Origin of the sequence: Amycolatopsis sp. lyj-90 (assembly GCF_046549035.1) — a bacterium.
Lineage (GTDB): Bacteria > Actinomycetota > Actinomycetes > Mycobacteriales > Pseudonocardiaceae > Amycolatopsis.
In genome coordinates, this window is the sequence record NZ_JAJPWP010000001.1 from 1,244,420 (window position 1) to 1,299,038 (window position 54,619).

General features: G+C 69.1%; 55 protein-coding genes and 1 pseudogene. 31 read left to right on the forward strand and 25 right to left on the reverse strand.

From position 1 onward, the window contains the following. Nucleotides 1–65 precede the first annotated feature (65 nt). Nucleotides 66–1,016: an NADP-dependent oxidoreductase gene (locus tag ACLJPX_RS05440; protein ID WP_410599002.1), complete on the forward strand. Its 951-nt coding sequence runs from the start codon at nt 66–68 to the stop codon at nt 1,014–1,016. 482 nt (nt 1,017–1,498) lie between these two features. Here ACLJPX_RS05440 and ACLJPX_RS05445 read toward each other — a convergent pair whose 3' ends face one another. Next, on the reverse strand, nt 1,499–2,044 hold the full coding sequence (locus tag ACLJPX_RS05445; protein ID WP_410599003.1) for a TetR/AcrR family transcriptional regulator: 546 nt from the start codon (nt 2,042–2,044) through the stop codon (nt 1,499–1,501). 132 nt (nt 2,045–2,176) lie between these two features. Here ACLJPX_RS05445 and ACLJPX_RS05450 point away from each other — a divergent pair, with 132 nt between their 5' ends. Together ACLJPX_RS05450 and ACLJPX_RS05455 are read left to right on the forward strand one after the other, a co-directional pair. Next, nucleotides 2,177–3,886, forward strand: coding sequence for a phytoene desaturase family protein (locus tag ACLJPX_RS05450; RefSeq protein ID WP_410599004.1), 1,710 nt, complete (start codon nt 2,177–2,179; stop codon nt 3,884–3,886). A 5-nt stretch (nt 3,887–3,891) separates the two neighbouring features. Beyond that, entirely contained in the window at nt 3,892–4,353 is a 462-nt protein-coding gene (locus tag ACLJPX_RS05455) for a tautomerase family protein (protein WP_410599005.1), read from the forward strand. Here ACLJPX_RS05455 and ACLJPX_RS05460 read toward each other — a convergent pair. Then, entirely contained in the window at nt 4,350–5,129 is a 780-nt protein-coding gene (locus ACLJPX_RS05460) for an SDR family NAD(P)-dependent oxidoreductase (RefSeq protein WP_410599006.1), read from the reverse strand. The two genes, ACLJPX_RS05455 and ACLJPX_RS05460, sit on opposite strands and share 4 nt — an antisense overlap. An 85-nt stretch (nt 5,130–5,214) precedes the next feature. Here ACLJPX_RS05460 and ACLJPX_RS05465 point away from each other — a divergent pair, with 85 nt between their 5' ends. Further along, nucleotides 5,215–6,060 carry a helix-turn-helix transcriptional regulator gene (locus ACLJPX_RS05465; protein WP_410599007.1) on the forward strand — a complete coding sequence of 282 codons (846 nt, stop codon included), beginning with the start codon at nt 5,215–5,217 and terminating at the stop codon, nt 6,058–6,060. Here the strand turns inward: ACLJPX_RS05465 and ACLJPX_RS05470 are convergent. Further along, the gene (locus ACLJPX_RS05470) at nt 6,019–7,242 is read right to left on the reverse strand and encodes a helix-turn-helix domain-containing protein (protein WP_410599008.1); all 1,224 of its coding nucleotides are present in this window, start codon (nt 7,240–7,242) and stop codon (nt 6,019–6,021) included. The genes ACLJPX_RS05465 and ACLJPX_RS05470 overlap by 42 nt on opposite strands. A 153-nt stretch (nt 7,243–7,395) precedes the next feature. On the opposite strand from ACLJPX_RS05470, the gene ACLJPX_RS05475 reads away from it, so the two are divergent. Further along, nucleotides 7,396–8,226, forward strand: a complete 831-nt coding sequence (locus ACLJPX_RS05475) for an SGNH/GDSL hydrolase family protein (RefSeq protein ID WP_410599095.1) — start codon at nt 7,396–7,398, stop codon at nt 8,224–8,226. A gap of 76 nt (nt 8,227–8,302) precedes the next feature. On the opposite strand, the gene ACLJPX_RS05480 is transcribed toward ACLJPX_RS05475, so the two are convergent. Then, nucleotides 8,303–9,484, reverse strand: a complete 1,182-nt coding sequence (locus ACLJPX_RS05480; protein ID WP_410599009.1) for a S8 family peptidase — start codon at nt 9,482–9,484, stop codon at nt 8,303–8,305. Between the two features lie 270 nt (nt 9,485–9,754). Here ACLJPX_RS05480 and ACLJPX_RS05485 point away from each other — a divergent pair, with 270 nt between their 5' ends. Then, nucleotides 9,755–10,558, forward strand: a complete 804-nt coding sequence (locus ACLJPX_RS05485; RefSeq protein ID WP_410599010.1) for a pentapeptide repeat-containing protein — start codon at nt 9,755–9,757, stop codon at nt 10,556–10,558. Here the strand turns inward: ACLJPX_RS05485 and ACLJPX_RS05490 are convergent. After that, nucleotides 10,538–11,194: an SDR family NAD(P)-dependent oxidoreductase gene (locus ACLJPX_RS05490; RefSeq protein WP_410599011.1), complete on the reverse strand. Its 657-nt coding sequence runs from the start codon at nt 11,192–11,194 to the stop codon at nt 10,538–10,540. The genes ACLJPX_RS05485 and ACLJPX_RS05490 overlap by 21 nt on opposite strands. 131 nt (nt 11,195–11,325) lie before the next feature. Between ACLJPX_RS05490 and ACLJPX_RS05495 the strand changes: the two genes are divergently transcribed. After that, nucleotides 11,326–12,279: a helix-turn-helix transcriptional regulator gene (locus ACLJPX_RS05495; RefSeq protein ID WP_410599012.1), complete on the forward strand. Its 954-nt coding sequence runs from the start codon at nt 11,326–11,328 to the stop codon at nt 12,277–12,279. On the opposite strand, the gene ACLJPX_RS05500 is transcribed toward ACLJPX_RS05495, so the two are convergent. After that, nucleotides 12,258–13,196 carry an AraC family transcriptional regulator gene (locus ACLJPX_RS05500; protein ID WP_410599013.1) on the reverse strand — a complete coding sequence of 313 codons (939 nt, stop codon included), beginning with the start codon at nt 13,194–13,196 and terminating at the stop codon, nt 12,258–12,260. The two genes, ACLJPX_RS05495 and ACLJPX_RS05500, sit on opposite strands and share 22 nt — an antisense overlap. A gap of 81 nt (nt 13,197–13,277) precedes the next feature. On the opposite strand from ACLJPX_RS05500, the gene ACLJPX_RS05505 reads away from it, so the two are divergent. Together ACLJPX_RS05505 and ACLJPX_RS05510 are read left to right on the forward strand one after the other, a co-directional pair. Continuing rightward, nucleotides 13,278–14,105, forward strand: a complete 828-nt coding sequence (locus ACLJPX_RS05505; protein WP_410599014.1) for an NmrA family transcriptional regulator — start codon at nt 13,278–13,280, stop codon at nt 14,103–14,105. Between the two features lie 32 nt (nt 14,106–14,137). Beyond that, nucleotides 14,138–14,629 (forward strand): DUF1772 domain-containing protein, encoded by a 492-nt coding sequence (locus ACLJPX_RS05510; protein WP_410599015.1) that lies wholly within the window; start codon nt 14,138–14,140, stop codon nt 14,627–14,629. Nucleotides 14,630–14,735: 106 nt separating this feature from the next. Here the strand turns inward: ACLJPX_RS05510 and ACLJPX_RS05515 are convergent, their stop codons facing one another. Continuing rightward, the gene (locus tag ACLJPX_RS05515) at nt 14,736–15,860 is read right to left on the reverse strand and encodes an RNA polymerase sigma factor (RefSeq protein ID WP_410599016.1); all 1,125 of its coding nucleotides are present in this window, start codon (nt 15,858–15,860) and stop codon (nt 14,736–14,738) included. Beyond that, nucleotides 15,857–16,990, reverse strand: coding sequence for a glycosyltransferase (locus ACLJPX_RS05520; RefSeq protein WP_410599017.1), 1,134 nt, complete (start codon nt 16,988–16,990; stop codon nt 15,857–15,859). Before ACLJPX_RS05520 ends, ACLJPX_RS05515 begins: the two co-directional genes overlap by 4 nt. Before the next feature lie 83 nt (nt 16,991–17,073). On the opposite strand from ACLJPX_RS05520, the gene ACLJPX_RS05525 reads away from it, so the two are divergent. Genes ACLJPX_RS05525 through ACLJPX_RS05545 form a run of 5 tightly spaced genes read left to right on the forward strand, consistent with a single transcriptional unit; the run spans nt 17,074 to nt 20,606 of the window. After that, entirely contained in the window at nt 17,074–18,111 is a 1,038-nt protein-coding gene (locus ACLJPX_RS05525; protein ID WP_410599018.1) for a hypothetical protein, read from the forward strand. Nucleotides 18,112–18,149: 38 nt separating this feature from the next. Then, nucleotides 18,150–18,437 (forward strand): hypothetical protein, encoded by a 288-nt coding sequence (locus ACLJPX_RS05530; RefSeq protein ID WP_410599019.1) that lies wholly within the window; start codon nt 18,150–18,152, stop codon nt 18,435–18,437. Further along, nucleotides 18,434–19,834: a hypothetical protein gene (locus ACLJPX_RS05535; RefSeq protein WP_410599020.1), complete on the forward strand. Its 1,401-nt coding sequence runs from the start codon at nt 18,434–18,436 to the stop codon at nt 19,832–19,834. Before ACLJPX_RS05530 ends, ACLJPX_RS05535 begins: the two co-directional genes overlap by 4 nt. After that, a complete protein-coding gene (locus ACLJPX_RS05540) occupies nt 19,818–20,369 on the forward strand; it encodes a hypothetical protein (protein WP_410599021.1) in 552 nt (183 codons plus the stop codon). Before ACLJPX_RS05535 ends, ACLJPX_RS05540 begins: the two co-directional genes overlap by 17 nt. A gap of 6 nt (nt 20,370–20,375) precedes the next feature. After that, a complete protein-coding gene (locus ACLJPX_RS05545; RefSeq protein WP_410599022.1) occupies nt 20,376–20,606 on the forward strand; it encodes a hypothetical protein in 231 nt (76 codons plus the stop codon). A gap of 179 nt (nt 20,607–20,785) precedes the next feature. On the opposite strand, the gene ACLJPX_RS05550 is transcribed toward ACLJPX_RS05545, so the two are convergent. Then, nucleotides 20,786–21,580, reverse strand: a complete 795-nt coding sequence (locus tag ACLJPX_RS05550) for a TetR/AcrR family transcriptional regulator (RefSeq protein ID WP_410599023.1) — start codon at nt 21,578–21,580, stop codon at nt 20,786–20,788. Between the two features lie 69 nt (nt 21,581–21,649). On the opposite strand from ACLJPX_RS05550, the gene ACLJPX_RS05555 reads away from it, so the two are divergent. Then, nucleotides 21,650–24,367, forward strand: a complete 2,718-nt coding sequence (locus ACLJPX_RS05555; RefSeq protein ID WP_410599024.1) for a DEAD/DEAH box helicase — start codon at nt 21,650–21,652, stop codon at nt 24,365–24,367. Further along, nucleotides 24,364–25,524, forward strand: a complete 1,161-nt coding sequence (locus ACLJPX_RS05560) for an SWIM zinc finger family protein (RefSeq protein ID WP_410599025.1) — start codon at nt 24,364–24,366, stop codon at nt 25,522–25,524. The genes ACLJPX_RS05555 and ACLJPX_RS05560 overlap by 4 nt, the downstream gene beginning before the upstream one ends. On the opposite strand, the gene ACLJPX_RS05565 is transcribed toward ACLJPX_RS05560, so the two are convergent. Then, nucleotides 25,461–26,108: a DUF4865 family protein gene (locus ACLJPX_RS05565; protein ID WP_410599026.1), complete on the reverse strand. Its 648-nt coding sequence runs from the start codon at nt 26,106–26,108 to the stop codon at nt 25,461–25,463. The genes ACLJPX_RS05560 and ACLJPX_RS05565 overlap by 64 nt on opposite strands. Before the next feature lie 24 nt (nt 26,109–26,132). Beyond that, on the reverse strand, nt 26,133–26,891 hold the full coding sequence (locus ACLJPX_RS05570; protein ID WP_410599027.1) for an AraC family transcriptional regulator: 759 nt from the start codon (nt 26,889–26,891) through the stop codon (nt 26,133–26,135). A gap of 53 nt (nt 26,892–26,944) precedes the next feature. Between ACLJPX_RS05570 and ACLJPX_RS05575 the strand changes: the two genes are divergently transcribed. Then, nucleotides 26,945–28,105 (forward strand): 4-hydroxybenzoate 3-monooxygenase, encoded by a 1,161-nt coding sequence (locus ACLJPX_RS05575; protein ID WP_410599028.1) that lies wholly within the window; start codon nt 26,945–26,947, stop codon nt 28,103–28,105. Between the two features lie 4 nt (nt 28,106–28,109). Here the strand turns inward: ACLJPX_RS05575 and ACLJPX_RS05580 are convergent, their stop codons facing one another. The 5 genes from ACLJPX_RS05580 to ACLJPX_RS05600 all read right to left on the reverse strand — a co-directional run bounded on the left by ACLJPX_RS05580 (nt 28,110) and on the right by ACLJPX_RS05600 (nt 31,935). Continuing rightward, nucleotides 28,110–28,541: a hypothetical protein gene (locus ACLJPX_RS05580; protein ID WP_410599029.1), complete on the reverse strand. Its 432-nt coding sequence runs from the start codon at nt 28,539–28,541 to the stop codon at nt 28,110–28,112. A 134-nt stretch (nt 28,542–28,675) separates the two neighbouring features. Next, nucleotides 28,676–30,295, reverse strand: a complete 1,620-nt coding sequence (locus ACLJPX_RS05585; protein ID WP_410599030.1) for an acyl-CoA dehydrogenase family protein — start codon at nt 30,293–30,295, stop codon at nt 28,676–28,678. Continuing rightward, nucleotides 30,279–30,884 carry a TetR/AcrR family transcriptional regulator gene (locus ACLJPX_RS05590; protein WP_101607847.1) on the reverse strand — a complete coding sequence of 202 codons (606 nt, stop codon included), beginning with the start codon at nt 30,882–30,884 and terminating at the stop codon, nt 30,279–30,281. The genes ACLJPX_RS05585 and ACLJPX_RS05590 overlap by 17 nt, the downstream gene beginning before the upstream one ends. Before the next feature lie 32 nt (nt 30,885–30,916). After that, nucleotides 30,917–31,366, reverse strand: a complete 450-nt coding sequence (locus tag ACLJPX_RS05595) for a peroxiredoxin family protein (RefSeq protein WP_410599031.1) — start codon at nt 31,364–31,366, stop codon at nt 30,917–30,919. Between the two features lie 41 nt (nt 31,367–31,407). Further along, nucleotides 31,408–31,935 carry an RNA polymerase sigma factor gene (locus ACLJPX_RS05600; protein WP_410599032.1) on the reverse strand — a complete coding sequence of 176 codons (528 nt, stop codon included), beginning with the start codon at nt 31,933–31,935 and terminating at the stop codon, nt 31,408–31,410. A gap of 140 nt (nt 31,936–32,075) precedes the next feature. Between ACLJPX_RS05600 and ACLJPX_RS05605 the strand changes: the two genes are divergently transcribed. Genes ACLJPX_RS05605 through ACLJPX_RS05620 form a run of 4 tightly spaced genes read left to right on the forward strand, consistent with a single transcriptional unit; the run spans nt 32,076 to nt 34,790 of the window. Continuing rightward, entirely contained in the window at nt 32,076–32,603 is a 528-nt protein-coding gene (locus ACLJPX_RS05605; protein ID WP_410599033.1) for a DinB family protein, read from the forward strand. 12 nt (nt 32,604–32,615) lie between these two features. Then, nucleotides 32,616–33,383: an NAD(P)-binding domain-containing protein gene (locus ACLJPX_RS05610; RefSeq protein WP_410599034.1), complete on the forward strand. Its 768-nt coding sequence runs from the start codon at nt 32,616–32,618 to the stop codon at nt 33,381–33,383. After that, nucleotides 33,380–34,138, forward strand: coding sequence for a putative protein N(5)-glutamine methyltransferase (locus ACLJPX_RS05615; RefSeq protein WP_410599035.1), 759 nt, complete (start codon nt 33,380–33,382; stop codon nt 34,136–34,138). Before ACLJPX_RS05610 ends, ACLJPX_RS05615 begins: the two co-directional genes overlap by 4 nt. 10 nt (nt 34,139–34,148) lie before the next feature. Then, entirely contained in the window at nt 34,149–34,790 is a 642-nt protein-coding gene (locus tag ACLJPX_RS05620) for a class I SAM-dependent DNA methyltransferase (protein WP_410599036.1), read from the forward strand. Between the two features lies 1 nt (nt 34,791). On the opposite strand, the gene ACLJPX_RS05625 is transcribed toward ACLJPX_RS05620, so the two are convergent. After that, nucleotides 34,792–35,631, reverse strand: a complete 840-nt coding sequence (locus tag ACLJPX_RS05625; protein ID WP_410599037.1) for a class I SAM-dependent methyltransferase — start codon at nt 35,629–35,631, stop codon at nt 34,792–34,794. 614 nt (nt 35,632–36,245) lie between these two features. On the opposite strand from ACLJPX_RS05625, the gene ACLJPX_RS05630 reads away from it, so the two are divergent. Then, nucleotides 36,246–37,226 carry a tyrosine-type recombinase/integrase gene (locus ACLJPX_RS05630; protein ID WP_101607838.1) on the forward strand — a complete coding sequence of 327 codons (981 nt, stop codon included), beginning with the start codon at nt 36,246–36,248 and terminating at the stop codon, nt 37,224–37,226. Nucleotide 37,227: 1 nt separating this feature from the next. Here the strand turns inward: ACLJPX_RS05630 and ACLJPX_RS05635 are convergent, their stop codons facing one another. Then, on the reverse strand, nt 37,228–37,611 hold the full coding sequence (locus tag ACLJPX_RS05635; RefSeq protein WP_410599038.1) for a hypothetical protein: 384 nt from the start codon (nt 37,609–37,611) through the stop codon (nt 37,228–37,230). 66 nt (nt 37,612–37,677) lie between these two features. Here ACLJPX_RS05635 and ACLJPX_RS05640 point away from each other — a divergent pair, with 66 nt between their 5' ends. Further along, on the forward strand, nt 37,678–38,457 hold the full coding sequence (locus ACLJPX_RS05640; protein ID WP_410599039.1) for a glycerophosphodiester phosphodiesterase family protein: 780 nt from the start codon (nt 37,678–37,680) through the stop codon (nt 38,455–38,457). A gap of 92 nt (nt 38,458–38,549) precedes the next feature. On the opposite strand, the gene ACLJPX_RS05645 is transcribed toward ACLJPX_RS05640, so the two are convergent. Continuing rightward, nucleotides 38,550–39,260 carry a transglycosylase family protein gene (locus tag ACLJPX_RS05645; protein ID WP_410599040.1) on the reverse strand — a complete coding sequence of 237 codons (711 nt, stop codon included), beginning with the start codon at nt 39,258–39,260 and terminating at the stop codon, nt 38,550–38,552. A gap of 234 nt (nt 39,261–39,494) precedes the next feature. Here ACLJPX_RS05645 and ACLJPX_RS05650 point away from each other — a divergent pair, with 234 nt between their 5' ends. From ACLJPX_RS05650 to ACLJPX_RS05660, 3 genes are all read left to right on the forward strand, one after another. Continuing rightward, nucleotides 39,495–40,895 (forward strand): MFS transporter, encoded by a 1,401-nt coding sequence (locus ACLJPX_RS05650; RefSeq protein ID WP_410599041.1) that lies wholly within the window; start codon nt 39,495–39,497, stop codon nt 40,893–40,895. Nucleotides 40,896–40,925: 30 nt separating this feature from the next. Beyond that, the gene (locus tag ACLJPX_RS05655; protein WP_410599042.1) at nt 40,926–41,684 is read left to right on the forward strand and encodes a thymidine kinase; all 759 of its coding nucleotides are present in this window, start codon (nt 40,926–40,928) and stop codon (nt 41,682–41,684) included. A gap of 226 nt (nt 41,685–41,910) precedes the next feature. Then, complete coding sequence (locus tag ACLJPX_RS05660) at nt 41,911–42,258, forward strand: RNA polymerase-binding protein RbpA (RefSeq protein WP_005151365.1); 348 nt, start codon at nt 41,911–41,913, stop codon at nt 42,256–42,258. 92 nt (nt 42,259–42,350) lie between these two features. On the opposite strand, the gene dapA is transcribed toward ACLJPX_RS05660, so the two are convergent. Then, on the reverse strand, nt 42,351–43,250 hold the full coding sequence (gene dapA / locus ACLJPX_RS05665) for a 4-hydroxy-tetrahydrodipicolinate synthase (RefSeq protein ID WP_410599043.1): 900 nt from the start codon (nt 43,248–43,250) through the stop codon (nt 42,351–42,353). A gap of 73 nt (nt 43,251–43,323) precedes the next feature. On the opposite strand from dapA, the gene ACLJPX_RS05670 reads away from it, so the two are divergent. Then, on the forward strand, nt 43,324–44,208 hold the full coding sequence (locus tag ACLJPX_RS05670; RefSeq protein ID WP_410599044.1) for a LysR family transcriptional regulator: 885 nt from the start codon (nt 43,324–43,326) through the stop codon (nt 44,206–44,208). On the opposite strand, the gene ACLJPX_RS05675 is transcribed toward ACLJPX_RS05670, so the two are convergent. Next, on the reverse strand, nt 44,205–44,579 hold the full coding sequence (locus ACLJPX_RS05675; protein ID WP_410599045.1) for a DUF4406 domain-containing protein: 375 nt from the start codon (nt 44,577–44,579) through the stop codon (nt 44,205–44,207). The two genes, ACLJPX_RS05670 and ACLJPX_RS05675, sit on opposite strands and share 4 nt — an antisense overlap. A gap of 51 nt (nt 44,580–44,630) precedes the next feature. Here ACLJPX_RS05675 and ACLJPX_RS05680 point away from each other — a divergent pair, with 51 nt between their 5' ends. Further along, nucleotides 44,631–45,395, forward strand: a complete 765-nt coding sequence (locus ACLJPX_RS05680) for a DeoR/GlpR family DNA-binding transcription regulator (RefSeq protein ID WP_410599046.1) — start codon at nt 44,631–44,633, stop codon at nt 45,393–45,395. On the opposite strand, the gene ACLJPX_RS05685 is transcribed toward ACLJPX_RS05680, so the two are convergent. Genes ACLJPX_RS05685 through ACLJPX_RS05695 form a run of 3 tightly spaced genes read right to left on the reverse strand, consistent with a single transcriptional unit; the run spans nt 45,382 to nt 49,388 of the window. Beyond that, nucleotides 45,382–46,149 carry a polyprenol monophosphomannose synthase gene (locus ACLJPX_RS05685; RefSeq protein ID WP_101607829.1) on the reverse strand — a complete coding sequence of 256 codons (768 nt, stop codon included), beginning with the start codon at nt 46,147–46,149 and terminating at the stop codon, nt 45,382–45,384. The two genes, ACLJPX_RS05680 and ACLJPX_RS05685, sit on opposite strands and share 14 nt — an antisense overlap. A 26-nt stretch (nt 46,150–46,175) precedes the next feature. Further along, entirely contained in the window at nt 46,176–47,768 is a 1,593-nt protein-coding gene (gene lnt, locus ACLJPX_RS05690) for an apolipoprotein N-acyltransferase (RefSeq protein ID WP_410599047.1), read from the reverse strand. 9 nt (nt 47,769–47,777) lie between these two features. Beyond that, a complete protein-coding gene (locus ACLJPX_RS05695; RefSeq protein WP_410599048.1) occupies nt 47,778–49,388 on the reverse strand; it encodes an amidohydrolase in 1,611 nt (536 codons plus the stop codon). Between the two features lie 73 nt (nt 49,389–49,461). Here ACLJPX_RS05695 and ACLJPX_RS05700 point away from each other — a divergent pair, with 73 nt between their 5' ends. The 3 genes and pseudogenes from ACLJPX_RS05700 to ACLJPX_RS05710 form a co-directional block, all read left to right on the forward strand. Next, nucleotides 49,462–50,835: a hypothetical protein gene (locus ACLJPX_RS05700; protein WP_410599049.1), complete on the forward strand. Its 1,374-nt coding sequence runs from the start codon at nt 49,462–49,464 to the stop codon at nt 50,833–50,835. A gap of 84 nt (nt 50,836–50,919) precedes the next feature. Continuing rightward, nucleotides 50,920–52,314 (forward strand): KamA family radical SAM protein, encoded by a 1,395-nt coding sequence (locus ACLJPX_RS05705; protein ID WP_410599050.1) that lies wholly within the window; start codon nt 50,920–50,922, stop codon nt 52,312–52,314. Nucleotides 52,315–52,790: 476 nt separating this feature from the next. Beyond that, nucleotides 52,791–52,979: pseudogene (locus ACLJPX_RS05710) on the forward strand (hypothetical protein); the annotation flags it as partial. A gap of 46 nt (nt 52,980–53,025) precedes the next feature. Here ACLJPX_RS05710 and ACLJPX_RS05715 read toward each other — a convergent pair. Then, a complete protein-coding gene (locus ACLJPX_RS05715) occupies nt 53,026–54,147 on the reverse strand; it encodes a ricin-type beta-trefoil lectin domain protein (protein ID WP_410599051.1) in 1,122 nt (373 codons plus the stop codon). Nucleotides 54,148–54,619 lie beyond the last annotated feature (472 nt).

A 54,619-nucleotide genomic window follows, 5' to 3' on the forward strand; every position in this document is an offset into this window, starting at 1 on the left:
CAGCATCTGTCGTCATGCTGGTACGGTCGATGACAACAGATGCTGTCATCACATAGGAGATCGTCATGAAGGCCCTTCAGTTCGACCGGTTCGGTTCCCCGGACGTGATCGTGCTCCGCGATGTCCCACAGCCGGAGCCTGGACCCGGTCAGATCCGGATCGCCGTGCGGGCGTGCGGCCTGACGCCGGCCGACTGGCACGTCGTCGACGGTCTGCTCGCCGACCATCTGCCGCCGCTGCCACGCGGACTCGGCTTCGAGATCGCGGGCACCGTCGACGCGCTCGGCGAGGGCGTCGACGGCGTCCGGATCGGCGACCGTGTCTTCGGCCCGGCCACCTTCGACGGCCCGACGGCCGGCGCCGCCGAGTACGCACTGATGCCGGCCTGGGCACCCATCCCCGACGGCGTCACCGCCGAGCAGGCCGCCGCGTTGCCGATGGCGGCCGAGACGGCGTGGCGCGCGCTCGACGATCTCGGCGTCCAGCCCGGTGAGCTCCTGCTCGTCCACGGCGCGGGTACCACCGTGGGTGAGGCGGCGGTGCGCTTCGCGCTGCACCGGGGTATTCGGGTGATCGCCACCGCCGGACCCACTCGGACCGCCGCGCTGGAAGAGATCGGCGCCCAGGTGACCACCTACGGCGAGGGCATGGCCGAACGCGTCAGCGCACTGGCCGGGGGTCGTGTCGACCGCGCCCTGGACGCGACACCGACCGGCGGACGGATCGACCGCGCCGACCAGCCCAGCCCGGCCGGCGGCTCGCTGCCGATTCTGATCGAGCTGACCGGCGACCCCGACCGCGTCCTCAGCGTCTCGGACTTCGCCGCGGCGGCCGACCTGGGCGTCCGGATCACCACCGAGATCCGCTACGACCAGATGGACGAGTTCGCCCGGCTCGCCGACGAAGGCATCCTGGTCGTACCGGTCGCCCGCACCTACACGCTCGACCAGATCCAAGAAGCGGCCGAGCTCAGTCAGTCCCGCCGCCCCGGCGGCAAGCTCATGCTCGTCCTGTGATCGCCCGGCCGGCCTGACTCACCGGCGGCAAATAGCAAGCCCCTGACCAGGCAAAACGCTCTCAGATCGCCGCTGAGCGCCTAAATCCGTCGTCCGGGTGTGATCCCACCCCGGCGATTTCCGATTCTCACGAGCGCCTTCGCGATCGACGTGCCCACTTTTCGCGCCCACTTTTGAGCGCGCGCACCGGTCGATCGAGCTCCAGCAAGCCATCCTTTCGGATACTCAGTCATAAGGGGCATTATCACGGTGCATACCCTTGGCTTCAGTATCGCGTCTATAAGACGCGTAACCGCTTTCGCGACGCGCGTAAGCGATAGAGGAGGCGTCGTTTTGCGGCTTCGGTGTGGACGGGGACAACCCGGCCGCGGCGTGGGTACGTTCGGCACGCCCAGACCATCCGTGCGCCGAGTCGGGTAAAGGCGTCGCGGGGCGAGACGTGGACGGGTTCGCAGTCAACGTCCGTGGCAGGCGGGTCAGAACTAGCGAGCTGTCTCGGGGAACAAGGGCATGATCGCGGCGACGGCGTCGTCGAGAGGGGCCGCGCTGCGGTGCGCGCGGCAGAGGATCACCGCGCCTTCGATCGTGGCGACGGCCAGTGTCGACAGGCGCCGGGCGTCATCTTCGGCGGTGCCGTTGGCGATCAGCAGTTCGCGGATCTTCTCCTGCCAGCCCGTGAAGATCTCGCGCACCGTGTTCTCGGCACCGGGGACCTCGTCGCCGCTGTCGACGGCCAGAGCCACGATCGGGCACCCCGCCTGATAGTCGCTTTCGATCAAGGAGATCCGCCAGATCTCCGCGAATCGCCGAAGCGCGACGCGGGCGTCGCCGCTCTCGGCCGCCTCGTCGATGAGTGCGGTGATGTAGTCGCCCGCCAGCCGCACCGCGTCGATGATCATTTCGTTCCGCCCGCCGGGGAAGTGGTGGTACACCGACCCTCTCGGGGCTTCGCTGCGGGCGAGTACGGCGTCGATGCTGATCCCGGCGGCGCCCCGCTCGCGCAGCAGCGCGACCGCGCTGAGAAGCATGCGTTCCCGGGTTTGCCCTGCTCTGCGGCCCATCGCCCTTGTCTCCGCCTCTTCGTGCCGTCCTTGACTCAATACTATGTCAGAGTCCATAGTTACTGGAAAGTAGGTAAGAGACGAGCGATGGGAGTGGCGATGAAACGCTGGGATGCGGTCGTCGTCGGCAGCGGGATGGGCGGGCTGACCTCGGCCGCGTATCTGGCCGCCGGCGGAAAGCGAACACTCGTGCTCGAGGCCGGTGACGTGCTGGGCGGCTGCACTCACGTGTTCCGCCGGAAGCAGTTCGAGTTCGAGGTCGGGGTGCACTACCTGGGGGATTGCGGTCCCGAGGGGACGATCCCGGCGATCCTGCGTGGCGTCGGTCTCGACGAGCGAGTCCGGTTCCTCCCCATGGACCCCGACGGATTCGACACGATCGTCTTCCCGGACGTGACCGTGAAGGTGCCGCGCGGCTGGGACCGCTACCTCGCCAACCTGATCGAGGCGCTGCCCGGTGACGCCGATGGACTGCGCAAGTTCGTGGGCGTCCTGCGGCGTCTCGGCGAGTCGACCGATCGGCTGACCACGCCGGGGTCGCATCTCGAGATGGGCAAATTCGCGCTCCGTGCCGGGACGGCGGCGGTGTGGGCGATGCAGCCGCTCGACCGCCTGCTCGACGCCTGCAAGCTGAGCGTCGCCGCCCGCGCAGTGTTGTCCAGCCAGGCGTCCTATCTGTCTCCGCCGCATCGCGCGGCGACGATGGTGCACGCGGTCTTCCTGCACAACTACATCCGTGACGGTGGCTACTTCCCGGAGGGCGGCGGCCAGGTGCTGGCCGCGCATCTGGCCGATGTGGTGACCGCGCACGGCGGTGAGGTGCGGACCAGGGCGCGGGTTCGCCGCATCCTCGTCGAGCACAGCCGGGTCACCGGGGTGGAGCTCACTTCGGGAGAACTGATCCCGGCCGACGTGGTGGTCTCCAACGCCGACATCAAGCGCACGCTGCTCGAACTGGTCGGCCCGGACAAACTGCCGTCGCGGCTGGTCCGCCGCACCGACGGCTACCGGATGTCGATCCCGCTGTTCAACGTCTACGTCGCGCTCGACGTCGACCTGCGCGGGCGGATGCCCAACACCAACTACTTCAGCTGCCCGGTCACCGAGCCGTCCAAGGAACTCTTCGAACTGGCCGGACGGGCGGGGGAGCTGTCCGAGCCGCAGATCGCCGACCTGCTCGCGCGGACACCGGGGTTCGTGTCCGTCCAGTCGATCAAGGACCCGGACAACGAGCGGATCGCCCCGCCCGGCTACACCAACCTGGAGATCATGTCGGCCGCACCGGCGGACTACGGGTTCTGGGGCGTCGACGAGGGGCCCTATTCCGGCGGCAAGTACCGGCGGCGTCCCGGCTACACCGAACGCAAGGAGCAGTTCACCGAAGCGATGCTCGACCGGGCCGCTGCGGTCATCCCCGAGTTCCGTGAGCACATCGTGCACGTCGAGGCCGGGTCACCGATCACCCAGGAGCGGTACACCCTCTCCAGCGACGGCGTCGCATACGGCATCGACCTGTCGTGGCAGCAGTTCGGCCCGCTGCGCCCCGGCGTCCGGACGCCGGTGAAGGGCCTGTTCCTGGCGGGTGCCAGCAACTCCTGGGGACCGGGCGTCGAGGGAGCCATGGCTTCGGGTGTCGGCGCGGCCGGTGCCGTGCTCGGCCGCGACCTCGCCAAGCAGCTCAGGGCGGGCGCCGTGCTCGCCGACAAGGCTTCACTGCCCGCGCTCCCCGGCGACTGGGATCCGCTCATCGCGGCAGGCGGGCCGGAGCACCAGCGCAAGAGCACCATCCCGACCGGTACCAGGAGGTAGTCAGCATGCCCATGATCGAAGTGACCGCGGTGACGGGGTCGATTCCCGAGGCGAAGACGCCTGCCCTGCTCGACGAACTCGCGACGATCCTGCTGCGCTGGGAAGGCGCGCCGGACACGGAATTCTTCCGCGAGATCACCTGGGTGTACCTGAACGAGATCGACCCCGCACGGCTCGCCGTCGGCGGGCGCGGCGGCGGGGAACCCCGCTTCCGCGTCGACATCACCGTTCCCGAAGGTGCGTTGTCGCAACGTCGCAAAGCCGGTCTCATCGCCGACGTGCACACCGCTGTCGTCACGGCCGCGGGCCTGGACCCGAACAGTGCGCAGGCCTTGCACGTCTGGACCCTGATCCGTGACGTGCCCGAAGGAAACTGGGGCGCCGCCGGCCAGGCGATCGCCTTCGCCGACTTGAAGAACGCCGCCGCGGCCGCCCGCGAGAGCAGCAACGGCGGCGGGCCGGGCTAGCTCACCATGCCGCCGTCCACTCGCAGGACCGTGCCGGTCACGTAGGACGCGCGGTCGCTCAGCAGCCACGCGGCGGCCTGGGCGATCTCCTCCGGCTCGGCCACGCGGCCCAGTGGGGTCTGGGCGTTGAGCCGGTCCAGGATGCCCGGCGAGGCCTCGACCCATTCGCCGAACATCTCGGTCATCGTCGTGCCGGGAGCGACGGCGTTGACGCGGATCCCCTCCGGCCCGTAGGTGACGGCGGCCGACGCGGTGAGGCTGTTGACGCCTCGTTTCATCGCGCCGTACGCGGGGAGTTCCGGATTGGCCATCAGGCTGCCGACACTGGTGTTGTTGACGATGGCCCCGGTCCCCGCGGTGGCGCGGATCGCCTCGATCTCGGCGACCATCGACAGCCACGGGCCCTTGAGGTTCACCGCGTAGATGTGGTCGAAATCGGCCTCGGTCACCTGATCCATCGGCCCGGGAGGCACGTTCGTCGCGCCGTTGTTGAAGGCGATGTCGAGCCTGCCGTGCAACTCGACGGCACGGCCGACGGCCGTGCGGATGCTCGCCGCGTCGCCGAGGTCGCACACCACGTGGTCCGCGATGCCACCCGCCGCGCGGATCTCCTCGGCGATGGTCTTCAGCTGGGTCTCGGTGCGGGCGGCGAGCACGACGCGGGCGCCTTCCCTGGCGAACAGCCGCGCGGCGGCGGCACCGATGCCGCGGCCGGCGCCGGTGATGAAGGCGACCTTGCCGTCCAGCAGGCCCGAAACAGTCGTTGTGGTGGTCATGGCACCGAGACTTCACCCGCGTCCGGTGCCTATCCAGGCATCGGCGGTACCTGGCTGGCGCGACGCCATCGTCCACACTGGAGGGGTGGACAGACGACAACTGGCGGACTTCCTGCGCAGTAGGCGCGAGCGGATCACCCCCGCCGACGTGGGGCTGCCCGCCGGGCCGAGGCGCCGGACCCCTGGGCTGCGCCGCGAGGAGGTGGCGCAGCTGGCGTTCATCTCGACCGAGTACTACACGCGGCTGGAGCAGGCCCGCGGTCCCCGGCCTTCGCGTGAGGTGCTGGCGGGGCTGAGCAGGGCGCTGCGGCTGTCGGACGCGGAACGCGATCACCTGCACCATCTCGCCGGTGCCCCGCCGGGACCGCCACCCGGCCCCTCCCGGGAAGTCCGGCCGAGCATTCTCGCGTTGCTGCAACGGCTTCCGCAGGCCGCGGCGATCGTGCTGTCCGCGACCTACGAGGTGCTCGCCTGGAACGACCTCGCCGCGGCCTTGATGGAGGACTTCTCCGCCCTGCCGCGTCGCGACCGCAACCTTGTCCGGCGCGCGTTCCTCGGAGCGCCGGAACGCCGGATGTACGGGGTGTCCGATGTGGAGGAGTTCTCCGCGAGCGCCGTCCGGAACCTGCGAGCCACCGCCGCCCGCTACCCCGACGACCCCGAGATCACCGGCCTGATCAGCGAACTCCTCGAAGGCAGTGAGGAATTCGCCCGGCTGTGGGCCGCGCACGACGTCTCCGCCGCGCCCACCCTGTGCAAGACGTTCCAGCATCCGGCGGTCGGCCCGGTCAGCGTGAACTGCGACGTGCTCGACATCAGCGACCGGGACCAGCAGGTCGTGATCTACACCGCCGACCCCGGAAGTCCGTCGGAGAACGCGTTGCGGCTGCTATCGGTCGTCGGGACGCAGCGGATGGACGTCCCGCTCTGAGTGCTTTGTAGGTTCCCTCGATACCAGCGGATCGATCCTCAGCGCGATGGCCAAGGCGAACCGCCCGGCCGGATCGTCGATCGTGCCACCGAAGAGCGTCCGTAACTGCCGGATCCGGTATCGGACGGTCTGCACGTGGACGTGCAGTTCGACGCCGATCGCCTGAGGCTGGTCCGGCCGCGCGAGCCACGCCGCGAGAGTGGCGGTCAGCCGTTGCCTCGCCGGTTCCGGCAATCCCGCCAGCGGCGCGAGGACGTCCTTCGAGAACTCGGCGGCGAGCTCGGGATCGGTGGTCAGGAGCAGGTCGATGCGGTGGTCCGTGGTGTGGACGAGGGCGCTGTCGCCGAGGGCACCGGTGCGGGTCAGCCGCCACAGCGCACTCGCCCGGCGGGCACTGAGCGCGGCCGAGTGAAGCGGCACCACCGGGCCGACCCCGGCCTGGTCCTGGCCGAGCAGGTCCCGTAGCCGGCCGAGGTACCACTCGATCCGGTCGGCGGGCATGACCACGGCCGTGAGGTCGTGGTGGCGGCCGATCAGCACCCGCCCCGGCATCCGGTCCAGCAGCTGCGGTGCGGCATCGGCGCTGGTGACGGCGATGACGAGACGGCCCGGCAGTACCCATGCGGCCTGGCTCGCCGCGTCGTCGAGCACCTCGCGGGCGGCCGCCGGTTCGGTGAGCAGGAGGCCGAGGAGCCGGTCCCTCCGCGCTTGCCCGGCCCGCGCCGCCTGTGACCGCGCTTCGGCGTACCCGTCGGCGGCCGCGGCGGAAAGTTCGGCGATGAAGGCGAAAAGCGCCTCGCCGAGTTCGACGATCGCCTGGGTCGGCAGCTCGACTGCGGGCGCCGCCGAGGTGAGCTGCCGCCAGACCCCCAGTGCGGCCGACTGATAGAAGCCGAGCATCTCCTCCAGGCTGCGCCCGGCGGTGTGCTGAGCCCGGCCCTGCGCGCGGTAGACCTCGCGATCGGTGGTGACGTCGGGATGGCCGATCTCGCTGAAGAAGGCGTCCAGGGCGACGTCGAGGGTGAGGTGGAGGTTCGCGGCCGTCCGGTCGTCCAGCGGGGTCCGCAGGCCTGCTCGGACCTGGTCCATCGCGGCGGACGCGATCGCGGCGGTGTCGGGCTCCAGCCGGGTCAGCACCGAGGCGTCCAGCCGTCGCCAGGGCTGTCCCGACGGCATGGTCATAGAGGCAACCTACAAAACTCCGATCAAGTACGCGCGCCTCCGTTCTAGTGGTGCACCCGCTGTCCGGCGGACGCTGTCCGCAGCATTCGACGACGCATGCAGGAGGCGGCAGTGACACGTTCTCGCTGGGGAAGACTCGCTCGGATCGCCGCGGTGGCGGGCACCGCACTCACCCTCGTCGGAATCGGGACACCGGCCCTCGCCGCGGCGGAGCGCCAGGTGTACGTCGCGATGGGCGACTCGTTCTCGGCGGGCTCCGTGGTCCTGCCGCAGTCCGACCTGCTCACCTGTGCCCGTTCCTCGATCAACTACGCGGGGCTGCTGGCCAAGCAGCTCAAGGTCGACGAACTGCGTGACGTCACCTGCGGTGGCGCGACCACGGCGCATTTCACCAACCCGCAGAAGGGCATCATCTCCGGCACCAACCCGCCGCAGTTCGACGCGCTCTCGGCCGACACGACCCTGGTGACGGTCGGTATGGGCGGCAACGACATCGGGCTGGTCGGGCTCGCCACGTCGTGCGTGAACCTGCTGCCGGTGGGCGCGTCGTGCAAGGCGGCCAACACCGCGGGCGGGGTGGACAAGTACGCCGTCAAGATCGACGCGTTCGCCGCGACCTACGGCACGGCCATCGAGCAGATCCGCCAGCGCGCCCCGCGGGCCACGATCGTCATGGTCGGCTACCCGACCGGGCTCAAACCCGGCGGCTGCTGGCCGCTCGTCCCGGTACTGCCGCAGGACGCCGACTACATCCAGGGCAACATCGACCGGCTCAACGCGCGGATGGCCGAGCAGTCCGCCGCGCACGGCGCGAAGTACGTCGACATCCGGACGCCGAGCATCGGTCACGACGCCTGTCAGCCGATCGGCGTCAAATGGATCGAAGGGCTCATCCCGTCGGTGGTGAACAACAGCTTCGCGCCACTGCACCCGAACGCCGCCGGACTCGCGGCCGTGGTGCCGAGCATCCGCAAGGTGCTCTGACCCGGACGCAATGAACGGGACTTTCATTGCGAAATTTGCAATGAAAGTCCCGTTCATTTCAGGTGCGGGACCGCGATCAGGCGGTCGGCGCCCAGTACAGGAGCCGGTTCGGGGAACCGGAGCCCGGGTTGGTCACCTTGTTCGGGGTGGCCGCGTTGATCAGCGCGGTGGCCACCTGCGCCGGTGTGGCGGTCTTGTTGTTCTGCAGGAAGCGGGCCGCGACGCCGACCACGTGCGGGGTCGCCATCGAGGTGCCGCTGATGGTGTTCGTCGCGGTGTCACTGGTGTTCCACGACGACGTGATGCTCGTACCCGGCGCGAAGATGTCCACCAGGCTGCCGTAGTTGGAGAAGCTGGACCGCGCGTCGGTGTTGGTGGTCGAGCCGACGGTGATCGCCTGGGTCACGCGGGCGGGGGAGAAGCCGGACGCGTTCTGGTTGGAATTCCCGGCGGCCACGCCGTAGGTGACGCCCGCGGCGATCGACCGGCGGACGGCGTCGTCGAGGGTGGTCGAGGCACCGCCACCGAGGCTCATGTTCGCCGCGGCGGGCTTGACGTGGTTCTTGGTGACCCAGTCGATGCCGCCGATGACGCCGGCGGTGGTGCCGCTGCCGGAGTTGTTCAGGACGCGGACGCCGTAGATCGTGGCGCCCTTGGCGATGCCGTACTGCGAACCGGCGATGGTGCCCGCGACGTGGGTGCCGTGGCCGTTGCCGTCCTGGGCGACGGCGTCGTTGTCGACGAAGTCGTAGCCGTTGCGGGCGCGGCCGCCGAAGGTCTGGTGGCTGGTCCGCACACCGGTGTCGATGACGTAGACGTTCACGCCGGCGCCGGTGGAGGTGTAGCTGTAGCTCTTGTCGAGCGGGAGGTTGCGCTGGTCGACGCGGTCGAGACCCCAGGACGGCGGGTTGACCTGCGTCGCGTCCGCGTGGACGACCTGGTTCTGCTCGACGGACGCCACCGTCGGGTCGGCGGCGAGCCGCTTGGCCTGCTTCTCCGACAGCGTCGCGGAGAAGCCCTTGAGCGAGCTGCTGTAGACGCGCTCCACCTTCGCGCCGAAGCGGCTGGCCAGCGTGTCCACGACGCCGCTGTCCTTCAGCGTGACGATGTAGCTGTTCGGGATCGCTTCGGGGGATCCCGCGGCGAGGATCTGTCCCTCGGCGGCTTGCGCGGGAGCGGCGGTGACGCTGATCGCCACCGCGACCGCGCTCGCCATTCCGGCACGGGACAGCCAACGCGCTTGTCTCATCTCTCGCATGTGTTCGTCCTGTCGTTCGCAGGGGACCGGCCGGTCAAGACCACAGCGGCGGAAAGGCGGTCCAGCTCGACCGCATGGGACGGCACCTGCCGAATCCCACGAAGATCGAGGTTATTGAGCGTTTGACATGTCCGATATCGACTGAATGGGGCAGGACCCGACCTTCGTCTGGCGGCCATTGGCGGCGGGTGCCCTGCACGGAATGTGCACGTCGGCCCCTCCGTACCCTGTGGGTGGAACACCTCTCGAGCATCTGGAGTCCGAACCACCGTGCCAGTCCCTTCGAGCCTGCGAGCCGACTGCGAAAACTGCTTCGGCCTGTGCTGTGTCGTCCCGGCCTTCGCGGCGTCGGCCGATTTCGCGATCACCAAACCGGCGGGCCAAGCGTGCCCGAATCTGGGAGGGGACTCCCGGTGCGGCATCCACGACAAGCTCCGCACGAAGGGTTTCACCGGCTGCACGGTCTATGACTGCTTCGGCGCGGGCCAGAAGGTCTCCCAGATCACCTTCGGCGGCGAGGACTGGCGGAAAGCGCCGAAGACGGCGAGGTCGATGTTCGCGGTCTTCCCGGTCATGCGGGATCTGCAGGAACTGCTCTACTACCTCACCGAGGCGGCCGCGCTCCCGTCGTCGGCGCCGGTCCGCCCCGGTCTGGCCGAGATGATCGACCAGACCGAGCGGATGACCCTGGAGAAACCCGGCGTGCTGCGGGAACTCGACGTCCACGCGCACCGGGGCGCGGTGAACGGGCTGCTGCTGCGCGCGAGCGAACTCGCCCGCGCCGAAGTGCCCGGCAAGAAGAAGGACCGGCGCGGTGCCGACCTCATCGGCGCGAAGCTCAAGGGGGCGAACCTGCGCGGCGCGCTTCTGCGCGGGGCTTACCTGATCGGCGCGGATCTGCGGGGCGCCGATCTGCGGCAGGCCGACGTCATCGGTGCGGACCTGCGCGACGCCGATGTCCGTGGAGCGGACTTCCGGGACGCCCTCTTCCTCATCCAGTCGCAGCTGGACGCCGCGAAGGGTGACGCGACGACGAAGCTGCCGGAGTCGCTCTCACACCCCGCTCACTGGTAGTCCTGTGTGGACGATCTCCTGCTCCCACTCGTCCCGCGGCTGGGTGTGCAGCCGCCAGTAGTGCTCGGCGATGTCGTCGGGGTCGAACGGGGTCTCCTTCGCGACGGCGCCGGCGACGGTCACCGTCGCGACGTGCACCCCTGACGGGCCGAATTGCGTGTCCAGCAAGGAAACCAGCGCCCGCACACCGGCTTTCCCGAGCGAGAGGCTCGTGTAGGCCGGTACGGCTTCGGGCATCCCGCCGGTGACGATGATCGTGCCCGAACCGCGTTCGGCCATCCCGGGCGCGACGTGGGCGGCGGTGGTGATCGCTCCGACGACGTTGACCGACCACGCCGCGAGATGCCCTTCGACGGACAGCTCGCCGGGGGTGTCGGCCTGGATGATCGCGGCGTTGTAGACCACGACGTCGGGCTCACCGTGCTCGCGTCCCGCGGTGTCGAGAGCGGTTTTGAGGGACTTCTCGTCGGTGACGTCGGCGGTGAGCGCCAGCGCGGTCCCGATCTCGGCGGCCAGCGGATCCAGCGTCGCCGCGCTGCGGGCCACCAGGGTGATCGGCGACCCTTCCCGGGCGAACCGGAGTGCGACCGAGCGGCCGATGCCCGGTCCGGCGCCGATGATCACTGTGCCTGCCATGTCTGCTCCTTCGAGGTCGGTCGCGGCCGACCCTAAAGCCTGACATCAGTGTGAGGGTCAAGCGCGTTTCGTCCTCGGAACGCGGGCAAAGTGCGCATCGGATGAGCGGTTTGGCTGCGAGACTGGGGCCCATGCGTGCCGATCGCCTGGTGGCCACCCTCCTGCTGATGCAGGCCCGTGGCCGCGTCACGGCTTCCGAACTGGCGGACGAACTCGAGATCTCCATCGCCACGGCCCGGCGCGACCTCGAGGCACTGTCGGCGGCGGGCGTGCCGGTGTACCCGCAGCCGGGACGAGGCGGTGGCTGGTCCCTGATCGGCGGCGCGCGCACCGACCTCAGTGGACTGTCCGCATCGGAGGCTCAGGCGCTGTTCCTGCTCGCCGGGCCGGCGGCGTCGGTCTCTCCCGAGGTCAAGTCGGCGTTGCGGAAACTGGTCCGTGCCTTGCCGGACACCTTCCGGGCCGACGCGCAGGCCGCCGCGGACGCGGTCGTCATCGACCCGTCGCGATGGGGTGAACGGGAAAAGGAACGCCCCGAGCTGCTCACCGTGCTGCAGGCCGGGATCGTCCGCCGCCGCAAGGTCCGCTTCGGTTACGCGAAGAAGGGCACGGAACCGGTCGAGCGGGTCGTGGATCCGTGGGGGCTCGTGGACAAGGACGACATCTGGTACCTCATCGCGGGCACCGACAAGGGCCAGCGCACCTTCCGCGTGGATCGCATGTCCGACGCCGAAGTGAGCGACCTGCCCGCCGGGCGCCCGGACGACTTCGAGTTGTCGCGGGCCTGGGAGCAGGTGGTCGACCAGGTCGAACAGCGCCGTTCGGGACTGGACGCGACCGTGCTCATCGCCGAGCGGCATCTGCCGATCCTGCAGGACCACTTCGGACGGCAGTCCGTCGTCGAGGAGACACTCGACGACGGACGCGTGCGGGTGACGGTGTCGGCGCCGGTGGCGTGGATGATCGCCCAGCAGCTCGCGGGCTGGGGCTCGATGATCGAGGTAGTGGGCCCACCCTCGGTCCAGGACGAGCTCGCGCGGATCGGCGCCGAACTGGTCGAGCGCTACGCGACGCCGGTGCGGTAACCCTGCGGGCTGACGCCGTGCTCGCGTTTGAACGCGGTGCTGAGCGCGAACGAACTGCCGTAGCCGACCTGCCGGGCGACAGCGCCGATCGTGACGTCGGGATGCTGGCGCAGGAGGTCCGCGGCGAGCGCGATGCGCCAGCTCGCGAGGTAGGCCATCGGCGGTTCGCCCACCGCGGCGGTGAACCTTCGGGCGAACGCGGCCCGGGAGACTCCGATGTCGGACGCGAGGCTCGCCACCGTCCACGGCTCGGAAGGCTTGTGCTGCAATAGTTTCAGCGCCCGTCCGACGACGGGGTCGCTGTGCGCGCGGTACCAGGCCGGTGCCGCGGCACCGGGCCGGTCGAACCAGGTCCGCAGCGCGGCGACCAGCAGCAGGTCGAGCACGCGGTCCAGGACGGCTTCCTGACCCGGGCTGTCCTTGACGATCTCCCCGGCGAGCAGTGGCACGAGTGGGTTCTCCCACTCTTCGTTCCGGACGACCAGAAGCGACGGCAACGCGTTGAGGAGCCGTTTGCTGATCTCGCCTTCCAGCGGGTACGTGCCGGTGAGCAGGACGACGGGGCCGTCCGGGTCGCTGCCCCAGGTGCGGACGCCGAGGTCGGACAGTTCGGTGAGGTGCTGTCCGTCCGGTGTCAGGCATTCCTGTCCCGGCAGGATCATCGCCTGCGGCGGGGTGGCCGGGTCGTCCGCGACGAGATACGGGTCCGGTCCGCGGGCGATGGCGATGTCGCCGGTGCCGAGACGGACGGCGTCCCCGCGATCGGGGACGACCCAGGATTCGCCACGGACCTGTGCCATTACCGTGAGCGGCGCCTCGTCCTCGATGCGCAGCGACCACGGCGGGGTCATGACCGACTTCAGCAGGAACGCGCCGCGGGCGCGGGGTCCGTCGAGCAGACCGGCGAGGGGATCCATGCGGCAAAGTGTAGACGATGAAACATGGAACAGAGCCTTTGAACTATGTTCCGTCTCATCCTGAGGCGCTTGACTAGTGCCATGACAAACACGAAGAACAACGAGACGGTCCTGGTCCTCGGAGCGACGGGCAAGACCGGACGCCGGGTGGCGCAGCAGCTGACCGACCGGGGCATCGAGGTGCGGAAGGCATCTCGGCCCGCGTTCGACTGGGACGACCGCTCGACCTGGACCGCCGCTGTCACCGGGGTCGGCGCGGCCTACCTGACCTACTACCCCGACCTCGCCTTCCCCGGCGCGGCCGAAGCGATCCGCGACTTCTCGAAACTGGCCGTGGAACACGGGGTCCGGCGGCTGGTGCTGCTGTCCGGCCGCGGCGAGGAGGAAGCCGTGGTCAGCGAGCAGGGTGTCCGTGACTCCGGTGCCGAGTGGACGGTCGTGCGGGCCAGCTGGTTCGCCCAGAACTTCAGCGAGCACTTCCTGCTGGAGCCGGTGCTCGCCGGCGAGATCGTGCTTCCGGCGGGACAGGTGACCGAGCCGTTCATCGACGTCGAGGACATCGTCGACGTCGTCGTGACGGCACTGACCACCGACGGGCACCACGGCCGGGTGTACGAGCTGACGGGCCCCCGGCTGCTGGGTTTCGCGGACGTGGCGGCGGAAATCGGCAAGGCTTCGGAGCGGGATGTCCGGTACGTTCCGGTTTCCGCGGCGGAGTTCGCCGCGGGCGCGGCCGAACAGGGCGTGCCGGAGGAGGAGATCGAGGGCCTGACCGACCTGTTCACGCGGATCCTCGACGGCCGGAATTCCTCGCTCACCGGTGACGTCGAGAAGGTGCTGGGCAGGCCCGCGAGGGACTTCTCCGACTACGCCGCGAAGGCCGCGGCCACTGGGGTCTGGAATCGATGAAACGAACGGGAATCGGAAGGGAGGCGACGGGAATGTCCACGCTCAGCGAGATCGTCCTGATCGCGGCCGTCATCGCGGCGGGGTTGATCGCGGGCTTGTTCTACGCCTACACGTGCTCGGTCATGCCGGGACTGGCGCGGGCGGACGCACGGACGTACGTGACGGGGATGCGGGAGATCAACATCGCGATCCTCAACGGCTGGTTCGCGCTGAGCTTCGGCGGCGCGCCTCTGCTCGCCGCGGTGGCGGCGGCACTGCACTTCCGATCGGAGCTGCGGTCGGCGCTGCCGTGGATCATCGCGGGTTTCGTGCTGCTGCTGGTGATGCTGATCGTGACCATGGCGATCAACGTGCCACTGAACAACGCGCTCGAAGCCGGCTTCGACGGCGCCAACACCGACTTCGAGGCGTTGCGGGCGAAGTTCGAGGGTGTCTGGGAACGGTGGAACCTGGTCCGGACCTTGGCCGCGATCGGCGGCTTCGGCGCTCTGGTGGGCGGGCTGATCGTGCACGCCCGCGCCTGATCCGCTCCACGAGTGTCGTGAAAGGGGCCTTCAGGACGGAAAACGTCTTGAAGGCCCCTTTCATGCTCGGTCATTAACGCGCCGTCTCGATGCCGACCTCCCGGCGTCAGGAGATTTCGGCGAGTTTCCCCGTCAGGTAGGCACGCTCGGCCTCGGTACCGGTGAGCGTCAGCGCCTCGCGATAGGCCTCCGCCGCCTCCTCGAACCGGTCGAGACGCCGGAGCAGGTCCGCGCGGGTCGCGGGAAGCAGGTGGTAGCCGGGGAGAGTTCCGTCCGCGGTGAGCTTGTCCACCAGTCCGAGTCCGGTCTCGGGGCCTTCGGCCATCGCCACGGCGACCGCGTGGTTCAGCTCGACGACCGGCGAGGGCACGAAACGCAGCAGTTCCCGGTAGAGGGCGGCGATCTGGGCCCAGTCGGTGTCGGAAGCGCGGGCCGCGGTCGCGTGACAGGCGGCGATGGCGGCCTGGATCTGGTACGGCCCCGGTACTCCCCGGTGGAGCGCGGTCTCCAGCAGTTCGGTGCCCTCGGTGATCTCGGCGGTGTTCCAGCCGCCACGGTCCTGGTTCTCGAGCGAGACGAGGGTGCCCTCGCCGTCGACCCGGGTGGCCCGGCGGGCGTCGTGCAGGGCCAGCAGGCCGAGGACCTCGGGTTCGCCCGGCATCAGTCCGGCGAGGATCCTGGCTAGGCGGATGGCCTCCGCGGACAGGTCGGTCCGCAGCAGATCGGTGCCCGCGCTGGCCGAGTAGCCCTCGTTGAACAGCAGGTACAGCATCCCCAGCACGGCGGCCGTGCGTTCGGGCAGCTGAGCCGACGGCGGCACGCGGTACGGGATGCCCGCGGTGCGGATCTTCCGTTTCACCCGGACCAGGCGCTGCGACATCGTCGCCTCGGAGACGAGGAAGGCGCGGGCGATCTCGGCGGTGGTGAGCCCGGCCAGCGTCCGCAGTGCGAGCGCGACCTGGCCTTCCATCGGCAGGGCGGGGTGGCAGCAGGTGAAGATCAGGCGGAGCCTGTCGTCGTGGACGCCGCTCTCGTCCCATTCCGGTTCGGCGGGCGCGGTCAGTTCGGCGGCTTCCCGCAGTTTCTCCGCGCCGACGGCTTCCCGCCGGATCCGGTCGGTGGCGCGGTTGCGCGCGGTCGTGGTGAGCCAGGCACCGGGTTTCGCCGGGACACCGTCGCGGGGCCAGGTGTGCAGCGCGAGGGTGATCGCGGTGTCGAGCTCGGTGGTCACCCGAGCAAGCCCTCTAGCAGCGGAACGGTCTTCTCCGGCGGCGGGTACGCGGTGACCTCGTCCCGTAGCCGTTCGGCCGCGTCCCGATAGGACGGTTCCCGCAGCGCGGAGGTCACGGCGTCACGGATGTCCTCGGGTGTCGCGTGGATGACGTCGAGGACGGTGCCGAGCCCGAGTTCGGTGACACGGTCGCCGTTGTGGGGCTGGTCTGCGCCCATGGGCAGCAGTGCCATCGGCAAGCCGTGCGTGATCGCGCCCAGCAGGCTGCCGGAGCCGCCGTGGCTGAGGACCGCGTCGCAGTACGGGAGGACGTCGTCCTGCGGCAGGTACTTCGCGAGGTGGATGTGCTCCGGCTGCGGACCGAACTCGGCGGGGTCGATGAGGTTCCCGACGGTCACCACACAGGTCGCGTCGACGTCCCGCAGACCGGCCAGTGCCCGGGCGAACAGATCGCCGGACTCGGTGTTGAAGATGGTGCCGAGGGTGAAATAGAGCGTCGGACGGCCTTCGACGTGCCACTCCGGCACCGGGCCGCGGCCGGGAACGGGCGTGTGGAAGGGCCACGTGGTCGACGGCAGCGGGAACCGGGGATCACGGAAGCTCGCGGGGAACGGGGAGAGCACGAGGTGGCGGGTCGCCATCTCCAGGTCCCGCTGCGGGGGAAGCCCGTGGGCGGCGCGGACCTCGTTGAGCGCGTCGTCGATCAGTTCGGCGCGGATGAGGGCGCCGGTGGCGGTGACCAGGACGGTCGCGTGGGGGAGACCGAGCTTTTCGGCGACGATCATCGCGCCGTGATCGGCTTCGTCGCAGACGAGGAGATCGGGGGACCAGTGTTCGCACAGCGCCAAGACGTCTTCCGCGCGGCGGGGCGCGGTACGGCGGACGAAGCCGTCGCGCAGGTCGGCGTCCTCGCGATCCTTGTCGACGGGGAGCAACGGGTGCCGTTCACCCTTGCTGCCGAGGTTGGGGCCTGACGGGAAAGCGGGGAAACCGGCGGCCTCGACGATCGGGACCATCATCGGCTCGCCGGTGAACGCGACGGTGTGGCCCGCCTCGACGAGCGCGCGGGCAATCGGGAGAAGCGGCCGGAAGTGACCGTTGCCGCCGGCGAAAGTGAAGAGAACACGCACGAAGTCGACCCTATCGGCGGGTCCAACGGTTTTCCCGGCGTTGCCCCGCTTCCCACCCCACGGGGCAGCGCTACCCTGCTGCGGTGATCGATACGGACGCCGACGAAGTCCGGCTGTGCGCGCTGGAAGGCTGCGAGAACCCCTTGCCCCCGCCCGCGGTGGACGCCGAGGGAAGACGCAAGGGCGGGCGGCCTTCGGCCTACTGCAGTAAGACGCACGCCGACGCCGCGTCGCGGGCCCGCCGTGCCGCCGCGGTGGCGAGCGTGGCCGATCCCTTGCTCGAGGTCCGCCGCATCGCCGACGAGTTCACCCCGACGGCCGCGTCGCTCGTGGAGCTGCTCGACGCGATGCGCTCGCGGTTCGACGACGCCGCCGAGGCGGCGCTGGGCCGGGTCACCGAAGCGGAAAACGAGGCGGCCACGGCCAAACGCGAGGCCGAGGACGCCCAGCAGGCGGCGGCGAAGGCCGACACGGCGCGCGCGACCGCACTGGCCGCGTCCCGCGACGACAAGATGGCCAAGGCCAAGGCGGAACGCACGGCCGAGCAGGCGTTGAAGGACGCCGAGGAGACCCGTCAGCGTTCGTGGACCGAGATCGCCGCCCACGAACGGGCCCGAGGCGCCGCGGAAGCCGCGACCGTGGCGGCCGAACGCGCCCGCGACGCGCTGGTCTCCGATCTCCGGACCTTGCGTGAGGACTTCGCGGCCGTCCGGGAGGAAAAGACGCGACTGACCGCGGATCTGGGTGAGCGGGACACGGCTCTGGCCCGCGCGGTGGCCGAACTCGAAGCCCTGCTGGACCGGCTCGACGAGGCGAAGGCCCGGGTGACGGTGTCCGAAAAGGACTGTGCCGCCGCACGGGCGGAATCCACCGGCTTGCGCGGAGATCTGGATCGCGCCCGGGCGTCACTCGCGGAAGAACACACGGCCAGGAGCCTCGCCGAGGCGCGAGCGACGGCGCTGGGTGAGGAACTGGAGCGGGCGCAGGCCCGCGCGGTCGCCGATCAGGCGCGGTACGACGACGTCGTCCGGCAGCTGGCCGAACTCGCCCGCCCGCCGGTGGTGGAGGAGGCGCCCGTTCTCTCGCCCGAATCGGGTGTGGAGGCTTCGGAGCTCAAGTAGAGTCCGCTGACCTATCCAGGGGTTGGGGGTCGCGGGCGGTGAGTGGGTACGAGGTCGAGATCGGTCAGCTGCGGAACGCGGCCAAGGCCGCGGGATCCGCCGCGGACCAGGCCAGAGGCGTGGAACCCGGTACCGGCTTGGACGCGATAGCGACGGCGTTGCCGGGCGGGGACGCGGCGAAGAGCGCGCCAACCCTGGCCTCGACGTTCAACGAGCGCGCGAAGGGGCGGGCCGACGAGATCGACCAGTGGAGCGACTCGATCACGGCGGCCGCGAAGGCGTACTCCGAAAACGAGCGCTCCGCGGAAGAGGCTTTCGGGGAATGACGGTCGGGTACGACGACGTCCGCAAATGGGACGCTGAGGCGCTCAACGCGTCGGCCACCAACCTGAGTGGGCGGCGGGACAAACTCATCGGGCTGCAGGACGAACTCGACGACGCCAGGAAACTGCCCGATTGGCACGGCCCCGCCGGTGAGCGCGCCCGCGGTTCGCTGGGAGACACGCGGAACAAGGCCGAGATCCTGATCGCGGAGCTGTCCGCCGTCGAACGCGGCCTGCAGAACGCGTCGGACGACGTGTCCGCCCTGAAGACCCGGGTCGCCAACAACGACTCCCTCGCCGACACCTACCAGTTCCGCATCGCCGCGGACGGCGCGATCGTGGACGGCAAACCCGCCGACCCTCCGCCGAAGTCGCGGTTCGAGGCCGAAGACCGCGCCGAGACCGCCCGGCACCGCGAAACCATCAGGAAGCAGCTGGAGCAGGAAACCAAGGCGATCCTCACCACGGCGAACAACATCGACGCCGCCCTCGCCCGGGTGATGCGGCTGGCGCAGGACGGCGAGATCAGCGACCACGGAGCGACCACCCTGGCCGGCGCCAAGAAGGGCGGGGAGATCGACGCCCAGGTGATCGACATGGAACAGGCGCTGCGCGACGCCGGGCTGCTGAGCGGGCCGCCCGCGTCCGGCCATTACCGGCAGTGGCTCGAGAACGCCGTACTCCGGGGCGTGCCGATCGACACGATCAAGAAGATCGCCGACGACCACGACATCACGCCGGAGGACTTCGAGGTCCTGGACGGGATGGAAGAGATCCGCGAGGACGAGGACGGCGACGGGACCTTCAAGTCGTACTTCCTGATGCCGACCGACATCAGCGGGGACGACGCCGCCAAGGCGGTGCGGATGACCTACATCATGAACGCGGGCACCGACTACGGCACCGAAGGCGAAAAGACCGACTTCGCGCCGACCCCTTACGGATCCGAGGAACTGCGGCGGATCACCGAGCGGCAACGGGAGAATTCCTGGAGCTACGACGACGATGTCGGCTTCGTGCACGACAACGGCGGGCGGCTGGTGACCACCCCGAACGGCATGATGATGGGCCTGGGCGGCAACCTCATCCAGGACCAGTTCAGCCAACGCGGCGGGACGACGTGGGGCGACACGTTCATGCTGAACATCGACGACCCGAAGGATCCGGCGCAACAGCTTCGTGAGGTCGCGAAGTCGGGCCACGCCTGGTACGAGGATGACAACGGCGCCTCCCAGGGATCGCTCGACATGGACCGGCTGCTGCACCACGAAGAGCGCCACTCCCAGCAATGGGGCCGCGAAGGTTATACGGGTTTCCTCGCCTCCTACGCGTGGGAGCAGATCACCGGCGGCAACGAGACCGAGGAAGACGCTGGACTTTCCGATGGTGGATACCATTAAGTGGCCGCGCGCCGCCTGCGCCGCCCTGCTCGTGGCGGCGGTGACCGGGGCGTGCGACACCAAGGCGCAGTTCGCGCCCTCGCTGCCGCCCGCGGCCGGGTTCCGCGTCGATGGCGGCGTCCTGAAGCTGTGGACCGGTACCCCGTGTGAGGGCGTCATCCGCCTGAGACTGACCTTCGACTCCGGTACCCAGCAGAGCACGGAGCAGGTGTGGACCGCGCCACAGCCGGGGGTGCGGGTGGAACGCCTGGACCTGCTGAGGACCGGTGAGGGATCGTCACCGGACGGGCCTCTCCAGGTCCAGACGCCGTTGCCCACCGGCTACGACTGGACCACGGCAGGCTCGATCGCCGTCACCGTCGACGGCCCGCAAGCGAACGGTGCCAAGGCCGACGTCGCCCGGGTGCTGCGCGAGTCGGCCCAGCACCCGGCCGGGAGCTACCTGTTCGGCGAGCGCGGCTGGATGGACGTCGCGGACGTTCAACGCGAGAACCGGAAGTCGTTCCTGGCCATCTGCACTCCCGACCCGGAGTGATGTTCTATGGACAGGCCAGTTATCCGGCGCGTCGTGCTCGGCGCGTTCGCCTGCGTCGCCGCGGTGATCGTGCTGCTGGTCGGCATGGTGGTGCTCAGCGCCACCGGGGTGTCCTCCGATCCGCACGGCTATGGAATGTTCGCGGGAATCCTGTTCGCGGCGGTCCTGACACCGGTCGCGTTGGCACTGTGGCTGCTGTACCGCTGGCTGCGACGGCGCCGCGATCGAGCATCTTGAGGGGAAGGCCACACGGTCTGACCCTTCATCCCCGGCCAGGAACGGGATCCCCCAGGACAACGCCGTTGTGAAAGCCACTTTCCCAACCTTCAACGTTGCGAAAGTGGCTTTCACAACACCTGCCCTGCGAACCAAAGACGGCACGAGCACGCCAGGCTCGCCCTAAACGCACTTACCGCTCACGAAGGCAGTTCCTGTTCCGCCCCTTGCGCTTCCCCGGTCACCAGCTGCTCGACCCCGTCCAGGATCCGCGCCAGCCCGAACCGGAACGTGTGCAGCGGCGCGCTCGCCGCGCCGTGCGCCTCTCCCGCCGCCTGGCCGATCCGCGCCGCCAGCGGGAACAGCCCCGCGTCGGCTTCCGGGATCTCCGCGAGCACCGGGGCGCTGGCCGTCCACCACTCCGTATCCGTCAGCCCGGACCGCCGCACGAGACTCGCCGATTCGACCGAACCCCGCGCGATGCCCTGGACGAAACCGTTGACCATCGCGACCACGGCGTCCATCTCCAGATCGGTGAGCCCGATCGCGTCGACTGCGCCCAGTTCGCGTTCGTGCTTGGCGAAGGTGTGCGGGCCGAGGGGGAGACGGCTGGTGGTGAGCTGGAGCATCCACGGGTGCCGGTGGTACATCGCCCAGGCGTCCTCGGCGAGGATCGTCATCGTGACCCGCCAGTCGTGACTGGGCGGCGGGTCGGTCAGCTCGCCGTGCACCCGGTCCATCATCAGGTCGAGCAGTTCCGCGCGGCTGGGGATGTAGGTGTAGATGGACATGGGGGAGACGCCGAGTTTCTCCGCGCCCCGGCGCACCGACAGCGCGGTGATCCCCTCGGCGTCGGCGAGTTCGATCGCGGCGGTGATGATCTCCTCGACGGTGAGCTTCGGCTTGGGGCCGCGGCGGGGTTTTCCCCGCACGCCCCAGAGCAGTTCGATGGTTCGTCGTGGATCGCCCGTGCCGGTGTGGTCCGCGTCCGTCATCCCGCTTCTCTCTACGGTGTACAGAGTTGTGCTATCCTGAACTGTACACCGTACAGAGATTGGGGTTGAGTGACGTCTCACGACGGTTTCGACAGTGTCGCGTTCGAACCGAAGATTCCGGCCCGGACCAGCGGATTCGTCTTCTGGAACGCCGAGGGGGACACGCCGGGAACCGGGGAGGTGACAGTCGCCCTCCCCGAGGTCGCCACGGTGCCCTGCGTCCGGCTTCCGATGGCCGAAGCGCTCCCTGCCCTCCTGCGGCTGCGCACGAGTGAAGACTCCTCGGCGCGCTTCTGGAGCACGGCCGCTACGGCGGCGTTGAAGCTCGCCGAGGCGGGCAGGCTGCTTCCCGGGGTCACGGAGTCCGATGTGGACGCCTGGCGTGCGGGTCCTCTGGAACCCGCCGATGCCGCCTGGCTGCGTGAACTGTCCGAGGCGATGCCGGCGCGGGCACGGGCGATCCCGGGCGACGGGAATCTGCTGCCCGCCCGGTATCCGTTGCTGCGCGCGTTCCTCGACGCGGTCGCCGACACCCTTCCCCGCACGCCCGCGGCCGCGCAGGCGGCGGGCGTCAAAGCCTTCGCCGCCCCGCCCTCGCATCGCGTCCCGCAGCTGCGGGACTGGGCGGCCGAGGTCGCGGCCGGACTGGACTCCGGGGTCCGGGTCTCGGTGCGGATCGAGGCACCCGGCGACGATTTCACCAGCGGCCGCTTCACCGGGGTCGTCCAGGTGCACAGCCTCGCCGATCCGGGCGTCCTGATCGACGCCGCCGCGCTCTGGTCCGGCGACGACCGTTTCGGCCCGAGGGCCCGCATCGACGTGATGCTGGCCCTGCGCCGCGCGGCCCAGCTGTGGCCGCCGTTGGAACCCTTGCTCGGCGCGGCGGTCCCCGACGAGGTCGGGCTCCGCGACACCGACATCACCGAGCTGCTCACCACCGCCGCGCCCGTGCTGGCCACGGCGGGCATCGACGTGCACTGGCCTGCCGATCTCGCCCGTGACCTGAGCGCGAAAGCCGTCGTCGGCGGTGGTGACGCACCGCCGGACAACCTGCCGTCGTTCTTCGCAGGCGGCACCCTGCTGCAGTTCGACTGGCAGCTGGCCCTCGGCGGCGCCCCGCTCACCGCGGCCGAGATGGACGCGCTGGCCGAGGCCCACCGGCCCGTCGTGCGGCTGCGCGACCAGTGGGTCCTCGTCGACCCGGCACTGGCGGCCAAGGCCCGCGATCGCGCCCTGAAACCGCTGACTCCCATCGACGCGCTCGGCGCCGCCTTGAGCGGGACGGCCGAGGTCGACGGCGAACGCGTCGACGTCCTCACCGACGGGTGGCTCGCCGCCTTGCGGGAACGACTGCTCGCGCCGCCGGAACCGCAGTCCCCGCCTCGGGGATTGGCCGCGACCCTGCGCGACTACCAGTTGCGCGGGCTGCAGTGGCTCACCGCCATGACGTCGATCGGGCTCGGCGGCTGCCTGGCCGACGACATGGGTCTCGGCAAGACGATCACGCTGATCTCGCTCCACCTGCACCGCGCGCAAGGCCCGACGCTGGTCGTCTGCCCGGCGTCGCTGCTGGGGAACTGGGAACGGGAGATCACCCGGTTCGCCCCCGGTGTCCCGGTGCGGCGGTTCCACGGCACCGAGCGCTCGCTCGACGAACTCGGCGACGGCTTCGTGCTCACCACCTACGGCACCCTGCGCGTCGACCCGGGACCGCTGGGAGGCGTCCACTGGGGACTCCTGGTCGCCGACGAGGCCCAGCATGTCAAGAATCACCGCTCCGGCACGGCGAAGGCGTTGCGGACGCTGACGTCGTCGGCGCGGGCGGCGCTGACGGGCACCCCGGTGGAGAACAATCTCTCCGAGCTGTGGGCGATCCTCGACTGGACCACCCCCGGCCTGCTGGGCACGATGGCCGACTTCCGCCGTGTGTGGGCGAAACCGGTCGAGTCCGGAATGGACCCCGAGGCCGCGGAACGGCTTTCCCGGCTGGTGCGCCCCTTCTTGTTGCGCCGCCGTAAATCCGATCCGGGGATCGCGCCGGAACTGCCCGCCAAGACCGAAACCGACCGGCCGGTGACGCTCACCGCCGAACAGGCCGCCCTGTACGAGGCGACGGTGCGCGAACTGATGGCCGAGATCGCCGGCAGCGAGGGCATCGCGCGGCGCGGCCGGATCGTCAAGCTCCTCACCGGGCTCAAGCAGATCTGCAACCACCCCGCGCAGTACCTCAAGGAACCGTCGGAAGCGGTGCTGGACGGCCGGTCGGGCAAGCTCGAACTGCTCGACGAGCTCCTGGGCACGATCCTCGCCGAGGACGGCGCGGTCCTGGTGTTCACCCAGTACGTGGCCATGGCACGGCTGCTGGAACGGCATCTCGCGCAGCGCGGCATCGCCACCCAGCTGCTGCACGGCGGTACCCCGGTGCCCAAACGCGAAGAACTCGTGCGCCGGTTCCAGGCCGGTGAGGTCCCGGTGTTCCTGCTGTCGCTGAAGGCGGCCGGGACCGGGCTCAACCTCACCCACGCCGACCACGTCGTGCACTACGACCGCTGGTGGAACCCGGCTGTGGAGGACCAGGCGACCGACCGCGCGTACCGGATCGGGCAGACCAGGCCGGTGCAGGTGCACCGGCTCATCGCCGAGGGCACGGTCGAGGACCGGATCGCGGCGATGCTGCGGGAGAAACGCGCGCTCGCCGACGCGGTACTCGCCGGCGGCGAGGCCGCCCTGACCGAATTGACCGACGCGGAACTGGCCGATCTGGTCGAGTTGAGGAGTCGCCGATGAGTACGCCCGACGATCGCGTCCGCGGCTTCCCCGCCTTCGGGGCCCAGGGCGGACACGGCCAGTTCGCCCGCTCGTGGTGGGGCCGCGCGTGGATCAACGCGATGGAGGACACCGCGCTGGACCTGCGGCAGCTCAAACAGGGCCGCAAGTACGCCGCCGGGGGCCGGGTCGGCCCGATCACCGTCAGCCCCGGGCGGATCGCCGCCGTGGTCGACGACCAGGAAGGCCAGTACCGCACCGAAGTCCGCCTCGCGGAACTGACCGACACCGAATGGGACCGCTTCCTCGACAGAGTCGCCTCCCGTGCCGGGCATCTCGCGGCGCTGCTGGACCGGGACATGCCACACGACCTCGTCGAAGCAGCCGACGACGCCGGGGTGCATCTGCTGCCCGGGATCGGCGACCTCGACCCGGACTGCGACTGTCCCGGCTGGGAACTGCCGTGCCGTCACGCCGCGGCGCTGTCGTTCCAGGCCTCCTGGCTGCTCGACGCGGATCCGTTCGTGCTGCTGCTGATGCGCGGCAAGGGGGAGCGAGAGCTCCTCGACGAACTGCAGTGGCGCAACGCGCCTCGGTTCGTGCGCACCGGGGACGACGACACACCTCCGGAGCGGGCCTACGCCGACGAGCCCGGTCCGTTGCCGGACCTCGCCGGGTTCGCGCCCGCCGGAGGACCGACCGTGCCCGGGGCGCCCGGCATCCCCGCGGAGACCTTCGCCCTGCTGGCCGCCAACGCGAGCCAGGCGGCGGGCGCGCTGCTGACGTCACAGCCGAAGCTCACCCGCAAACAGGACGCCGTCCGTCTCGCCGCGACCCGTCCGGAGACCGCCGACCGGCTGCGCCCGGCCGAGAACGGTGAGGAGTTCGACCGCGCGGTGCTCGCCTGGCGGCACGGCGGCCGGGCCGGTCTCGACGTCCTGGAGACCGCGTGGACACCGCCGTCGCAGGCGATGGGCCGCGCACGGGCCGCCTTCGCCGAAGTGGTCGACGATCCCGGCGAGGGCCTGGACGTCGAACGCAACCAGTGCACCGTCCACGGGACAGGGGTGCAGGTGCGCCTGGGCAAGGACGGACTCTGGTACCCGTACCGGGATCAGTGGCCCGCCGGGCCGCCCGAAACCGATCCCGGCGCGCTGTTCGCCGCACTGCTCGGCTGATCCCACTGCCGTCCTCGCCGCAGTTCGTCCAGCTGCGGCGAGGACAGGTGCAGGATCCGGTACCGGACCTCGTCCGACTCCGGCGCCTCGTCACGCCACAGGCTGTAGCGCACCACCTGCCAGGTCCGCGGATCGACGGCCAGCGCCCCCGAATGCGCGCCGTCCTGCCGCAGGTGTTCACGAAGCCCATCGAGAGCCTCGCCCAGGAAGGCGACAGGGTCGCTCTCGGCGGGGATGGACACGACGTGCTTTCCCGCCGCGGCGGGGGGAGTGCCGAACGCCGGTCCCTCGTCGAACCCGAGCACGGTCCAGTGCTGCACGGCGGGACGCCCGAACGATTCGACGATGCCGCTGAACGGGCCGCCGAACAGGAAGGCGTTCATCCCGGCTTCGTCGTGCCACAGGTAGAAGGGCGAGTACTGGTTCAGCGTCGAGCCGTCGACACCACGCTCGCGGATCCCGTACACCTTCAGCCCCAGGCCGCCGAAGTCGTCGAGCAGATGCCCGCGCGTGGCGACGCGCTCGCGGATGATGCCCATGTCGTAGTCGGCGGGGAGGGTGATCTCGTACTGCATCGCATGCATGCGTACATACTAGTAGGTACAGAACTACCTTCGCCGTAGTCCGATCTGGTAGCGACCCGGGGTTTCCCCGACCACGGCGACGAAAGCCTCGATGAAGCTCGTGGGGTTCGCCCAGCCCAGCCGCGCCGACACGGTCGTCACCGCGTGCCCGTCCCCGAGGAGGACGAGGGCGTGCTGGACGCGGAGCATGCTGCGCCATTGCCGGAAGCTCACGCCGAGCTCTTCGTGGAACAGCCGGCTGAGCACGCGCTCGCTGGCGCCGGTGGCCCGCCCGAGTTCACGCAACGTCGCGGAACTCGCCGGGTCGGCGTGCAGCAGCGAGGTCACCGAGCGCAGCCTGTCGTCGGCGGGCTCGGGCAGGTACAGCTCCTGCTGCGGAGCGGCGGTGAGTTCGTCGATGATCAGCCCGCGGAGCCGGTGCCGAGGCCCCGGACCCCGAGGACGGCCATCGCTGAGCGCCAGGAGCGCCTCACGCAACAGCGGTGTCACCGCGAAGACCGAAGGCAGAGCGGGCAGGAAACGGCCCAGCCGGACGGGCAGGTCGATGCGCCTGACCTCGGTCTCGCCGTACGCCCGATGGGAATGCTCGAATCCGGGCGGTGTCCAGGTGATCCGGTTCGCCGGCGCGACCCAGGTCCCCCGCGCGGTGGTGGTCGCGAGCGCGCCCGTGGAGGGGTAGAGCAGCTGGCCCCGGACATGGGTATGCGGGCCGACCAGCTGCCCGTGGCTCAGCGATCCTCGGCCGGTGTCACCCGGCTGCAGACCTCGGCGGAATTCCAGCATGGACCGTCAGGATACCGGTAGTAGGACGCCTCGACCTCGGCGAAACTCGAAGCATGTCCACAGCGAAGGAAACCAAGCCCGTCCTGATCATCGGCGCAGGCGTGTCCGGCCTCGCGCTCGGCAACTTCCTGCTCCGCGAGGGAATCGGCTGTGTCGTCTTCGAACGACGCAGCCGCGAATACGTCGAACACCGCCAGCGCGCCGGAGTCATCGACACCAGAGCGGCCCGCGCCTTCCGGAAACGAGGCCTCGAAGACCGCGTCAGCGCAGGGGCTCCCGCCGAGCCGAACCTCGGGTTCCGCATCGACGGCCGTCCCCGGCCCTTGCCGCTCTCCGTCGAAGAACACCGGGAAGGCCGGTTCTGCCCCCAGCAGGTCCTCGTCCGGAACCTCATCACCGTGTTCGAACAGGACGGCGGCGACCTGCGGTTCGACACCGATGTGACCATCGAGGACCACGAACGTCCTCGCGTCCGGCTCGGCGACGGATCGATCGTCGAAGGCGACTTCATCGCCGGATGCGACGGCAACCACGGCGCGACCCGGACCGCCATCCCCGAAGACCGCATCACCCGCCACACCCACGAATACGGCTACGCGTGGCTGGTCATCCTCGCCGAGGTAACAGCTCACCAGCAGACACTGATGGCGATCCACCGACGTGGATTCGCCGCCCAGTTCGGGCGCGGACCGCGAGCGAGCCGGTTCTACCTCCAGTGCCCGCTCGACGACACCACCGACGATTGGCCGGACGAGCGCATCTGGAGTGAACTCGAAGCCCGCTTCGGCGAACCGCTCACCGAGAAGGGCGCGATCGTCGAGAAACAACTGGTGCCGCTGCGCGGCGAGATGATCAGCCCGATGAGCCACGGCAGGCTCCACCTGCTCGGCGACGCCGCGCACATCGTCCCGCCGATGAGCGCCAAGGGCATGAACCTCGCCCTCCACGACGCCGACATCTTCGCCGAGGCACTGGTCCACCTCTACAAGAACGACGATCCGAGCCTGCTCGACGCCTACTCCGACACCCGCCTGCGCGACGTGTGGAACTACCAGGCCCTCGCGACGTGGTTCACCGACACCGTCCACGACGCCGGAGACGCGACCTACCGAGGGGAGTTCCGCCATCGGGTGGCACGCGCCGACTTCGAGCGCCTGTACACCTCGAGCACGGCGAACCGGCTGCTCAGCGAGTTCATGGCCGGTCTGAACTGATCCGCTACTTCTTGCTGAGCCGGATGATCCCGTCACCGTCTTGCACCGCGACGACGACGATCACCTGCCGGTTGATCTGATGGACCATCCCCGGCGGACCGGACACCGCCTCGCCCATCCCGCCGGAAGCGGGCGCGAGACCCACCTTCCCGGCCTGGATCGTCACCGAGAGCGGCCCGGCTCCGCCGTCGTTGGGGATCTGGTCGCCGGTCCGCACCAGCACCTCGCACTCCCCGTCGCCGCACGCCTTCAACTCCCGTCCGTCCGCCGCGACGAACGGCGTACCGGACGGGGCCGCCGCCTCCATCATCGGCACGCTCTCGGTCGAAGGCCTCGGACTCGCCGCGGCGAAGATCGGGGTCGGCTCGGCCGACCCGCAACCGGCGGCGAACAGCGCGAGGGGAACCAGGGCCAGGCATCTTCGGCGATCGACCATGACCGAGGAACGTAGCCGACACACGCGGCCCTGGATGCACCCGAATTCCGCAATCCTGCGGCTGTTTGCAGTGCTCGGAGCCGGTCCGGCCGGGGTAATCGGCACCACGTGGTCATGCGGATACCGAGCGTCTATCAGACCTCGGCACGGGCGATGATCGCCCGGGTGTCCACACCGGACGGCAGCGTCCCGAACGCGACACCCCAATCGCCGCTCAACCGCGACGCGCAGAACGCGTCGGCCACCGCCGGCGCCCCGTGCCGCACCAGCAACGAGCCCTGCAACACCAGCGCCATCGACTCGACCAGCCGCCGCGCCCGGTACTCGATGTCCGACAGATCGGACAGCTCCTTGCGCAGCCTGCCCACCGCGTCGTCCAGCCGCGCGTCGGCACCGGCCGCCTGCTCGACCTCCGTGAAGTACGCCGCCACCGACTCCGGCTGCTTCGCCATCGCCCGCAACGCGTCCAGCGCCGCGACGTTGCCCGAACCCTCCCAGATCGACATCAGCGGAGCCTCGCGATAGAGCCGCGGCATCCCCGACTCCTCGACGTACCCGTTACCGCCCAGGCACTCCAGCGCCTCCACCGCATGCGAAGGACCACGCTTGCACACCCAGTACTTCGTCACCGCCAGCCCCAGCCGCCGGAACGCCTGCTCCTGCTCGTCACCCGGCCGGTCGGTGGCCGCAGCCAACCGCATCCCGACCGTCGTCGCCGCCTCGGACTCCACGACGAGGTCCGCCAGCACGTTGCCCATCAACGGCTGATCCACCAGGTTCGCCCCGAACGCACGACGATGCCGCGCGTGGTGCACCGCCCGGACCGCGCCGTACCGCATCCCCGACGCGCTCCCGACCGCGCAGTCCAGCCTGGTGTTGTTCACCATCTCGATGATGGTGCGCACCCCACGGCCTTCTTCGCCGACCAGCCATCCGATCGCGTCGTCGTACTCGATCTCCGACGACGCGTTCGACCGGTTGCCCAGCTTGTCCTTCAGCCGCTGCACCCGGATCCCGTTGCGCGAGCCGTCCGGCAGGACGCGGGGGAGAAGGAAGCACGAGAGCCCACCCGGCGCCTGGGCCAGCGTCAGGAACATGTCCGACATCGGCGCCGAGGTGAACCACTTGTGCCCGACGATCACATAGCTGCCGTCGGCGAGCGGCCGCGCCGTCGTCGTGTTCGCCCGGACGTCGGAGCCGCCCTGTTTCTCCGTCATCGACATCCCGGCGATCAGCCCGCGCTTCGTGCTCGGCTCACGCAGCCCGAAGTCGTACTCCGTCGACGCCAGCAGCGGCTCGTACCGCTCGGAAAGCTCGGGATTGAACCGCAGCGCCGGAACCGCCGCGTACGTCATCGAGATCGGGCACGTATGCCCCGCGTCGACCTGACCCCAGACGTACATCTTCGCCGCCCGCGCCGCGTGCGCACCCGGCCGGGAATCCCGCCACGGCGTCGCGTGCAGCCCGTGGGACACCGCGACGTCCATCAACTCGTGCCAGTACGGGTGGAACTCGACCTCGTCGATCCGGTTCCCGACCCGGTCGTGCGTCCGCAGCACCGGCTCGTTCTCGTTGACCAGCCTGCCCCACTCCTGGGCCTGCTCGCTCCCGGCCAGCCTGCCGAGGGCATGCACCTCCGCCACCGCCCAGCCCGCGTCCGCCCGCTCCAGCCCCTCCAGCAGAGCCGGATCGGCGGCGGCGTCGTACTCCGCCAGCGGCGGCACCTGGTTGGTGACCTCATGAGTGACCGGCATCGGAACCTCCCAAAGAACGCAGGACAAAGGTGCGCAGCCCGGACACCTCGTCCGCACTGCCGGTGGTCAACGGGCCGATCAGCACCTCGGCCGCCGCCCCCACGAGCGCCGCCGCGGTGACCTCGGCGTCCTGAGCGGGGAAGACCCCCGACCGGACACCATCGGCCACGTGCTGGGCCACGACATCGCGGAACGCGCGCCGGAACACCAGGCGCTCGGCCTCGATCGGCGCGTCGACGGGCTCGGCCAGCAGCGCGTACGCCATCCGCGGTGTCTTCAGCGCCCGGCTCGCGAAGGTGTCGAAGACCGCCACGACCCGCTCCGCCGGCGTGCCGGGCCGCTCCGACACCGCGCGCACCGCCTCGACCTCACGCGTGACGACCTTCCGGAACAGCTCCACGACCAGCGCGGCCTTGGTGGGGTAGTGGCGGTACACGCTCCCGACCGCCACCCCGGCCCGCTCCGCGACCGCCGACACCGAACAACCCGCGTACCCGCGCTCGGCCAGCTGCTCCATGGCAGCGGCGAGGACGGCGTCGCGCTGGGCGTCCAGGCGCTCCTGGACCTTCGGTGTACGGCGATATGGCACTCAAGAAGTGAAGCACTGATTCACACCTTCAGTCAACGTGTGCGCATCAGCTCCTCGATCGCCCTGGCGATGCCCTTCTTGTCGTAAGCAGCCGTGGGTAAGGTCGCCCCATGGGCATGGCGGACCACCCCGTCCCGCCCGATCAGCACGCTCCCGGACTGCTGCAAGGCACCGAACACCTTCTTCGCCAACCCGACGGCCTCGTGCGGCGTACCGCTCCGGCCGGTCACCACCTGCAGCGACAGCCCACGCTTCGCCCGCCAAGCCGCGGCCTCGGCTCGCCCCTCCGGAACCGCGACCAGCACACGCACATCGGCGAGCTTCGCGAGGTCCTTCACGTGGCCGTTGCACACCGGGCACGTGGCCGAGCGCATGAAGTAGAGCAGCACGTCGTCCGAACCGCGGAAATCCGAGAGCCGGACGACCTTCCCGGCGGTGTCCTCCAGGGCGAGATCAGGGGCCGTGGATCCGATTTCGAGCATGAAGACTCCTCAAGAGATAGAGCAGGAAGGGGAGAAAGGGATCAGCGAACCTGCAACAGCGCACGGACCGTCGCCCGAGCCCGATGCAGTCGGGACTTCATCGCGGGAGTGCTCAACCCCAGCGCGTCGGCGACCGCCCGGCCCGAATACCCCTGGACGTCACGCATGATCAAGACGCGACGCTGATCGGAGGGCAACTCCGCGATCGCCGCGGCCACCCGCCGCGCCTCCAACCGCTGCAGAGCGTCGTCCTCCGCCGAGACCACCGCATCGGCACCCACCGGCTCGTCACCACGCCACGCCCGCCGAGCCCGGCGAAGACACTCGTTCCGCACGATCCGGAACATCCACGACGCCAGCGCCCCGGAAGCCCGCAAGGTGCCGATCTTCCGGTACAGGACGATCAGCGCCTCCTGCGCGGAATCCTCCGCGTCCTCCGGCGAAGCGCACAGCGAACGCGCGAACCGCTGCACATGCGGATGGGAACCCGAGACCAGAGCGGCGATGGCGGACTCGTCCCCACCCTGCGCGGCCACGATCAAAGACTCCCTCGGCCACTCGGCCCCCACGACAACCCCTCCTCCCGCGCCGGGCTCGTCCCGGCCCCTACAAGAGCCGCCACCTCGGCGAAAGGATTCAGCCCGCCTCACGTGACCCCGCTCACGCCCCCGTCGCGCGGCTCACCACAAACCCCTTGTCACCCGATGGCATGATCGCCGCTATGACATGGACCGCCCCCGAGGTGACCCGTCCGTCCGGCGACACCGCCGCCAACGAACGCATTCTCCTGCCCTCCCTGCTGGCGTGGCACCGCAGCACCTTCCTCGGCAAATGCGCCGGCCTCACCGGAGAACAGCTCGCCCAGGCGTCGGTCCCGCCCTCGAACCTCACCCTCCTCGGCCTCATCCGCCACCTGGCCAAGGTCGAACGCATCTGGTTCCGCCTGCGCTACACCGCACAGGACATCGAACCCCTCTACGACCTCGCCCTCGGCAAGGACCACGACTTCGAAGTCCTCGACGCCACCAAAGCCGAAGAGGCCTACAACACCCTCCTCGACGAAATCCGCCTCGCCGACGAAGCCGCCGCCGACGGATCCCTCGACGACACCTTCGACCTCGGCGGCGACCCCTTCTCGCTCCGCATGCTCTACGTCCACATGATCGGCGAATACGCCCGTCACAACGGCCACGCCGACCTCATCCGCGAACGCATCGACGGCGACACCGGCGCCTGAGCAGGAGTGACCATGGACTACGGATTCATCGGCGCGGGCGAGATCACCGCCGCCATCGTCGAAGGCCTCAGCAAGGACATCGCCGACCCGCCCTCGATCTTCCTCTCACCGCGCAGCCGCAGCGTCGGACAAGAACTCTCGGCACGCTTCGCCAACGTCACGGTCTGCGACAACAACCAAGCCGTCGTCGACAGCGCCACAACGATCATCCTCGCCGTCCGCACACCGATCGCCGAGGAAGTCCTCCGGGACCTGACCCTCCGGCCCGACCACGTCCTGATCAGCGCCCTCGCAGGCGTCCGCCTCGAGCAACTGCGCGAGTGGGCCGCACCGGCAGGCGAAGTCGTCCGGAGCATCCCGCTACCCCCGGCATCCCGCCGCCAAAGCCTCACCGCCATGTACCCCGACAACGCCGAAGCACGAACCCTCTTCGACAGCATCGGCGGCAGCGTCGTCCCCGACGCCGAAAAAGACCTCGAAATCTTCAGCGCCGCCACGGCCACCTTCGCCGCCCACCTCGACTACCTCGGCACCATCGCCGCCTGGATGGCCGACCAAGGCATCGAAGACACCACCGCAACCGCCTTCACCAGCCACATCTTCGGCCAACTCGGCCAATCCCTGCTCCAGCAGAACGGCTCCCTCGAAACCCTCGTCGGCAAGCACATGACCCCCGGCGGACTCAACGAACACTTCCTCACCGACCTGCGCACCAACGGCGTCCCCGACACCGTCCGCCAGGCCCTCGACGGAATCCTCACCAGGCTGCGGGACAAGTGACGATCATCGACCGGCTGCGGGCAGCCGGGTGCGTCTTCGCCGAAGACGAAGCCCGGCTCCTCGCCACCGAAGCCCGCACACCCGCGGACCTCGACACCATGATCGAACGCCGCGTCGCGGGCGAACCCCTCGAAGTCATCCTCGGCTGGGCGGAATTCCACGGCCTCCGCATCGTCGTCGAACCCGGCGTCTTCGTGCCACGCCAACGATCCGAACTCCTCGTCCGCCACGCCCTCACCCTCGCCCGGCCCGGAGCGGTCGTCCTCGACCTCTGCTGCGGCACCGGCGCGCTCGGCGCCGCCATCGCCGCCGAACTCGGCGAAATCCGGCTCTACGCGGCCGACATCGAACCCGCCGCCGTCCGCTGCGCCCGCGCCAACGTCGCCGACGCCGGGGGAGAGGTGTTCGAGGGCGACCTCTACACGCCCCTACCCGCGTCGCTGCAAGGCCACGTCGACCTCCTCGTCGTCAACGCCCCCTACGTCCCGACCGGCGCCATCGCGATGATGCCGCCCGAAGCCCGCGACCACGAACCCCGCATCGCCCTCGACGGCGGGCAGGACGGCGTCGACGTCCACCGGCGCGTCGCCGCGGAAGCTTCACAATGGCTCGCGCCGGGCGGGCACCTGCTGATCGAAACAGGGGAGAGCCAGGCCGCGAGCACCGCGGAAGCCATGGCACACAACGGATTTACTCCCGAAGTGATCACCGACGACGAGCTGTACGCGACGATTGTTGTCGGTGCCGGGGGATAGGGTCCCCGCCGTGACCGACTACCTCCAAGTGACCCGAACCGCCTACGACACGGTCGCGGCCGACTACGCCGAACTCCTCCGCGACCACCTCGCCGGCTCCACCTGGGACCGAGCCATGCTCGGCGCCTACGCGGAACTCGTCCAAGCCGCCGGCGGCGGCCGCGTCGCCGAAATCGGCTGCGGCCCCGGCCGCATCACCAACTATCTGCATGGCCTGGGGCTCGACATCCGCGGCGTCGACCTCTCGCCGGAGATGATCGCCGTCGCCCGGAAGTGGTACCCGCACCTGGACTTCGAGATCGGGGAGATGCCCGGTTTGTCCATTGAGGACGGTGCACTGGCGGGCGTCGTCGCGTGGTACTCGATCATCCACACACCAAGGGAGCGGCTGCCGGAGATCTTCGCCGACTTCCACCGGATCCTCGCCCCAGGCGGACATCTGCTGGTGGCGTTCCAGGTAGGTGACGAGGTGCGCCACATCGAGCACGCCTACGGCCACGACATCTCCTGCGACGCGTACCGGCTGGCGCCGGAGAAGATCACCGAGCAACTGGGGGAGGCGGGGTTCAGCGTGCTTTCCCGGCTCGTCCGGGAGCCGTCCGAAGAATTCGAGAGCACCCCGCAGGCCTACCTGATCGTCCGCAAGCAGTAGCTCAAGGACGCCGGGCTTCGATGAGCCAGGCCGCCGAGCGATAGAAGACGCCTCGGTCGGTCTGGTGCCCGGCGAGGTCGGCGCGCAAGGTCTCGATGGCCTTGGTGCGCGTGCTCTCGTCCAGATCGCTCAGCCGTCCGCCGTGCTGCTCGATGATGAACTCCGCCGCGTCGTTGACGTCCTGGCCGAAGTACATCGGCTTGTCCACGGCGGTGGATCGGACATCGGTGTAGCCGGCGGAGTTCAGCAGTGCTTCGGTTTCGAGCGGATCGCTGAGCGCGAGGTTCGAGGTCGGCACCTCACGACCGGCGGCGAAGATCGTCCGGAAACTGGTGATCCACTCGTTGAGCTGCAACGGTTGCCACGTCAACAGGACCAGACGGCCGCCAGGACGCGTCGCACGGGCCAGGTTGGCGAACGCGGCCAGGGGAGTACCGAAGAACATCGACCCGTGCCTGCTGATCACCACATCGAAGCCGCCTTCGGGGAACGGATGGACCTGAGCGTCCGCCTGTTCGAACGAGACGTTGGGAACACGTTCCTGTTCGGCGAGCCGACGAGCGACGCCGAGCATCTCGCTGGAGAGGTCGACACCGAGCGCGGAACCGTCAGTGGCTTGCCCCGCGGCGTCCCGTGTCGTCTGGCCCGCGCCACAGCCGACGTCGAGGACGTTGTCGGCCGGCTGGATGTCGGCCGCAGAGAAGAAGGTGTCGCGGTACGCGGCGACACCGTCGTTGAAGCGTTGCGCGCGCTTCGCCCAGAGCGAGCCGTCGTTGCCGTTCCAAGCCTGCAGCATCCGCTCGTTGGACGGATCGACGCGCACAGCGGTGTTCTCGGACATTTCGTGTAACCCCCAAGTTGGATCTCCGGGGAAGACCCTAGCGCAGTCCGTTCTGACGACTACTTGACATAATGTACATTATCGGCACTTTGGCCGACCTGGATAACAAGGCCCGAGAGGGGTCTCTGACGTGAGCTGAAGGGGCCTTTCGTCGCATGTCACGCGGGGAAAGCTCCCTTCGTCGCGTGACATGCGGGCATGGTCCCCTTCAGCTCTCCCTGAGCTCGGCCGCCCGTTGGCCTCCTGAAGCGGTCAGGGCACCCCTGGCAACCCAAAACGGATGACCGATCACCCAAGCTCATTACGTCACTGTGACGAATCAATGCAGGCGTCTCGGTCGTTGATGATCAACGGAGGCGTTGAGCGGCGGCTCGCCACGCCGAGTCGCCCGACCAGGTCGCCACCTGGAGTCTGAGGTCTCCCGGGCGGCTCAAGTGTCAGGAAAGGGTCATTCAAGACGAAAAACGTCAGGAGAGACTCTTTCATGGCATCCTGAGAGCCAGCGAGCGGACCAGGATCCCCCGCGAGGGGTTTCCGGACCCGTCACTCCGTTTCATGCATAATCACTATTATGCATGAAACGGAATATAACCCAGTGTAAGACTGTCGGTGCCATGCGGTACAAGGTTCTCATGAGGGTCTCCGAGGCACAGCAAGCCTTTTTCGCCGCACGTCGTCCCCGTAAGGATTCTCCTCACACCACCGACGCCTACCGCCGCGATCTCGCCGGCATCACCGAGCTTCTGCTCCGCGAGTCGAACCGCTCCCCTGACGACCTCACCGTCGAGATGCTCACCGCCCAGGCACTCCGGAACGCCTTCGGCGCCTTCGCGGATACGCACGCCAAGAGCTCGGTCCTGCGCGCGTGGTCGACCTGGAACCAGTTCCTCACCTTCTGTGTGTCCGACGGCCTGCTCGCGGGCAACCCGATGGGCGCGGTCGCCCGGCCGAAGGCTCCGCCGTTGACGCCGAAACCGTTGCGGGGCGAGGAAACCCCGGAGCAGTTGCTCGCGGCCGCCGCCGATGGTTCCCGCCGGACGCGGGATCCGTGGCCGGAGCGGGACGTCCTGGTGATCGCGCTCGGCCTGGTCGCCGGACTGCGTGCTGCGGAGATGCGAGCTCTGACCACGCGGTCGCTGGTCGGCCGTCAGGGTGAGATGCGGCTGCACGTTCACGGCAAGGGAAGCCGTGACCGGTCGATCCCGGTCCAGCCGATCATGGAGAAGATCATCGAGGAGTACCTGGCCTCCTGCCGCCGTCGCTTCGCGCAGCAGCGGTTCGGGCCCTCCACTCCCCTCCTCCGGGATCGTGCGGGCGAGCCGATCGGCCGCGGCGCGCTGGAGTACCTGGTCAAATCCTGCTACCGGTGGGCGGGTCTGCACGACCGCGTGCCGGTCGGGGCGAACCTTCACGCGTTGCGGCACACGTTCGCGACGCGGCTGGCCGAGGACGGCGCGACCGCGTCAGAGATCATGGCGCTGCTGGGGCACGCGAGCTTGGCGACCAGTCAGAACTACATCGAGGCGACAGGGCGGGAGCAGCGGGCGGCGGCCGCGAGCAACCGGACGTATCGGGCGCTGGACGGGATCTTGTAGGTCAGCGGAGCTGTTCGAGGTCCTTGGCCGCCTGGGCGATTTCGTCGGCGAGGCCGCGAAGTTCGGCCAAGGACGCTCCGTCGTCGGCCGCGGTGACGATGTCTTCGGCGGCGCAGCGGAGTTGGAAGAGCCTGTCCTGCAGGGCGGCGATCTCGGTGTCGGAGAGCACGACGGCGTCCTCGGGGAGGCCGCTGCGCTGGAGGGCGGTCCGGCGTTCGTAGGCCCGCTGGCGGCAGGATTGCCCACAGTAACGGCGGCGCCTGCCGACGTTGCCGCCCTGTTCGAGTCGCCTGCCGCACCATCCGCAGTGTTTGGATGCCCCCGCGCGACGTAACTCGGACACCTCTTCGGCGGACGTCTTCGGGTGCTCGGCCACTTCCCTCACGGGTCAGACCCTAGCTGGCCATCGGACGCTCATGCCGGGGCCACGACCGAAGTGCACACTAGTGGGGTGTCGACACTGTTTCCGTACCTCGCCGATCCGCTCCCGCGTGCCTTCGCCCATCGGGGCTGGCATCTCGGTGACCTGGAAGGACTGGAAAACTCGCTGCCCGCTTTCCGGCAGGCGGTGACGGAGGGTTATCGCTATCTCGAGACGGACGTGCACGCGACGTCGGATGGCGTGGTGGTCGTGCATCACGACGCGTCGCTGGACCGGACGACCGATGGTGCGGGGTTGATCTCCCGGCAGACGTGGGCGCAGCTGCGGAACGTCAAGATCGGGGGCCGGGTGCCGTTGTCGCGGCTGGAGGAGGTCCTCGAGGAGCTGCCGGAGGCGCGGTTCAACATCGATGTGAAGTCGAACGAGGCTGTCGTGCCGTTCGTGCGGACGATCGAACGGACCGGGGCGCACGACCGGGTCGCGGCGGCGTCGTTCTCCGATGCGCGGCTGGCGCGGATCCGGAAGCTGGCGGGGCCGAAGCTGGTGACGGCGATGGGGCCGCGTTCGGTGGCGGTGATGTGGGCGAACGGGTTTCTGCCGCTGATCTCGCTGCGGGTGTTGTCGCGGGGTGCGATGGCGCAGGTGCCGGTGCGGCAGGGGCGGTTGAAGGTGGTGGACCGATCGTTCCTACGGCTGGCGGCGCGGGCGGGTTTCGAGGTGCACACGTGGACGGTGGACGATCCGGCGGAGATGCGGTCGCTGCTGGATCTGGGGGTGCACGGGATCGTGACGGACCGGCCGGATCTGCTGCGTGAGGTGCTCCGGGAGCGGGGCGCTTGGCCTTCGTGAGTCGCCTGCTGCTCCCCTCGCGCGCGCTATGAAAGGCCCGTTACTTGCAAAATTTGCAAGTAACGGGCCTTTCATAGCATTGGGCGGAGGGGTTACCGCGGTGGTTTGCCGTTCCAGGCCGCGTCCCAGGTCTTGGGTCCGAGGCGGCCTGAGTCGTTGATACCGTTGGCGCGCTGGAGGGCGAGGACGGCTTCGCGGGTCTTCTCGTAGTAGCAGCCGGTTCCGGTGAAGCCGTAGCCGTAGGCGTTCATCCGCAGTTGGAACTGCTTGAGCGGTGCGGCGCAGTCGCCGTAGGCGTAGACGACGCCGGGCCACGCCGGTTTGGGGCCGCCGGGCGGTGCGGGCGGGGTGGGCTTCGGCTTGGGCGGAGGCGGCGGGGCGGGTTGTCCTCCCCCGCCGATGTAGGCGGAGTCGTCGTAGGACGGGACGCGTTTGCTGCGGCCGTCGCCGTCGTTGCGGAAGCCGAGTTTGCCGGCGCATTCCCAGGGTTGCCAGCCGCGCATGCGGTAGAGGTAGAGGGCCCGATAGTCCTGTTCGCGGGGGCTGGCCTGGTCGGGTCGTCCCTGGCCGCCGACGCTGCGCCAGGTGGGCAGGTCGAACTGGTAGGCGCCGTAGTAGCCGTTGCCGGTGTTGATGTTGTAGCGCCCGCTCGATTCACACATGCGGAGCTTGGCCCAGTGGGAGCCGTGGGGATCCGCGGCGGCGGATCCGGTGGTGGCGATCTGCAGGCCCGTCACGGCGAGGGCGAGCAGGAGCGTTCTCGCCACTACGCGGTGTGCTGTGCGAAGGCGATGGGTCCTCATGAGCGGAACAGTAAATACCGGACACTTGCTTCACAAGAGTCACAGCACAACCACCAGCCTCACACGAAACACACGTCGACCGTGGCAGCGACACGCCGACGATGGTCGGGAAGGTGGCCGGGAAGGGTTCGTCTCGCGTCGAAACGAACACGGTCCGGACTCGTGCCGGACAGGGGGCCGCGATCACCAGTAGTCTCCCGCTGACCTCGACGTTCTCGACTTCAGGAGCAGTGCATGACGGTGGCCGTGACCCGTGAACGCAAGCGGGTATGGCGGGCTTGGTACCTCTATGACTGGGCCAATTCGCCGTTCTATTCGTCGGTCATCACGGTCTTCGGGGCGCTCTATTTGAGCGATATCGCGTCCTCCGATGCCAAGGCGAATTTCACCCTTAACGGGGACAGGCCGTGCACCGATTCGAGTGGTGCTTCGAGCACTCTTCAAAGCTGTGACGTGTCGTTGTTCGGGCTGCATTTCCCGGCGGGGTCGCTCTGGGGGTATCTGCTGTCCATCGCGACGGTGACGCAGGTGCTGGTGTTGCCGATCGCCGGCGCGATCGCGGACCGGAGCAGGTACAAGCGGCGGATCCTCGGCGGGTTCGCGTTCCTGGGCGCGGTGGCGTCGGCGTTGATGTTCTTCATCGCTGGGACGAACTGGCAGGTCGGCGTCTGGACGTTCATCCTCGCCAACATCGGGTATGGCGGGGCGCTGGTCGTCTACTACTCGTTCCTGGTGGACATCGCGGAGCCGGACGAGCGGGACTCGGTGTCGTCGAAGGGGTGGGCGTTCGGGTATCTCGGCGGCGGCCTGGCGCTGGCGTTGCAGCTCGGGTTCTTCATGGGTCATGAGGCGTTCGGGGTGAGCGAACATCTCGCGATCCGGATCTGTTTCCTGACGTCGGGGATCTGGTGGGCGGTGTTCACGCTTCCGGCGGTGCGGGCACTCCCCCAGACTCATGTGCCGAAGTCGGCCGAGCGTGGCTTGTCGGTGCTGACGGCGGGGTTCAAGGAGCTGAAGCGGACGATCAAGGACGCGAGGGCCTATCCCCTGACGCTGGCGTTCCTCGGGAGCTATCTGGTCTTCACCGACGGGATCACGACGGTGGTGGCGGTGTCGGCGCAGTACGGCAAGGACGAGTTGAAGTACAGCACCACGGTGCTGATCGTGACGATCCTGGTGATCCAGTTCCTCGCGTACGCGGGGGCGATGATCCACGGGGCGATCGCGGCCCGGATCGGGGCGAAGAAGACGATCTTGGGCAGCCTGGTGGCCTGGACGGTCGTGCTGTGCTTCGCGTTCTTCATCCAGGCTGGGCAGCCGTTGCAGTTCTACGCGGTGGCGGTCGGGATCGGGCTGGTGCTCGGCGGAACGAACGCGCTGTCGCGATCGTTGTTCGGGCAGATGATCCCCGAGGGGAAGGACGCGCAGTACTTCTCGCTCTACGTGGTCGGTGAGCGGGGGACGTCGTGGCTCGGTCCCCTGTTGTTCGCCGCGGTCGGGCAGATCACCGGTTCGTTCCGGTACGCGATCATCGCGCTGGTGATCTTCTTCGTGCTCGGTTTCGTGTTCGTGTGGCTGGTCCCGGTGCGGCGGGCGATCGAGGCGGCGGGCAACCGACCACCGGCGGTGCTGTGAGCCGGGAGCGTGCCGATAGGGTCGAGCGTCGTGACCGTACTGAAGGAAAGTGGCCCGGACCCCACGGACGCGTTGTCGTCGGTGCCGGTGGCGGGTTCACGGCGGGGTGTGCCGGTCGTCGGGAAGTTGAAGTTCTGTTACGGGCCGATGGACTGCGGGAAATCGACGCTGGCGTTGCAGATCGACCACAACCACGCGCGGCAGGGTCGTCGCGGGATGGTGCTGGTGCGGCACGATCGCTCCGGTGAGCCGCAGATCACCAGCCGGATCGGGCTGACGCGCAAGGCGACCGAGGTCGGGAACGAGACCGATCTGCGGTTGCTGGTGCGTGAGCAGTGGGCGGCGGGACGGCACGTGGACTACTTGATCGTCGACGAAGCTCAGTTTTTGTCACCTGTTCAGGTGGATCAGCTGGCTGAACTGGCCGATGACGTCCAGATCGACGTGTACTGCTTCGGGATCGCGACGGATTTCCGGAGCATGTTGTTCCCGGGTGCGGCGCGGTTGTTCGAGCTGGCGGACGAGTTGCAGCCGGTTCAGGTCGAGGTGTTGTGCTGGTGCGGGCAGACGGGACGGTTCAACGCGAGGGTGTCCGACGGTGAGGTGTTGAGAGCCGGGGACACCGTTGTGGTGGCGGATACCGAGCAACCGCTAGTTGAAACTTCATTGACATCACGTTCTGAGGGTGAATTGAACACTGTCCGTTATCAGGTATTGTGCCGTCGGCACTTTCGACTGGGCGACCTGGGGCCTACCTCGGCCCAACACGGTCAGTTACGGTTGACATGACAGGCGTACTACTAGCCCATCTGGGGGATATCCGCACCAAGATGGCCGTATTGACGTCACGCCAGAGCGCGAAACCACTCCTACTAGGAGAAGCTGTTGCCACCGGGTGACACAGCTCATCGTGAGCAAGGACATGGTGTCCAGGGAATCCTCTGGCCCTCCCCGTCGTTGCATAGGGTGAGCATCACCCTGGCTCCACCCGGAGCTGACTGAAAGGACCCCCATCATGGCCGACCGTGTTCTCCGTGGAAGCCGGCTGGGAGCGGTCAGCTACGAGACCGACCGCAACCACGACCTCGCTCCTCGGCGCACCGTGCGCTACGCCTGCCCCAAGAACCACGAGTTCGAGGTGCCCTTCTCCGACGACGCCGAGATCCCCTCGGTGTGGGAGTGCAGGCTGCACGGCAGCGAGTCCGAGATCGTGGACGGCGGACAGCCGGAGCAGAAGAAGGTCAAGCCCCCGAGGACGCACTGGGACATGCTCCTGGAGCGCCGCTCGATTCCGGAGCTCGAAGATCTGCTCAACGAACGTCTCGCCGAGCTGAAGGGACGCAGGACCACCCGGTCCGCCTGACGCAACGGCCAAGTAGCTAGCCCCACCACGAACACAGCGAAGCCCCCGCGACCTCCCTCCGCGGGGGCTTCGCCATGTCTCGGGGAAGCGGGTCAGGCCGGGACCAGTCCGGCGACCAGAGGCGCCAGCGCGTCGGTCAGCCGCCGCAGGTGGCCGGGCGGCGATTCGAGCAGCGGCAGCCGGACCGTCGCGTGCGGGATGACGCCCAGTTCGGCCAGCACCGCCTTGGCCATGATCGCCCCCTGCGAGGTGCGCATGATCGTCTCGGTCAAGGGGTGCAGTGCCGCGTTGAGTGCCCGCGCGGTGTCGAGGTCTCCCCCGCGTACCGCGCTGATGAGCTGGGCGTTGCGGTCGGCGAAGGCGTTGCCGACGACGCTGACCAGACCGGTGGCACCGGCGGCGAGGTAGGGCAGGTTGAGTTCGTCGATACCGCAGTAGTAGGCCAGCGGGGAGTCCGCCATGACCGACATCGCTTCGAACAGGTCTCCCTTGGCGTCCTTGACAGCCCGGATCCTGGGGTGGCGGGCGAGTTCGACCAGGGTGGCCGCTTCCATGGCCGTTCCGGTACGGGCGGGGACGTCGTAGAGCATCACGGGCAGTTCGGTGGCGTCGGCCACCGCCAGGCAGTGCGCCACGATCCCGGCTTGTGTCGGCTTGGAGTAATAAGGGCAGACGAGCAGGAGCGCGTCCGCCCCGGCCGCTTGAGCTTCGTGAGCCCGACGGATGCAGGCGGTGGTGTCGTAGGTGCCGACGCCGGCGATCACGCGGGCCCGGTTTCCGGTTCGCGTCGCCACGGAGCGGACGAGCAGGGTGGCTTCGGTGTCGGTGAGGGTGGGTGACTCGCCGGTGGTTCCGCCGACGACGATGCCGTCGCATCCGGTGGTCAGGAGATGGTCGACCAGGCGGGCGAGGCCGGGTTCGCTGAGTGCGCCGCCGGGTTCCATCGGGGTGACCATGGCGACGAGGTTGGAGCCGAAGAGCGATTCGGTCATGTGCTCGATCCTGTCGGCGCCGATACCTGCGGTCCAGCGATGCTTTTTGGTCGATATTGCGTAGCCTTGCTTCATGATCGAGGTCGGGGCTTTACGGGCGTTGCGGTCGGTGGCCGCACTCGGGACGCTCGCGCGGGCAGCGGACGAGCTGGGGTTCACGGCCTCCGCGGTGTCACAGCAGCTCAAACGGCTGGAGCGGCAGATCGGGACGCCCGTTCTCGCTCCCGCGGGTCGCGGAGTCGTGCTCACACCGGCGGGGCAGGCCGTCGTCGACTCTTCGCTGGAGGTGTTCCAGGCACTCGAGCGTTGTGCCGAGGCCGCCCAGTCGGTCGCGGAGGGCGCGCCCCGCGGTGTCCTGCGCGTGGCCGCGTTCTCGACCGCCATCCGCGGGCTGCTCGCGCCCGTCCAGCCGCGACTGCTGACGAGCTACCCCGATCTGCGCCTGCACATCAGCGAGCAGGACCCCGGCCAGGCCTTGCACAGCGTCGACGCCGGAACCGCCGACCTCGCGCTCCTTCATGACGCCGACGGTTTGCCCGTCCCGCTGTCGCCCGCGCTGTCCCGGCGCCTGGTGCACACCGACCTCGGCGACGTCGTCATGGTCGAGACCCATCCGCTGGCGAGGGCCGAGCCACCGCTCGACGGTGCGGACCTGGCCGGGTACGCGTGGGTGACCAGCCCGCCCGGGACGGTCTGTCACCAGTGGTTCCGCCGCCTGTTCGCCGGCCTGCCCGAGGAGCCCGACGTGCGGCATCTGGTGGACGATTTCTCCACGCAGCTGTCGCTGGTCGCCTCGGGTGAGGTCCTGGCGCTGATCCCGCGACTGGCGCGGCCGCCTCTGGCCGAAGGGCTGGTCGCCCGTCCACTGCGACGCCCGCCGACGCGCGAGGTGCACGCGGCGTGGCGCCGCAGCGCCGAGGCCAGCCCGGCGATCCAGGCGGTGCTGGCGGAACTCTAAGCGGCTTGATACCCCGGGATGTCCTCGATGCGGTGGTACACCGCCAGGCCGCGGGACAGTGCGATCGCGACGTCCTGGTCGGCGCCGGTGGACTCCCCCGGCAGGCGCAGGACGGCGTCGCAGTGGTGCAGCAGCCGGTCGGCCGTCGGGTACATGACCTCCTTGGCGACCGGGTCGGCCACGGTCTTCCCGCCCGCGCCGCGCAGCACCGGGAGCGCGACCCACTCGCCGATCATCGGCACGTGCCCGCTGCGGAAGATCGGCCAGGCGGCCTCTTCGAGCCGGGCGAGGTTGCGGGCGAGCAGCTCGGGGTCGTCGCCGGTGCCGGAGCGGTACGGCCCGGCGATGAGGATCATCAGAGGTTTGGTCATGAGCCGGAGCATAATGTGCAACAATCGGCACGAACAAGGAGGATCGTGCAAATGCTGGCTGCGCAACGTCGAGACCTGCTGCTCGAACGACTGAAGACCGAAGGCCGGATCGTGGCCAAGGATCTCGCCGCCGAACTCGGCGTATCCGAGGATAGTATTCGCCGTGACCTGCGAGAACTCGCGGAGGCCGGGCTGTGTCAGCGGGTGTACGGCGGAGCCTTGCCGGTTTCTCCCGCCACCGCGGACTACGCGACGAGGATGGCGGTCAGCATCGCGGGCAAGGAGCGCATCGCGAAACGTGCAGCAGCGTTGATCCGGCTGGGGTCGACCGTCATCCTCGACGGCGGGACGACCGCGCTCGCGCTGGCGAAGGCGCTTCCCGTCGATCTCGAAGCGACGATCGTCACCCACAGCCCGACGGTCGCGGCCGCGCTCGTCACCCATCCGAAGGTCGAGGTCTTCCTGATCGGCGGGCGGCTCTTCAAGCACTCCGCCGTCACCTGCGGCGCGGCCGCGGCGGAGGCGGCCGACGGAATCAACGCCGATCTGTTCTTCCTCGGCGTCACCGGCGTGCACCCCGAGACCGGGCTCACCACCGGGGACTCCGACGAGGCCGCGATGAAACGCACGCTCGCCAAACGCGCCGCAGACACCTACGTGCTGGCCAGCTCGGAGAAGATCGGCGCGGCCTCGCCGTTCACCGTGCTCCCCCTGTCCGACGTCGCGGGTGTGATCACCGACGCGGCGCCGGACGAACCGACGGTGAAGGAACTGGGGAAGCTCGGCGTGAGCGTGCTGGGGGTCAGCCCTTCTTGACGAGCCCGCGAAGCTGCTGCCAGCGACGCTTGATCCCCCACATGCCGACCATGACGATCGCCTCGCGCACGACCGAACCGCTCATCTTCGACTGACCGATCTCACGTTCGGTGAAGGTGATCGGGACTTCGACCACCTCGAACCCGGCGAGCTTCGTCCGGAACGCCAGGTCGATCTGGAAGCAGTAGCCGCGCGAGGCGATCTCGTCGAGCGCGAGCTTCTCCAGCACCGAACGACGGTACGCGCGGAAACCGGCGGTGATGTCGTTGATCTTCATGCCGAGCGCGACCTTCGCGTAGAAGTTCGCCACCCAGGACAGCGCCTTGCGCTGGAACGGCCAGTTCACCGTGCTGCCGCCGGGAACGTAGCGGGAGCCGATGGACAGGTCCGCGTCCTCGAGCGCCGCCAGCACCCGGGGCAGATCCTCCGGCGCGTGCGAGCCGTCGGCGTCCATCTCGACGATGGTGGCGTAGTCACGGGCGAGACCCCAGCGGAACCCCGCGACGTACGCGGCCCCCAGGCCGGCCTTCTCGGTCCGGTGCATGACCTGGATCCGCTCGTCGGCCTTCGCGAGCTCGTCGGCGATGTCGCCGGTCCCGTCCGGGCTGCCGTCGTCGACGACGAGGGCGTTCACGTCCGGGAGTGCCTTGAGCAGGCGTTCCAGGATCGGCCCGATGTTGTCCCGCTCGTTGTACGTCGGGACCACCACCAGCACCGGCTCGATTCCCTGGTCCCCCCGTGGCGCCTGCGCCATCCGCTTTTCCTCCGTGTTCCGGCGGGTCAGCCCGCCGCTTCCCTCGTTGCCTTGGCGGCGCTCGCGCGCCGGGTGCGGAAACGCAGCACGTACCCGCCGGTAACCCCGGCGATCGCCAGGGCGAGCAGCCCGTACTCCGTCGTCACACCGAGTAGATCCGACAGCGTAGTCTGCTGCCTGAGCGGTACGCGCCCCACCAGGGAATCTGCGGTGAACAGGCTGGTAGAGGCCGTGATCGAACCGTCGGGGGCGACGATCGCGCTGACCCCGCTGGTGGCGGAGACGATCACAGCGCGGCCATGTTCGACCGCTCGCAGCCGCGACATCGCCAGCTGCTGGTAGCTCATCTCCCCCGGCCCGTACCAAGCGTTGTTGGTCGGCACGACGAGCAGTTCCGCGCCGTTGGCGACGGACTCGCGGGCCGGGTAGTCGAACGCGGTCTCGTAGCAGATGAAGACCCCGACCTTGGTCCCCGCGACCGACAGCGCGGAGTTGGCGCCGTCACCCGGGGTCATGTTCGCGACGCTGTCGACGAACGGGGTCACCAGCTTCGCGAGCTCGCGGGCGGGGACGTACTCGCCGAACGGGACGAGCTGCTGTTTGGCGTAGCGCTGACCGGGACCGGTGACGGGATCCCAGACGAGCGCGGAGTTCTGCGCCGAACCGTCCGGCAGCCGGACCAGCGCGCCGATGATCGCCTGGACGCCGTAGTCGCGGACCATCCGGTCGACGCCCGCGTCACCGGTCCGCATCGCCATCGCGGTCTCCGGCCAGACCAGCAGATCGACCTTGGTGTTGTCCGCCTTGAGTTTCTCGAGTAACCGGGCGCTCTCGGCGAGATGGTTGTTCCGGAGTTCGTCGCGACGGCCTTCCAGCGCCAGCCCGATGTCGGGGGCGTTGCCCTGGACGGTGGCGACGGTGAGTTCGCCGTCCTGGGCTTCGGTGCCGATCGTGGGCCACACCGCGAGGCCCGCCACCACCGGCACGAGGGTGACGGCGGCCGCGGCCATCACGGAGCGCCGCGGGTCGGCGGCCTTGAGCCGCAGGCACAGCGCCGCGAGACCGAAGCCGGTCAGCACGACGGCGAGACCGACCAGCGGGGCGCCGCCGATCGAGGCCAGTGAGACGAAGGCGCCCTCAGGCTGGCTGAAGGCCACGCGGCCCCACGGGAACCCTCCGAAGGGGAACCAGGTGCGCGGAGTCTCCAGCGCGATGATCACCAGCGCGGCCCACAACGGCCCGAGCGGCAGCCTCCACACCACAGTGGCGAATGCCCCGCCGAAGCCGAGATACACCGACAGCGCCATCGCCAGCCCGAGCCACGGCCAGGGCCCGAAGCCCGGCCCGAGGAAGTCCAGCAGCCAGGTCAGCAACGGCAGGAAGAACCCCAGCCCGAACACGAACCCGTAGCCGAAGGTGCCGCGGAACCGGCGTCCGTGCACCACCAGCGCGAAGCCGGTGAACGCCAGCGGGGCGAGCCACCACAACGGCCGCGGCGCGAAACTCAGGTACAGCGTGAAACCCGACGCCGCGGCGACGAGGAAACGCAGAAGCCAGGCGCGGGAGAACCGCTTTCGCCTGTCTGCTTCGGGAGCCGGATTCGCCACGGTCGAGGACACCCCTGAACCCTAGGCCGTCCGGGTGAACGCGTCGTGGATGACCTGCCCGTCGCGCACCGTGCGCAGACAGCGGGGCAGGGCGGCTCCCTCGTCCAGGTTCGGCAGCGGGGGTACGCCCGCCCGCGGATCGGTCGACCAGCGCTGCACCCGCGAGTCCGGTGTCGCGACGACCAGGTCGGAGGCGTCCCAGACCGCGTAGTGCGCGGGAGCGCCGGGGACCAGGCTGCCGGTGACACCGTCGTTGACCCCGGCAGCGCGGTGCCCCGCGCGGGTGTGGGCGGTGAAGGAGGCGCGAGCGGACAGTCCCGATCCCGGAGTGCGGTGGTAGGTCCCGGCGCGGACGGTGGCCCACGGAGCGACCGGGGTGACCGGGGCGTCGGAGCCGAAGGCGAGCAGGAGCCCCTCGGCGGCCATGACGGCGAAGGGGTTGAGTTTCACAGCCCGCTCGGCGCCGAGGCGGTCGGTGTACATCCCTTGCGTGCCACCCCATTCCGCGTCGAACTGCGGCTGGACCGACGCGACCACGCCCCAGCCCGCGAGCGCCCGTGCCTGGTCGACGTCGATCATCTCGACGTGTTCGAGCCGGTGGTGGCAGGCGGCCAATGCGCGACGGCCGACGGTCTTCTCCGCGAGCTGGAAGCCTTCGACGACCTCGGCGACGGCGGCGTCGCCGATGACGTGGAAGCCGGCCTGCAACCCGGCCTCGGTGCAGGCGCCGACGTGCTCGGCGATGGCGGTGGCGTCGAGGTAGAGCGTTCCGGAGGTGTCGTGGGCGTCGGCGTACGGCTGGTGCAGTGCGGCGGTGCGGGAGCCGAGTGCGCCGTCGACGAACAGGTCGCCCGCGACTCCCCTGGCGCCCAGCGCCCGGGCGGTGTCGACTCCCCCGCGTTCGCCCCAGTAGCCGACGACCTCGGGCAGTCCCGGTTCCGCGGCGAGCGCGAGCAGATCGGTGAGGTCGTCGGCGCCGGAGATGTCCGGGCCCGCGCATTCGTGGACGCTGACGACCCCACGGGCGGCGGCCTCGGCGAGGAACGCGCGCTGGGCCTCGCGACGCTGCCGCGGGGTGATCGCCTCGCGCATCGCGGCACGGACGCGGTGGTGGGCGTCACGGGTCAGCGGTCCGTCGGCGGACCAGCCCGGCGCGTCGTGCACGCCGTGCGCCAAAGCGACGAGCGCGCTGGAGACGAGCGCGGAGTGGACGTCGACCCGGCTCAAGTACACCGGGGTCCCGTTCGCGGCCTCGTCGATCTCCGCGCGGCTGGGCAGCCTGCCGTCGGACCAGCGGGACTCGTCCCAGCCGTGCGCGACCAGCACCTGCCCGGGCCGGACCGCGTCGCGGACCGCGGCCAGCAGTTCTCCGGCGCTTCGGATGTTCGCGAGGTTCAGCCCGGTGAGGTGCAGACCGGTCGCGGTGGCGTGGACGTGCGCGTCGACGAAGGCGGGGGCGACGAAGGCGCCGTCGAGGTCGAGCACCTCGGCGTCGGGATGCAGTGCTTTGGCCGGGCCGTCCTGCCCCACCCAGACGACGGTGCCGTCCGTGATCGCCATGGCGGTGGCGTCGGGGGCGGTGGGGCTGTAGATGCGCCCGCCGAGCAGGAGCGTGGTTCGCGCGTTCGTCACCCTTCCGAGTTTGCAGCGTGCGGATGATCACCACGTGGTTAGGGTCGATGAAATGAGCTGGGGAGCTGAAAACATGAAGACCGAAGCAGGCCGCGCCGTCGCTGGGACCACTGTGTCGGCGGCTTTGGGGCTCGGGGCGGTGGTCGTTTTCACCGCGGTCCGCGACACCTCGATCCTGCGGCCCTTGATCGCGCTGGCGGCGCCACGGGGCTGGCCGTCCGATCTGGTGCTGGTGTCCCTGGTGCCGCTGGTCGCGGTGCTCGCCGCCGTGTTCCTGACGCGATGGTGGCCGTGGTTGCTGGTGGCGGGGGTCGTCCTGTCCTTGCCGACCGCTCTCGTGCACCTGGTCCCTGACCTGGGTGGGCATCCGTCGCTGACGATCATCGCGCTGGCCGGGCCGCCGGTGGTGCTGCTGGCGGTACTCGCCGCGGCACAGGAACTCCTGCGGCGAGGCGCCCGGATCGCCGGGCTCGTGCTCATCGGGCTCACCGTGGGAACGCAGTTGTTCGCCGCGAGCCTGGCGGGCGCGTCGTGGCTCATGCTCGCCACCGGCGGTCTGGTCTGGCATCTGGTCCTCACCGCGCTGAGCGTGGCCGGAGCCGTGCTGGCCGTCGTCACGCGCGGTTCCCGTGCGCAGGATCCGGAATGGCCCGAGCCGCGTCCGCTGCCGGCCCGGTTCGCGGCCGCGGCGATCCTGGCCGTGCTGCTTCCCATGGCTGTGGGCGCGGTGGACGTCCTGAAGGTCAGCGAGATCCTCGAACTGCCGGTCGCGTCGATCGGCAGGCACGCGGAGGTCGTCGTGGCCATCGGCGGGCTGATCGTGCTCGTCGGCGGGGTCGTCGCGTGCGCGATCGCCGGATCGCGGGCGTTCTTCGCCGCGGCGACGTCGGCGAGTGTGCAGGTGGGGACGATGGCGCCGCTGCTGCTGGCGGTGTACTCCGTCGCGTTCCAGCCGGTGCTGAGCTGGCTGGCGGCCGCGGTGGGGGTCGCCGCCGGATGTCTCGTGGGCGCGTCGCGCTGGAGGGTGCAGTTCGCCGTCGGCGGGGCCGCGATGTCCGCGCTCGTGCTGTTCATCGTGGATCTGGGGACCGGCGGAGTGCCGGAGAAGCTGATCGACCACGACGCGGTGATCCCGGGAGCGCTGCTGCTGGCGCTGCTGTGCGCCACCGTCGTCTCCGTGGTCGTCACGACCGGTCCCCGGCTCGCGGAAGACGGCGTCGTCGTGCCCGTGCTCGGACCGCTGGCCTCGGTGCTGGTGTTCGGCGGCGCCGGGGCGATGGCCGCGGTCGGTATCCGCGACCAGAACGCGCCATCGACCCGGCTTGAACCGGTTCATCACCTCGGCTACTCGGCCGGCCTGCTGCTGCTCGCCGCCGCGCTGGTCGCTGGAATCGCTGCTGTCGATCACCTTCGCACCCGCTCGGAGCCGGAGGCAGTGTCCGTCTGACACACCGGGCACGACAGGAATATTTACGTCGTCCGAACGATGTGACAGGATATTTTCACGCGTTTCCGACGACGAGGAGTACAAGTGACTGCGATCCAGGAACCGACCTCGCCGGTGGCCGCCTACGATCAGCCCTACGACTACACCCGAGTCGAGCTGATCGAACCCGACTGGCGCCGCTTCCCCGGCTGGCACGACGTGACCGAGGCACAGTGGCGCGATGCGCAGTGGCAGCGAGTGCACTGCATCCGCAACGCCAAGCAACTGCGCGCCCTGATGGGCGACCAGCTCGAGGAGCGCTTCTACGAGGACATGCTCGCCGACCAGCGCGAGATGGCCACGATGTCGATGCTGCTGCCGCCGCAGATGATCAACACGATGGCGCCCAACGCCGGTACGGACCCGGCCAAGGTGACCGAGGCCTGGTACGCCGACCCCATCCGCCGCTACATGCTCCCGGTGCGCAGCGACCGCGACACCGAATGGCCGAGCCACCCGCACTCCGAACGGGACTCGCTGCACGAGGCGGAGATGTGGGTCGTGGAGGGGCTGACCCACCGCTACCCCACCAAGGTCCTCGCCGAGATGATCTCGACCTGCCCCCAGTACTGCGGGCACTGCACCCGGATGGACCTGGTCGGGAACTCGACCGAGCAGATCGAGAAGCACAAGCTCTCGCTCAAACCGGTCGACCGCCAGGACGCGATGATCGAGTACCTCAAGAAGACCCCCGGCGTGCGCGACGTGGTGGTTTCCGGCGGCGACGTCGCGAATGTGCCGTGGCCGCAGCTGGAGTCGTTCCTCATGCGGCTGATGGACATCGACACCGTCCGCGACATCCGGCTCGCGACCAAGGCGCTCGCCGCCCTGCCGCAGCACTGGATCCAGCCGAAGGTCGTCGAAGGCCTCGAGCGCGTCGCCGGCACCGCCCAGCGCCGCGGCGTCAACCTCGCGATCCACACCCACGTCAACCACGCGCAGTCGGTCACCCCGCTGGTCGCGGAAGCCGCCAGGACCGCACTCGACGTCGGCGTCCGCGACGTCCGCAACCAGGGCGTGCTGATGAAGGGCGTCAACGCGACCCCTGCCGAGCTGCTGGACCTGTGCTTCGCGCTGCAGGGCGAAGCGAGCATCCTGCCGTACTACTTCTACATGTGCGACATGATCCCCAACGCCGAGCACTGGCGGGTTTCCGTGCACGAGGCGCAGGAATTGCAGCACGCGATCATGGGCTATCTGCCGGGCTACGCCACTCCGCGGATCGTCTGCGACGTGCCGTATGTCGGGAAGCGCTGGGTGCACCAGCTCGCCGACTACGACCGCGAACTCGGCATCTCCTACTGGACCAAGAACTACCGGACCGGGATCGAACACGAAGACCCCGAGGCCTTGCAGCGCCGCTACCCCTACTACGACCCGATCTCCACCCTGCCCGAAGCCGGCCAGCGCTGGTGGCGCGAGCAGCCCCCGATGGCCTGACCAGTCGGCCCGTCAGACAGGTCCCGGAGGGGGCGTTCAGGCTCATGTGGGAGCTTTGAACGCCCCCTCCTCCGTGCAGGCACACCCGGCCCTTTTCTCGTCGCATTCTTCACGCGAGGCCACGAGGGGGCATCGTGTGGTTCCCACGCCTCGACATCGCGAATTCTGCTCATGAAGGAATACGTGTGGTTCTAATGCAGGTATTACGTCGAATACCATATTCGCTTCATCAAGGGAAACGTGTATGGCGCTAATGCGGTTCTCGCGCAGACAGCCGTACTCGCTTCGGGTGTCCACCGGTTTCGTGTCAGGCCGAGCGCAGCCGGGCGGGTGCGGTGTTCGCGGCCACAGGACCTGGCGCAAAAGGGCAGTATCTGTGGGTTGGAAAGGCAGTATCTGTGATGGGAAGAGGCAGATCGACCACTGCGTTGCACTTGAACTCGTAGCAGTCGCTACCACGGTGTTAGAAAGGAGAAATGAGCTCCTTTTCCGAACAGGCCCGTTGGCTCGACGCGACCGATCAGGCCGCGCTCGTCACCTCAGGAGAGGTGAAGCCCACCGAGCTCGTCGAGGCCTCGTTCGAGCGGATCGAACAGCTCGACCCTGCCCTCGGCGCGGTCACGTTGCGCTACTTCGACCAGGCGCGCGCGGCCGCGGCGGCGACCCCGACCGGGCCGCTGGCCGGTGTCCCGTTCCTGATCAAGGACCTTTTCACCGACGCTGGTTGTCCCCGGTATGACAGTCCCAGAGGTGTACCGGCGTGCCGTCGTTCGGTGAGGAGTAGCGAACGTCGACGCAGCGGCCGGATTGCGGGTTGCGCAGGTTGCCGTTGCCCGCGGCCTCCCAGACCTGTGCGCCTGTGCCGTTGCAATCCCAGAGCTGGATCCTGGTTCCGTTCGCGGTGCCGCTGCCGTCGACGTCCAGGCATTTGCCGAGCGCGGTCAGCGTGTTGCCGACCCTGGCCCAGCGCTGAGAGTTGAAACCGTCGCAACCACGGATCTGGACAGCGGTGCCGTTGACTGTTCGCCCGTCTTGGACGTCGAGGCATTTGCTCGCGAGTCCGACCACCTCGCCGACGCCGTAGCTCGGACCACCCTTGACAAGGAAATCGCTGTCGGCGATGTTCCAGTGGGTCGACAGGTAGTTGCCTCCCTGTGGGTTCGGGTTGTAGTAGTCGTCGCCGTTGCAGTCGATCTGGAACGCGTGACCGCCGCAGATCTTCTGAGTACCGGGGCCGTAGCACATGATGTCCTCGTCATCGTCGCAGTGGCCGCCGCCTGAGGCGTGCGGGGCGCTGCCGTTCACGGCACCGACGGTGTGCAGGAACTCGTGGCCGACGAAGTCCCAGCCGACCCAGCAGTTCGGGCCGAGCTGCGCGTAATGCGGTCCGGTGTTGTTGCGGTTCTCAGGCCCGGGCCGATCGTCGTTGCCGCCGATCGCGGCGCAGCCGGTATCGCCCTGGGAATTCGCTTCGCTCCACACCACATACTTGCGATCGGCCCTGTTGTGGCCGCGCGCACGGAGCTCGTTGTTGACCTTGTACCAGTCGTTCAGCGCCGCGGCCGGGATACTCACCTCGTCGACCTTCGCCCGGCAGGAGCCGTCAGTGACGAAGCGGACATGTCGGATGCCTCCGCCGAACCGCCGCGTCGCCTCGACAAAGGCGTCATCGGTTTCAGCGGCCTGACTCTGGAACGCGCCGCGAACCTGTTGGTAGCGACTGGGTTGCCCTTCGCCGTGCACGTAGACCAGCTGCACTCTCTTGCCGCTGGTCCCGTCACCGTCACAGAACACGGGACGGGGCGAGGCGTAGGAACCGATGTCCACCGCCATCGCGGCTTGAGCGCCCCGGTCACGATGGTCGGAAAGCGGCTGGACTCGGTCGGTGTCGGCCGCGGTGGCGGGCGCCGCCAGCGCGGCGCACGCGAGCAAGGTGATGACGACAGCGCAAATTCTGGATCTGAACAAGTGACTTCCGCCTTACTTGGCAAGGGAAAGATGTCGTTGGATCGATCCAGGGCGGAGCGTAAAGGCGCGGCGACAACGCTGTCACTGACACAACCGGACACTTTCGCTTGAAGTGCGCGAAAGCGAGCAAGTCGCCGACATCTGCCGGAACCGCTTACACCGACCGGGGTAGAACCGCGTGGACTGATGGACCTCCGCCGGCACGCGGCGGTCTTGCCGGGCGCCCACCCCTTGCTCGACCCAGCTGATCTCCCTCATCGGCGCGGCCACCATCTCAACCCGGAATGACCTGCCGTGCGAGACTGGTTGGCCCACCGTGAGAGGAAGGAGCACCGGC

Coding starts and splice junctions, on each gene's coding strand:
- ACLJPX_RS05490 (WP_410599011.1), bottom strand. CDS start 11,194: ATGGCAGGCACAGTGATCATCGGCGCCGGACCGGGCATCGGCCGCTCG.
- ACLJPX_RS05670 (WP_410599044.1), top strand. CDS start 43,324: ATGATCGAGGTCGGGGCTTTACGGGCGTTGCGGTCGGTGGCCGCACTC.
- ACLJPX_RS05675 (WP_410599045.1), bottom strand. CDS start 44,579: ATGACCAAACCTCTGATGATCCTCATCGCCGGGCCGTACCGCTCCGGC.
- ACLJPX_RS05700 (WP_410599049.1), top strand. CDS start 49,462: ATGAAGACCGAAGCAGGCCGCGCCGTCGCTGGGACCACTGTGTCGGCG.
- ACLJPX_RS05660 (WP_005151365.1), top strand. CDS start 41,911: ATGGCCGACCGTGTTCTCCGTGGAAGCCGGCTGGGAGCGGTCAGCTAC.
- ACLJPX_RS05605 (WP_410599033.1), top strand. CDS start 32,076: ATGATCGCCGCTATGACATGGACCGCCCCCGAGGTGACCCGTCCGTCC.
- ACLJPX_RS05500 (WP_410599013.1), bottom strand. CDS start 13,196: ATGGATCCCCTCGCCGGTCTGCTCGACGGACCCCGCGCCCGCGGCGCG.
- ACLJPX_RS05645 (WP_410599040.1), bottom strand. CDS start 39,260: ATGAGGACCCATCGCCTTCGCACAGCACACCGCGTAGTGGCGAGAACG.
- ACLJPX_RS05445 (WP_410599003.1), bottom strand. CDS start 2,044: ATGCTTCTCAGCGCGGTCGCGCTGCTGCGCGAGCGGGGCGCCGCCGGG.
- ACLJPX_RS05460 (WP_410599006.1), bottom strand. CDS start 5,129: ATGACCACCACAACGACTGTTTCGGGCCTGCTGGACGGCAAGGTCGCC.
- ACLJPX_RS05585 (WP_410599030.1), bottom strand. CDS start 30,295: ATGCCGGTCACTCATGAGGTCACCAACCAGGTGCCGCCGCTGGCGGAG.
- ACLJPX_RS05630 (WP_101607838.1), top strand. CDS start 36,246: ATGCGGTACAAGGTTCTCATGAGGGTCTCCGAGGCACAGCAAGCCTTT.
- ACLJPX_RS05650 (WP_410599041.1), top strand. CDS start 39,495: ATGACGGTGGCCGTGACCCGTGAACGCAAGCGGGTATGGCGGGCTTGG.
- ACLJPX_RS05550 (WP_410599023.1), bottom strand. CDS start 21,580: ATGACGGACGCGGACCACACCGGCACGGGCGATCCACGACGAACCATC.
- ACLJPX_RS05595 (WP_410599031.1), bottom strand. CDS start 31,366: ATGCTCGAAATCGGATCCACGGCCCCTGATCTCGCCCTGGAGGACACC.
- ACLJPX_RS05545 (WP_410599022.1), top strand. CDS start 20,376: ATGGACAGGCCAGTTATCCGGCGCGTCGTGCTCGGCGCGTTCGCCTGC.
- ACLJPX_RS05570 (WP_410599027.1), bottom strand. CDS start 26,891: ATGCTGGAATTCCGCCGAGGTCTGCAGCCGGGTGACACCGGCCGAGGA.
- dapA (WP_410599043.1), bottom strand. CDS start 43,250: ATGACCGAATCGCTCTTCGGCTCCAACCTCGTCGCCATGGTCACCCCG.
- ACLJPX_RS05505 (WP_410599014.1), top strand. CDS start 13,278: ATGACAAACACGAAGAACAACGAGACGGTCCTGGTCCTCGGAGCGACG.
- ACLJPX_RS05610 (WP_410599034.1), top strand. CDS start 32,616: ATGGACTACGGATTCATCGGCGCGGGCGAGATCACCGCCGCCATCGTC.
- ACLJPX_RS05495 (WP_410599012.1), top strand. CDS start 11,326: ATGCGTGCCGATCGCCTGGTGGCCACCCTCCTGCTGATGCAGGCCCGT.
- ACLJPX_RS05455 (WP_410599005.1), top strand. CDS start 3,892: ATGCCCATGATCGAAGTGACCGCGGTGACGGGGTCGATTCCCGAGGCG.
- ACLJPX_RS05715 (WP_410599051.1), bottom strand. CDS start 54,147: ATGGCGGTGGACATCGGTTCCTACGCCTCGCCCCGTCCCGTGTTCTGT.
- ACLJPX_RS05540 (WP_410599021.1), top strand. CDS start 19,818: ATGGTGGATACCATTAAGTGGCCGCGCGCCGCCTGCGCCGCCCTGCTC.
- ACLJPX_RS05440 (WP_410599002.1), top strand. CDS start 66: ATGAAGGCCCTTCAGTTCGACCGGTTCGGTTCCCCGGACGTGATCGTG.
- ACLJPX_RS05625 (WP_410599037.1), bottom strand. CDS start 35,631: ATGTCCGAGAACACCGCTGTGCGCGTCGATCCGTCCAACGAGCGGATG.
- ACLJPX_RS05580 (WP_410599029.1), bottom strand. CDS start 28,541: ATGGTCGATCGCCGAAGATGCCTGGCCCTGGTTCCCCTCGCGCTGTTC.
- ACLJPX_RS05450 (WP_410599004.1), top strand. CDS start 2,177: ATGAAACGCTGGGATGCGGTCGTCGTCGGCAGCGGGATGGGCGGGCTG.
- ACLJPX_RS05680 (WP_410599046.1), top strand. CDS start 44,631: ATGCTGGCTGCGCAACGTCGAGACCTGCTGCTCGAACGACTGAAGACC.
- ACLJPX_RS05470 (WP_410599008.1), bottom strand. CDS start 7,242: ATGACCATGCCGTCGGGACAGCCCTGGCGACGGCTGGACGCCTCGGTG.
- ACLJPX_RS05510 (WP_410599015.1), top strand. CDS start 14,138: ATGTCCACGCTCAGCGAGATCGTCCTGATCGCGGCCGTCATCGCGGCG.
- ACLJPX_RS05565 (WP_410599026.1), bottom strand. CDS start 26,108: ATGCATGCGATGCAGTACGAGATCACCCTCCCCGCCGACTACGACATG.
- ACLJPX_RS05480 (WP_410599009.1), bottom strand. CDS start 9,484: ATGCGAGAGATGAGACAAGCGCGTTGGCTGTCCCGTGCCGGAATGGCG.
- ACLJPX_RS05685 (WP_101607829.1), bottom strand. CDS start 46,149: ATGGCGCAGGCGCCACGGGGGGACCAGGGAATCGAGCCGGTGCTGGTG.
- ACLJPX_RS05575 (WP_410599028.1), top strand. CDS start 26,945: ATGTCCACAGCGAAGGAAACCAAGCCCGTCCTGATCATCGGCGCAGGC.
- ACLJPX_RS05560 (WP_410599025.1), top strand. CDS start 24,364: ATGAGTACGCCCGACGATCGCGTCCGCGGCTTCCCCGCCTTCGGGGCC.
- ACLJPX_RS05535 (WP_410599020.1), top strand. CDS start 18,434: ATGACGGTCGGGTACGACGACGTCCGCAAATGGGACGCTGAGGCGCTC.